Source organism: Actinoallomurus sp. NPDC050550, assembly GCF_040655075.1.
Taxonomy (GTDB): domain Bacteria; phylum Actinomycetota; class Actinomycetes; order Streptosporangiales; family Streptosporangiaceae; genus Actinoallomurus.
Genome location: NZ_JBFAJC010000011.1, coordinates 55,038 through 112,708, shown reverse-complemented (window position 1 = coordinate 112,708; position 57,671 = coordinate 55,038). Strand labels below are relative to the sequence as shown.

The 57,671-nt window shown below is 71.8% G+C and carries 32 protein-coding genes (2 of these 32 cut by a window edge); 23 read left to right on the top strand and 9 right to left on the bottom strand.

Features of this window, described 5'->3' with window-relative positions; translation table 11 throughout:
* From AB0I04_RS17725 to AB0I04_RS17715, 3 genes are all read left to right on the top strand, one after another.
* Nucleotides 1–295, top strand: partial view of a hypothetical protein gene (locus AB0I04_RS17725; protein WP_360885563.1) — the 3' end only. 515 nt of this gene lie to the left of the window's left edge; only the last 295 of its 810 coding nucleotides appear in the window; its start codon lies beyond the left edge, outside the window; it ends in the stop codon at nucleotides 293–295.
* Between the two features lie 204 nt (nucleotides 296–499).
* A complete protein-coding gene (locus tag AB0I04_RS17720; protein WP_360885561.1) occupies nucleotides 500–1,126 on the top strand; it encodes a TetR family transcriptional regulator in 627 nt (208 codons plus the stop codon).
* A gap of 13 nt (nucleotides 1,127–1,139) precedes the next feature.
* Nucleotides 1,140–1,982: an NAD(P)H-binding protein gene (locus AB0I04_RS17715; protein ID WP_360885559.1), complete on the top strand. Its 843-nt coding sequence runs from the start codon at nucleotides 1,140–1,142 to the stop codon at nucleotides 1,980–1,982.
* A 73-nt stretch (nucleotides 1,983–2,055) separates the two neighbouring features.
* On the opposite strand, the gene metG is transcribed toward AB0I04_RS17715, so the two are convergent.
* Together metG and AB0I04_RS17705 are read right to left on the bottom strand one after the other, a co-directional pair.
* The gene (metG, locus tag AB0I04_RS17710; protein WP_360885556.1) at nucleotides 2,056–3,570 is read right to left on the bottom strand and encodes a methionine--tRNA ligase; all 1,515 of its coding nucleotides are present in this window, start codon (nucleotides 3,568–3,570) and stop codon (nucleotides 2,056–2,058) included.
* 460 nt (nucleotides 3,571–4,030) lie between these two features.
* The gene (locus AB0I04_RS17705) at nucleotides 4,031–5,434 is read right to left on the bottom strand and encodes a hypothetical protein (protein WP_360885554.1); all 1,404 of its coding nucleotides are present in this window, start codon (nucleotides 5,432–5,434) and stop codon (nucleotides 4,031–4,033) included.
* 276 nt (nucleotides 5,435–5,710) lie between these two features.
* On the opposite strand from AB0I04_RS17705, the gene AB0I04_RS17700 reads away from it, so the two are divergent.
* The 3 genes from AB0I04_RS17700 (at nucleotide 5,711) to AB0I04_RS17690 (ending at nucleotide 7,869) form a co-directional block, all read left to right on the top strand.
* Entirely contained in the window at nucleotides 5,711–6,610 is a 900-nt protein-coding gene (locus tag AB0I04_RS17700) for a squalene/phytoene synthase family protein (RefSeq protein WP_360885552.1), read from the top strand.
* A gap of 29 nt (nucleotides 6,611–6,639) precedes the next feature.
* A complete protein-coding gene (locus tag AB0I04_RS17695; protein ID WP_360885550.1) occupies nucleotides 6,640–7,071 on the top strand; it encodes an Rrf2 family transcriptional regulator in 432 nt (143 codons plus the stop codon).
* Between the two features lie 63 nt (nucleotides 7,072–7,134).
* Complete coding sequence (locus AB0I04_RS17690; RefSeq protein WP_360885548.1) at nucleotides 7,135–7,869, top strand: NIPSNAP family protein; 735 nt, start codon at nucleotides 7,135–7,137, stop codon at nucleotides 7,867–7,869.
* A 34-nt stretch (nucleotides 7,870–7,903) separates the two neighbouring features.
* Here the strand turns inward: AB0I04_RS17690 and AB0I04_RS17685 are convergent, their stop codons facing one another.
* On the bottom strand, nucleotides 7,904–8,503 hold the full coding sequence (locus AB0I04_RS17685; protein ID WP_360885546.1) for a TetR family transcriptional regulator: 600 nt from the start codon (nucleotides 8,501–8,503) through the stop codon (nucleotides 7,904–7,906).
* 279 nt (nucleotides 8,504–8,782) lie between these two features.
* Here AB0I04_RS17685 and AB0I04_RS17680 point away from each other — a divergent pair, with 279 nt between their 5' ends.
* Complete coding sequence (locus AB0I04_RS17680; RefSeq protein WP_360885544.1) at nucleotides 8,783–9,598, top strand: oxidoreductase; 816 nt, start codon at nucleotides 8,783–8,785, stop codon at nucleotides 9,596–9,598.
* 236 nt (nucleotides 9,599–9,834) lie between these two features.
* Nucleotides 9,835–10,533, top strand: coding sequence for an SDR family oxidoreductase (locus AB0I04_RS17675; RefSeq protein ID WP_360885543.1), 699 nt, complete (start codon nucleotides 9,835–9,837; stop codon nucleotides 10,531–10,533).
* 120 nt (nucleotides 10,534–10,653) lie between these two features.
* Here AB0I04_RS17675 and ccrA read toward each other — a convergent pair whose 3' ends face one another.
* Nucleotides 10,654–11,967 (bottom strand): crotonyl-CoA carboxylase/reductase, encoded by a 1,314-nt coding sequence (gene ccrA, locus AB0I04_RS17670; protein WP_360885541.1) that lies wholly within the window; start codon nucleotides 11,965–11,967, stop codon nucleotides 10,654–10,656.
* A 3-nt stretch (nucleotides 11,968–11,970) separates the two neighbouring features.
* Nucleotides 11,971–18,654 (bottom strand): SDR family NAD(P)-dependent oxidoreductase, encoded by a 6,684-nt coding sequence (locus AB0I04_RS17665; protein ID WP_360885540.1) that lies wholly within the window; start codon nucleotides 18,652–18,654, stop codon nucleotides 11,971–11,973.
* A 167-nt stretch (nucleotides 18,655–18,821) separates the two neighbouring features.
* Between AB0I04_RS17665 and AB0I04_RS17660 the strand changes: the two genes are divergently transcribed.
* The 12 genes from AB0I04_RS17660 to AB0I04_RS17605 all read left to right on the top strand — a co-directional run bounded on the left by AB0I04_RS17660 (nucleotide 18,822) and on the right by AB0I04_RS17605 (nucleotide 52,211).
* Entirely contained in the window at nucleotides 18,822–20,363 is a 1,542-nt protein-coding gene (locus AB0I04_RS17660; protein ID WP_360885538.1) for an MFS transporter, read from the top strand.
* 5 nt (nucleotides 20,364–20,368) lie between these two features.
* On the top strand, nucleotides 20,369–21,604 hold the full coding sequence (locus AB0I04_RS17655; protein ID WP_360885536.1) for a glycosyltransferase: 1,236 nt from the start codon (nucleotides 20,369–20,371) through the stop codon (nucleotides 21,602–21,604).
* Between the two features lie 13 nt (nucleotides 21,605–21,617).
* The gene (locus AB0I04_RS17650; RefSeq protein WP_360885534.1) at nucleotides 21,618–23,396 is read left to right on the top strand and encodes a fatty acyl-AMP ligase; all 1,779 of its coding nucleotides are present in this window, start codon (nucleotides 21,618–21,620) and stop codon (nucleotides 23,394–23,396) included.
* Between the two features lie 46 nt (nucleotides 23,397–23,442).
* Nucleotides 23,443–23,835: an acyl carrier protein gene (locus AB0I04_RS17645; RefSeq protein ID WP_360885532.1), complete on the top strand. Its 393-nt coding sequence runs from the start codon at nucleotides 23,443–23,445 to the stop codon at nucleotides 23,833–23,835.
* Nucleotides 23,836–23,841: 6 nt separating this feature from the next.
* Nucleotides 23,842–34,932 (top strand): amino acid adenylation domain-containing protein, encoded by an 11,091-nt coding sequence (locus tag AB0I04_RS17640; protein WP_360885530.1) that lies wholly within the window; start codon nucleotides 23,842–23,844, stop codon nucleotides 34,930–34,932.
* Nucleotides 34,929–45,524 (top strand): amino acid adenylation domain-containing protein, encoded by a 10,596-nt coding sequence (locus tag AB0I04_RS17635; protein WP_360885529.1) that lies wholly within the window; start codon nucleotides 34,929–34,931, stop codon nucleotides 45,522–45,524. The genes AB0I04_RS17640 and AB0I04_RS17635 overlap by 4 nt, the downstream gene beginning before the upstream one ends.
* Nucleotides 45,521–49,366, top strand: a complete 3,846-nt coding sequence (locus AB0I04_RS17630) for an amino acid adenylation domain-containing protein (RefSeq protein WP_360885527.1) — start codon at nucleotides 45,521–45,523, stop codon at nucleotides 49,364–49,366. Before AB0I04_RS17635 ends, AB0I04_RS17630 begins: the two co-directional genes overlap by 4 nt.
* Complete coding sequence (locus AB0I04_RS17625) at nucleotides 49,363–49,584, top strand: MbtH family protein (RefSeq protein ID WP_360885525.1); 222 nt, start codon at nucleotides 49,363–49,365, stop codon at nucleotides 49,582–49,584. The genes AB0I04_RS17630 and AB0I04_RS17625 overlap by 4 nt, the downstream gene beginning before the upstream one ends.
* Nucleotides 49,585–49,586: 2 nt before the next feature.
* Complete coding sequence (locus AB0I04_RS17620; protein WP_360885523.1) at nucleotides 49,587–50,327, top strand: alpha/beta fold hydrolase; 741 nt, start codon at nucleotides 49,587–49,589, stop codon at nucleotides 50,325–50,327.
* A 47-nt stretch (nucleotides 50,328–50,374) separates the two neighbouring features.
* Nucleotides 50,375–51,031: a 4a-hydroxytetrahydrobiopterin dehydratase gene (locus AB0I04_RS17615; protein WP_360885522.1), complete on the top strand. Its 657-nt coding sequence runs from the start codon at nucleotides 50,375–50,377 to the stop codon at nucleotides 51,029–51,031.
* A gap of 60 nt (nucleotides 51,032–51,091) precedes the next feature.
* Nucleotides 51,092–51,610 carry a GNAT family protein gene (locus AB0I04_RS17610; protein WP_360885520.1) on the top strand — a complete coding sequence of 173 codons (519 nt, stop codon included), beginning with the start codon at nucleotides 51,092–51,094 and terminating at the stop codon, nucleotides 51,608–51,610.
* Nucleotides 51,611–51,722: 112 nt separating this feature from the next.
* Nucleotides 51,723–52,211 (top strand): hypothetical protein, encoded by a 489-nt coding sequence (locus AB0I04_RS17605; protein WP_360885518.1) that lies wholly within the window; start codon nucleotides 51,723–51,725, stop codon nucleotides 52,209–52,211.
* An 85-nt stretch (nucleotides 52,212–52,296) separates the two neighbouring features.
* Here AB0I04_RS17605 and AB0I04_RS17600 read toward each other — a convergent pair whose 3' ends face one another.
* The gene (locus AB0I04_RS17600; protein WP_360885516.1) at nucleotides 52,297–52,710 is read right to left on the bottom strand and encodes a MerR family transcriptional regulator; all 414 of its coding nucleotides are present in this window, start codon (nucleotides 52,708–52,710) and stop codon (nucleotides 52,297–52,299) included.
* Nucleotides 52,711–52,892: 182 nt separating this feature from the next.
* Here AB0I04_RS17600 and AB0I04_RS17595 point away from each other — a divergent pair, with 182 nt between their 5' ends.
* On the top strand, nucleotides 52,893–54,332 hold the full coding sequence (locus AB0I04_RS17595) for an MFS transporter (protein WP_360885514.1): 1,440 nt from the start codon (nucleotides 52,893–52,895) through the stop codon (nucleotides 54,330–54,332).
* A gap of 158 nt (nucleotides 54,333–54,490) precedes the next feature.
* Here AB0I04_RS17595 and AB0I04_RS17590 read toward each other — a convergent pair whose 3' ends face one another.
* Both AB0I04_RS17590 and AB0I04_RS17585 read right to left on the bottom strand, forming a co-directional pair.
* A complete protein-coding gene (locus AB0I04_RS17590; RefSeq protein ID WP_360885512.1) occupies nucleotides 54,491–54,901 on the bottom strand; it encodes a threonyl-tRNA synthetase editing domain-containing protein in 411 nt (136 codons plus the stop codon).
* Between the two features lie 340 nt (nucleotides 54,902–55,241).
* Complete coding sequence (locus AB0I04_RS17585; RefSeq protein WP_360885510.1) at nucleotides 55,242–55,844, bottom strand: TetR family transcriptional regulator; 603 nt, start codon at nucleotides 55,842–55,844, stop codon at nucleotides 55,242–55,244.
* 72 nt (nucleotides 55,845–55,916) lie between these two features.
* Here AB0I04_RS17585 and AB0I04_RS17580 point away from each other — a divergent pair, with 72 nt between their 5' ends.
* Nucleotides 55,917–56,759: a class I SAM-dependent methyltransferase gene (locus AB0I04_RS17580; RefSeq protein WP_360885509.1), complete on the top strand. Its 843-nt coding sequence runs from the start codon at nucleotides 55,917–55,919 to the stop codon at nucleotides 56,757–56,759.
* A 31-nt stretch (nucleotides 56,760–56,790) separates the two neighbouring features.
* Here AB0I04_RS17580 and AB0I04_RS17575 read toward each other — a convergent pair whose 3' ends face one another.
* Nucleotides 56,791–57,381 carry a TetR/AcrR family transcriptional regulator gene (locus tag AB0I04_RS17575; RefSeq protein WP_360885507.1) on the bottom strand — a complete coding sequence of 197 codons (591 nt, stop codon included), beginning with the start codon at nucleotides 57,379–57,381 and terminating at the stop codon, nucleotides 56,791–56,793.
* A gap of 136 nt (nucleotides 57,382–57,517) precedes the next feature.
* On the opposite strand from AB0I04_RS17575, the gene AB0I04_RS17570 reads away from it, so the two are divergent.
* Nucleotides 57,518–57,671, top strand: partial view of a VOC family protein gene (locus AB0I04_RS17570; protein ID WP_360885505.1) — the 5' end (the start) only. Its footprint extends 200 nt past the window's final position; the window shows 154 of its 354 coding nt (coding positions 1–154); it begins with the start codon at nucleotides 57,518–57,520; its stop codon lies beyond the right edge, outside the window.

Below are 57,671 nucleotides of genomic sequence, written 5' to 3'. Positions count from 1 at the left end.
GATCTTCGGGACGGGACTGGCGCCCCTGGCCGTGCACACCGACCGCCGCAGAATCTTCCTCACCATCGGGCTGTGGCATCTGACCGTCCCCCTCCTCCTCGCCACCGTCATCGGTGCGTTCGTCGCCGTCTGGCAGGGCTTCCAGTACCTGGCGATCTTCGGCGTGGGCCGGTTCTCCTGGAACGTGCTGAGCGGAGCCATGGCCGGGGCGGTTGCCCTGGCAGTGCTCACCGGACTGGGCGGCGGTCTCATCGCGATCCGTGCCGCGCGACGCTGGCGGCCGACGACGGACTGAACCGGCAACGGCCGGCGGACCAGATGCCTCCGGACCCGTGGCCGGAGACCTCCCCGGGATCGATGCTGCAGCAGCGGTCGGGCGACTGATCGTCACCAGGGCCACGCATCTGGACTCGCCGACCCCATCGCAATGCCGTGTCGCAGCGTCAATCATCCGATTGAGAGTTGTCATTCATCTACTTGATTGGCTACTGTCCCGATCATGCCGACACGGAGGGCGCCGCAGCCGGAGGACCGCGGCAAGGCCGCTGAGCAGACCCGCGAGCGGATCCTCGACGCCGCCGTGGCCGAGTTCGGGGCCAAGGGGTACGCCGGGGCGCGCACCGCCGGGATCGCCGCGCGTGCGGGCGTCAACCAGCAGCTGATCTCGTACTACTTCGGCGGTAAGCAGGGCCTGCTGGAGGAGCTGCGTCGCCGGTGGCAGCGGGTCGAGTCGTCGATCGCGGCCCCCGACGCGTCCTTCGACGAGTCGATCGCCGCGTACCTGGACGCGACGCTCGACCGGCCCGACTGGGCACGGCTGGCGATCTGGCAGGCGCTGGGCGACTGCCCCTTCACCGACGCCGAGGAGGGCGAGCGCTACGCGGAGGCCCAGCGGTCCAGGCTGGGGGCGGCGGTGGAGAAGATGCGCCTGCGCCAGCGGGCCGGCGAGGTCACCGACGCGGTCGAGCCGGAGTTCGCGCTGCTGGTCGCCTATGCCGTGATCTTCGCGCCGATCGCGATGCCGCAGTTCGTCCGGGACATCCTGGGCGACGATCCACTGGCACCCGAGACCCGGCAGCGGCTCCACCGTCAACTGACCAGGCTCCTCGGCGGAGCCGGAGAATAGGAAGGTCCTCGATATGGTCACGGTCGTCTTCGGTGCCCGGGGAAACGTGGGCCGGCATGTCGCCGACGGTCTGCTCGCCGCCGGAGAGCAGGTGCGCGCCACCAGCCGGACCCCCGACGCTGCTGGTCTGCCGCCGCGGATGAAGGTCGTGGCGGCCGACCTGGAACGGCCCGAGACGCTGCCCACCGCGCTGGAGGGCGCGGAGAAGGTGTTCCTCTACACCAAGCCGGACGGAATCGCGCGGTTCGTCGACGCCGCTCGATCCGCGGGCGTACGGCACGTGGTGCTGCTGTCGTCGGGGTCGGTCGTGGCCCCCGGCGCGGAGCAGAACCCGATCGCCCGGCAGCACCGCGTCGTCGAGGAGGCCCTCGAGCGGTCCGGCATCGACTGGACGTTCATCCGCCCGGGGATGTTCGCCACCAACACCCTGTGGTGGTGGCAGCGGTCGATCCGGGACGAGGGCGTCGTCCGCACCCCGTACCCGGACGCGCAGACCGCCCCGATCCACGAGAAGGACATGGCCACGCTCGCCGTCACCGCGCTGACCGAGCCGGGCCACCGGCAGCGGGCGTACACCGTCTACGGCGTGGAGTCGCTCACCCTGCGGCAGCAGGTCGAGCAGGTCGGCGCCGCGCTCGGCCGCGGCATCCGCTTCGAAGTGATCTCCGTCGAGGAGGCGCGGGAGCAGATGGGTAAGACCATGCCCGCGATCGGCGTCGAGACCTTCCTGCGCGTGTGGGCGGCCCACAACGGCACCCCGGCCGACACCTCGACGATCGTCGAGAAGATCACCGGCCGCCCCGCGCACACCTTCGCCCAGTGGGCCCGGGACCACGCCGACGACTTCCGGTCCTGACTCCTCCCCAGAGGGCTGCACATCCGGCCCGTGGTCGGCGGCGGGCACGTGGCTCGCCATCGGCCATCGCCGATCACGGACGGGCGAGTCTCGGGAAGACCGGCGACGGCGCGGGCACCCGGCCGTCGACCGCCGTGCACTGCCGGACGATGCGATCCGCGGCGTCCGGCAGGAACGGCGACAGTTGCTCGCCGAGCGTCCGGCACGCGCTCAGCGACACCGCCAGGGCCGCGTCGAGATCCCGGGCGGCGTCGCGGTCACCGGCCCGCTCGGCACTCGCGAGCTCCCACGGACGGACCCGGTTGACGAACCGGTTGGCGGCGTCGGCGATCGCCCGGACGGCCCCCGTCGCCGCCCGGAAGTCGAACGAGTCGAGCGCCGCGTCGACGAGCACCGGTGCTCGTTCGCACGCCTCGGCCACCTCATCGCCCGAGCGGTCGCCAGGGTGCACGGCCGGGCGGCCGTCACGGTACCGGTGGAGCATCGCGATCACCCGGTTGACGAGGTTGCCGATGCCATTGGCGAGTTCGTCGTCGGCGCGTGCGATGAGCCGGTCATGGGTGAAGTCCGCGTCTCCGACCCGGGGCACCTCCCGCAGCAGCCACCAGCGAAGCGCGTCGGTCCCGTACGCGTCGACCAGCGCCGTCGGATCGACGGTGTTACCGCCGGATTTGCTGATCTTGCTGCCGTCGGCGGTGAGGTAGCCGTGCACCAGGATCTCCGTGGGCAGCGGCTGTCCGGCCGACAGGAGCATGGCCGGCCAGTACACCGCGTGGAAACGGAGCACGCCCTTGCCCACGAGGTGGATCCGGCGGTCGGCCGCCGACCACCAACGCCGCAGATCCGCGTTGTCGGTGCCGTACCCGAGCGCGGTCAGATAGTTGCCGAGCGCGTCCCACCACACGTAGACGACCTGGCCGGGGTCGCCCGGTACCGGAATGCCCCAGCCTCGGGCGCGTGCGACGGAACGCGAGACGGAGAAGTCCTCCAGCCCGCCCGCGATGAAGCTCAGGACCTCGTTGCGGCGTTCGGCCGGTTCGATGCGCAGTCGACCGCTTTCGACGAGGTCGTGGAGCCGGCCGGCGTAACGGGACAGGCGGAAGAACCAGTTCTCCTCGGCGACCCGCTGCGGCGTGGTCCCGTGCTCTGGGCAGCGGCCGTCGTCGAGATCGGCGGGGGTGTAGAACTGCTCGCATCCGACGCAGTACAGGCCCTCGTAGTACTTGCGGTAGAGGTCGCCCGCAGCCTCGCACGCCCGCCAGAACCGCTCGACACCGATCCGGTGCCGCGGATCGCGGCTGGTGTGCACGACGTCGTCGACCGAGAGCGACAGCGGCCGGTGCAACGCCACGAACGCCTCCGCGTTCCGGTCGACGAACTCCTGGACCGGGACACCGGCCCGCTCGGCGGCCTGCACGTTCTTCAGCGCGTTGTCATCGGTGCTGGCCTGGAATCTGACCTGGTCGCCGCGGCGGCGATGATGTCGGGCCAGCACGTCGGCCTGCACGAGTTCGAGCGCGAACCCGACGTGCGGACGGGCGTTGACGTACGGGATGGTGGTGGTGAGATAGACATGTCGGTGGGTCATCGGAACCTCCAGGAGCCGGGGCTCCGATGCGCGAACACGGATCGAGGCCCCGTATCAGGGCCTCGGATCGAACGTCCGTCCAGCGTCAGCGGCCCCGCGCGGGGCGCATCATCACCTGACCTACGGACGTGTTCATGCCCCCACCGTACGATCCGCCGCCCCGTGACGCACGGCGATTTCGGCTTGGACATACGCCCGCCAACGCGGCTCCAGCCTGAGATAAGAGGGACCCCCGCCTGGGCGCCGGTCTTCGGAGAAGTGCGCAACGAGAGCCTGCCCAGGCGGGAGAGCTTAAGGACCTAACCGGGCCCAGACGACCTTTCCCGTGTGCGGGGACCATCTTGGACACCAGAGAGGCCCTGCCCTCACTTTGGGACGAGCTGGTGAAGGATGCGGCCTTCCCGACGTGGTTCGGCTGGCTGCGCTCAGCGGTGACCGAGCTGTTCGACGTCCTCGACGATCAGCGGGTGAGTGCGTATCCCAGCAGGCCCTCTTGGGTGACGCTCGCGTTTCCGGGCGCCTCGCAGTCCGCGCGCACGGAGACGAAGTGATCTCCGATCCCGGCGATGTGGCATCGGTAGAGGGGCACGGATGGACCGGCCGGCCGGGTGGTGTGAATCCAGCCCTCCGTCTGGACGATCGCGTACTGCGAGCCGCCGCAGTCCGCCTCTTTGTAGAGGAACTGATCGTCTTGTCCGTTACGGCAGCCGTACAGCGGGACCGTGCCCGGCTCCTGCGCGGAGCGCAGATACCAACGCCCTTCCTCGTGGTAGCCGGCGGGAGCGGGTCCGGTCGTGACCTGATGCCGGGTCCCGTTGCTGTAGCGGACCAGGGCGGTCGCGGTCGCGGGCGTTCCCTTCGTACACCGCACCGTCCGCCGCATCAGCCGGGCCTTCGACCAGTCCGGTGTCGCGCTCTGCCACTGGGTGTAGTGGACGAAGAACGTCGTGCCGGGCGCGTTCGGCGCGCCACTGGCCGCGACGATGGTCGGGTAGGCGTCGAAGGAATCCGGGTCACGCCACAGCGGATGGCGCGCGGACCATCCGCTCACACCGTTCGTCGAAGTGGACAGGACCATCTCGTGCGGTGACTCGCCGGCGACCATGATCGTACGTCCGTTGCCGCGGGCGACATCCGGCGCCCAGGCCATCGGCCGGCCCGCGTTGATGTCCGCGGACGCGCCGCCCAGCGCCGGCTGCGTCCACTTGCCGCCCGCGTACTTGTGCCACGCGGTCACCTTTCCCCGCTTGGCCGCGGCCAGCACCGAGGCGAGCGGTGCGCGTGCCACCGACAGTCCGGTGAAAACAATGCGTCCTGATCCGTCGGCCGAGGCGTCCGCGAAGTAGACATAGAGGTATGAGGTCGTACCGACCTTCGTCACGCTGAACGAGGGCGCGCCGAGATCGATCGTGGCCTGTGTCCGCTTCGCGGTTGCGAAATCAACGTGCGGCCGCACGATTTCGCCGAGCCGCACCACCTTTCCCGTCTTCGGATCGACACGCCCAAGGTGCAGTTCGGTGTAGAACTTCGACGGGTCATTCCCGTACGGACGCTCGAGGTGCAGCATCTCCAGCACCTGCCCGCTTCGGGTATCGCGGAAGACCGGGCCACCACCCGCATAGTCGTAGCCGCTCGGTATGCCGGCGACAGCTTGGGTGCTCCGGACGCCACCGGCCACCGGGTCATTGAGCGTCCCACTTGTGACGATGACCTTCTGCGGAGGCCGCGAGCCGGGCGTACCGGTCGCGAAGAATCGGTACTTGCCGCCTCCGTCGTTCAATACGCCCAGAGCCGTGTCGGGCCAAACGTCCAGCCCCAGCCGGGCACGGTCGGCGACCGAGACGACCTCCCGCGCCGGTCCCACGGCGACCCCGTCACATCCCGGTGAGGCAGCCGAGCCGGTGGACACGTCCGCCGTTGCTCGAGTCGGCCGGTCCGCCGTGCCACAAGCCGACACGCCGAGCAGGAAAACCCCCGACACCACTAGCGGCGTCAACGCACGCATCTACGCATATCCCATCATTCGCAGTGAGTCCCCCCTTGCCCCCGGACACTCCATAATGTAGAGAAATCCCGTCGAGTCGCGGCATTACCCGATGGTGGAAATACAGCGGCGGCACTGGTGCATGGGGGCTGGTTCATGACCACCTGGAGAAAGGCGCTTGACGCCGCGGGCATCACCGAGCCCCGACTGCGAAAGAACTACACCGAGCAGCGCAGGCTGGTCGCCCGGTTCCGGCGGGGCCCTTATCTTGCGGCACGGCTGCTGCTGCCCGCTCCCCTGGTGCCACATGTGATCGCCGCAACGGCGTTCATGCACCACACCGACACGATCCTCGATTCGGACCATCCTCGCGCCGAGCGCGTCGAGGCGTATGAAGGGTGGGAGAAGCAGGTCCGCCTGGGCCTGTCCACCGGCGAAGGCGATCAACCGCTGATCCGTGCGTTGCTGAACACCGTCACCGCCCATCCCGGGCTTCAGCGGCACTTGGAGGACTACCTCGCTACGGCATCGACGGACATCGACAGCTCCGGCTTCGCCACCGAAGCGGACTATCAGCAGTACCTCGACGCGTACTCATTGCCGGCGTTCATGCTCGTGGCATGTCTGGTGGGTCCCGCCGACGACCCGGCGTTTCGGTCCGCCTGCCGTTCCTATATCGATGCCGGTCAGCGACTGGACAACATCAAGGATCTACGGGAGGACCTGAAGGCCGGACGGCTCACCATCCCCCTCGAGGTCCTCGAACGACATGGTGTCTCACGTGCCGACCTTGAGAACGCCCGTGATACGCCGGGGACCAGGGCCTTGTTGGAGGATCTGCTGGAGAGAGCGCGGCGTGCCCTCCAGGATGGCCGCGCGCTCGTCGACCTCACCCCGCCGCCGAACCATCCGCTCGTGCGGTCTTTGATCTCGTTGGAGAACCTCGCCTTGGACGCGGCCGCGGCCAAGGGCACCGCCTTGCTCACCCGGTCAGCGCGGCCTGCGGTGCCTGCTGCCGTGGGCGTGTTGATCCGGGAGTATCGCCGCCGAGCTTAGCTGTAACATTCCTTGTTACAGGAGGTGCGATGGCGGCGAACAGCCGACTCACGATCGCCGTTCATGCCCTGGCGTGGATGGCGCTGGCCCAGCGGCAAGGGCGCGATGAGCTGACCTCCGACCAGGTGGCCGCGAGCGTCAACACCAATCCGGTGATCATCCGGCGCAGTCTGGGAGATCTCCGTAGGGCGGGACTCGTGAGCGTCCGCCACGGTGCCGGGGCCGGCTGGAGTCTGACCCGACCGCCCGAGGAGATCTCTCTCGTCGAGGTGTACGACGCGGTCGAGCGGGAGCCGCTCTTTGGGCTGCATCGCACCGAGCCGAATCTGGAGTGCCCGGTCGGCAGAGGCATCCGGCCGGCACTCGGGTCCGTTTACGGGGGCGCCGAGCAGGCCCTGCGACGCGAACTCGGCCGCACATCGATCGCCGACGTGCTCCGGGAGACCTTGCAGGCGAAGTGAGCGTCGATGTCGGCGGATCCGACGCGGCCGAAATGTAATAAAACCAGTTACAGAAGGAGTCCGATGAACGGTGCCCGATCCAGCGTCGTGGAGCTGCGGCAGTACACCTTGCACGACGGAAAGCGCGACGTCCTGATCGACCTCTTCGAGCGGGAGTTCGTCGAGTCCCAGGAGGCGACCGGCATGGAGTTGCTGGGCCAGTTCCGCGACGTGGACGCCGCCGATCGATTCGTCTGGCTGCGCGGCTTTCCGGACATGCACCGGCGGGAGGCCGCCCTCCGCGCCTTCTACGGCGGCCCGGTATGGGCGGCCCATCGGGACTCGGCCAACGCCACGATGATCGACAGTTCGGACGTGCTGCTGCTACGGCCGGTGGACGAGCGGTCCGGGTTTCCCGCGCCCGCCGCGTCCCGGTCCCCGATCGGGCACACGGGGGCGCCGTCGTCGCTCGTCGTCGCGACCATCTACCACCGCGACCGGCCCTTCGATCAGGAGTTCGCGGACTTCTTCACGCACCAGGTGCGGCCGGTGCTGGCCGAGACCGGAGCCACGCCGCTCGCGTGCCTGCAGACCGAACATGCCGAGAACACCTACCCCGCCCTGCCCGTACGGACTGGCGAGAACGTCTTCGTGTGGTTCGCCCGGTTCGCCGACCAGGCCAATCTCGCCGCTCACCTTCGGCGGCTGGAGCATTCCCGAGCCTGGCACGGACAGGTGCTGCCGCGCCTGTCGGCGACGATCACGGGTGAGCCACGGCGACTGACACTGACCCCGACCGCCCGATCCCTCCTGCGCTGACGGTCCTGGCCAGACGACGGCCGGGTGATGCGTGTCAAGCCTGATCCTCGCTGCCCAGCAGCGCGAGGGCGTTGTGGATGCCCTGCTCGAGGAGTTCGTCGGCGAGTTGCCGGTCGGCGAGAGCACGGGAGAGCTGCAGCGTCCCGGCCATCATGGCGAGGAGGCCAAGCGTCTTCACACGTGCCGAGAGCGGATCGTCCGGCGCGAGGCGGGCGGCGAAGTCGTCGATGACGGCCAGCACACCGTCGGTGTAGACGCGCTTGGTCGCGTCCGTGCAGCGCCCGATCTCATCCAGCAGGGCTGCGGACGGGCAGCCGTCCTCGAGGTTGTCGCGGTGCTCAACCGAGAGGTACGCACGCACGAACTGCTCGAGTCCTGCGCGGCCGGGCGCCAGCCCGCCGAAGCTCGCGCTCTGTTCGCGGAGCTGGGCGGCGACCGCAGTGGTGACGAGGTCGTCCTTGGACGCGAAGTGGGCGTAGAAGGCACCGTTGGTCAGCCCCGCGTCCGCCATGAGCGTGGCGATCCCCGAGCCGTCGATGCCGTCGCGCTTGAACCGGCGGCCGGCGGTCTCGATGATCCGCCGCCTCGTCTCCTGCTTGTGCTCTTTCCCGTACCGGGCCACACGTTCCTCCACGCGTCGCAAGGGCCGCCCGCCCTCCGCCAACTTTCACCACCCATGACAGTACGAGCGTAATCCAATATTCCGCTACCGACACCGACGGCGGTTCGGCCGACGGCGCCCATGAGCACGGCGATCCCAAGCCATCGACGCCGTCTCGATGATCCGGCGCCTGGCGCACGATTGCGCTCATTTCCGCACCGCACGCCCCCGCTCGCCGCAGGGATTGCTTGCCATCCGTCGAACCTCATGCATAGGATTACGATCGTAATTCAATGAGGTCAGGAGTCCATGATGACGACGAACCGGCCGGTGGCGCTCGTGACGGGCGCGTCCTCGGGCATCGGGAAGGCAGCCGCCCTCGCGCTCGGCGAAGCAGGTTTCGAGGTGATCGGAACAAGCCGGAACACGGCGAAAGTCGCCCCGATCGAGGGTGTGACACTCCTCGACCTGGACGTGGCCGACAACGCGTCGGTCCACGCCGTGGTCGGGCAGGTGATCGAGCGGTTCGGGCGGATCGACGTCCTGGTCAACAACGCCGGTCTCGGCGCGTCCGGCGCCGCCGAGGAAAGCTCCGTCGCCCAGGACCAGCGCGTCTTCGACGTCAACGTCTTCGGCGTCATCCGCATGACCAAGGCTGTCCTGCCGCACATGCGCGCTCAGGGAAGCGGACGCATCATCAACATCTCCTCCGTGCTCGGATTCGTCCCCGCGCCGTACATGGCCGGCTACGCCGCGACCAAACACGCGATCGAGGGCTACTCCGAGTCGGTGGACCACGAGGTCCGCGAGCACGGCGTCCGGGTCCTTCTCGTGCAGCCCGCCTACACCAGGACCGGCTTCGAAGCGAACGCCATGGAGCCCGACGTGCCTCTGCAGGTCTATGCGAAGCAGCGGCGAATCTTCGATGACGTGATGGCGGCGGCGATGAAGGACGGCGACGAGCCCGCCGTCGTCGCCAAAGCGATCGTCGCGGCGGCGACCGACTCCAAGCCGAAGCTGCGCTACACCGCCGGCTCGGTGGCCGGACGCGTCAGCAAGCTGCGCCGCATCGTCCCCGCCCGGGCCTTCGACAAACAGATCCGCAAGCTCAACCAGCTCGCCGACTGACGCCCGCCCGGCAAACCGCCCCGACCGGGCACACCGGCGGCTCTGAGCCCGCCATCAGCGATAGGCCACGCCACCACCTTCCTGGTCTTCCGACCGGCGACCACCGCCTGACGCCCGCCTACCGGTCACCACCCTGCCCACAACGCCGGACCGACGACCTGACCTGCGGCCCGACCGGGAAGACCGGCGGCGCGGTCGATTCGATCCACTCTTCTCACTTCACCCAGGAGCTTTCCATGGACCTGTCCACCAGCACCGTCCTCGTCACCGGCGCCAACCGGGGTTTCGGCCGGGCACTCGCCGCCGAACTGCTCAGCCGCGGCGCCGCCGTCTATGCCGGCGCCCGCAACCCCGACCAGGTCGACCTGCCGGACGCCAAGCCGATCGCGCTCGACATCACCGACCCCGCCTCCGTTGCGGCCGCCGCCCAGGCCACCGGGGACGTGACCGTCCTGATCAACAACGCCGGCTCAGCACCCGGCGCCGACCTGCTCACAGCCGACCTGAACGACATCCGCATGGAGATGGACACCCACTACTTCGGCACCCTCTCGGTGAGCCGGGGCTTCGCGCCCCAGATCGCCGCCAACGGCGGCGGAACGATCCTCAACATCCTGTCCGGCCTGTCCTGGGTCAGCTTCCCGGAGGTCGGCGCCTACTGCGCCGCCAAGTCCGCGGAGTGGTCGCTCACCAACGCCCTGCGCCTGCAGCTCGCCGACCAGGGCATCCGGGTGGCCGGACTGCACGTTGGCTATATGGACACCGACATGGTCCGGGAGGTCACCGCGCCGAAGTCCGACCCCGCCGCCATCGCCCGGATCGCCGTCGACGGCATCGCCGCCGGCGCCTACGAGATCCTCGCGGACAACGCCTCCCGCCAGGCGCAGTCAGCGCTCGCCGTAGGCGTCTCGGCGCTCTACCCACAGCTGCCCTGAGGTCAGCCGCCCAGGCATCCGCACCCAGGCCGTGGCACGGTCGGCATGCGGCGACGGCCTCGTCGGCCACTGCTGCGGCGGGATCGGCCTCGCGGTGACCGGCGGGACGCGGTCGGCGGGTCAGCGGCGGTACAGGGTAAGCCTGTCCTCGCCGATGCGCTCGCGCAGGGCCGGGTCCTCGACGCCGAGTCCCTCCTTCTCCGCGCCGACGAGCAGGCCGACCTTGCCGATGTGCTGGTTGGTCTGCACCGCGCGGGTCGCCTCGGCCGCCTCGTCCAGGGTGTAGACGCTGGACAGGGTCGGGTGGATCATGCCCAGGCCGATCAGGCGGTTGGTCTCGACGGCCTCGTGGTAGTTGAACCCGTGGCTGCCGACGATGCTCTTGATGTTCATCCACAGGAACCGGTTGTCGTACTCATGCCGGTAGCCCGTCGACGAACCGCACGTGACGATCCTGCCGCCGCGCCGGGCGACGTACACCGACGCCCCGAACGTCTCCGCGCCCAGGTACTCGAACACGATGTGCGGGTCCTCCCCGGAGAGGGCGCGGATCCGCTCGCCTAGCCGCCGCCACGCCTTCGGGCTGCGCAGTCCCTCCTCGCCGAGCTCCAGCTCGGTGCGGTTGATGACGTGGTCGCAGCCCTGCCGCCGGACCAGCTCGGCCTTCTCCTCAGAGCCGACCACGGCGACCGGGACGCCGCCGCCGTTCTTGACGAGCTGCACGGCGTACGAGCCGAGTCCCCCCGTACCGCCCCAGACCAGGACGACGTCGCCCTGCTTCATGCGGGCGCCGTGCGCGCCGACGAGCATCCGGTACGCCGTCGCCGCGCACAGCGTGTTCGCCGCCGCCTCCTCCCAGGTCAGGTGCGCGGGCTTGCGGATCAGCTGGTTGGCCTTCACGACGGTGTACTCGCCGAACGCGCCGTAGTTGTTCTCGAAGCCCCAGGCGAGGGCGGGGCTGGAGATGCTGTCCTCCTGGCTGGCGGGGTGCTGGTGGTCCACGACGCCGGCGTGGACGACGACCCGGTCCCCGACCTTGTAGTTGTGCACGCCGTCGCCGGTCCGGACGACGACGCCGGCGGCGTCGGAGCCGAGGACGTGGTACGGCTGGTCATGCCGTGCGCCCCACGGGCCCGTACGGCCCAGCTTCTCCAGGAACGCGAAGGTCGGGATCGGCTCGAAGATCGCGGACCAGATCGTGTTGTAGTTGATCGCCGCGGCCATCACCGCGACGACGGCCTCGTCCGGCGCCGGTTCGGGCATGTCCACCTCACCGACGTGGATGGAGCGCCGGACGTCCTTGTCCGTCTCGCCGTCGAAGATGCCCACCTCGTCCTTGAGCGTGTGCGCGGCGCGGAACCGCGTCGGCAGCTCGCAGGAGAGCAGATCGGCGGGCCCGGCGCCCGCGCGGACCGCTTCGAGCAGATCGGACATGGATTACCTCCCAGTGAGGAGTGCCCCCAGATGGCCGGCGAGGGCGTGGACGGCAGGTGGATCGAGCAGGTTCAGGTGGTGCGCGCCCCGGATCGGGACGACCTCGAGACGCGGGCACAGGTCGCCGAAGCCGTTGGTCTCGTCGAGCTCGTACCGGGCGTCCCGTACGGTCCAGGGCGTCGGCTCGGTCGCGCGGTAGAGGACCACACGCCCGTCGTACGGCTCCGGCCGGTACGCCTCCAGCGACCGCGTGTCCTCGTGCGAGGTGAGCTGGTGGTGCAGGATCGCGGGCGGCAGCGCCTCCATGAGCGGCGCGGCGCGCTCCATCACCAGGGCGAGCTGCGCGTCCTCATCGAGCGAACGCAGCTCCTCCCGACCGAGTGACACGCCCAGGTCGTAGGTCTCGTTGAGGTAGGCGACGAAGTCGGCGTACCTGCGGGCGGCGGCCTCCGCCGTGTCGCCGACCTGCCGGGGGATCCCCGCGTCGATCAGCGCCAGGAGTTCGACGTCGCCGAGGATCCGGGCCGTCTCGTACGCCACCACGCCGCCGAACGACCAGCCGCCGAGCCGGTACGGGCCCTGCGGCTGCGCCTCCCGGATCAGCGCGGCGTAGCGGGCGGCGCGCTCCTCGACACTGGGCGCGTCGGCGAAGCGCTCCAGCCCGAGGAACGGACCGCCGACGAGCGTGGCCAGCTGCCGGTACACACCGGTCGTCCCGCCCGCCGGATGCGCGCAGAAGAACGGCCGTCCGCCTGTCGCCGGGCTGAGGGACCGGATGATGCGGCGCGCGGCCTCCTCCTCACCCTTGCGGATCACCGAGGCGAGGTGTTCGACCGTCGGGTGGGCGAACAGCTCCGCGTGGTCGATCGGGCGGCCCACCTCGAGTTCGAGGATCTCCAGCACGGTACGCGCCTGATCCTCGCGCCCACCGAGGGCGAAGAAGTCGTCGGTGGCCGAGACACCGTCGGTGCCGAGGACGCGTTCGAAGACGCGGACGACGAGCCGCTCAGAGGCGTCCCGGGCGTCGACGTACGCCCCGCCTTCCGCGCGGCGCGCGACACGGAACGCCCGGTCTTCAGGGCGACGGCGCGCGGCACCGGACGCCCGGTCTTCGGGGCGCCGTGCGGCGCCGGGGGCCCTGCCGCCGGGGCGAGACGCGCCGCCGGGAGTCCTGCCGTCGATGCGGGATGTGACGCCGGGGGTTTTGCCTTTGGGGTGGGATGCGGTGCCGGACGTCCGGCCGCCCGCCTCCTCGCCCGGCTCGGGGTCGGCGAGGCCGAGTTCGGTGAGCGCCCAGGTGGTCAGTACCTCGACGCTGCCGCCCTGCAGCAGCACCGTCGCGGGCACCGTGAGCCCGAAGTCGTGTTCCAGCGCGCTCTTGATGCGGACCGCCACGAGCGAGTCCAGGCCGAGGTCGGTCAGAGACTGCGCCGGGTCGGGGCGGAATCCGAGGACGGTGGCGACCCGCTCGGCGACCCGGTCGCGGACCAGCGCGCGGGCGGCGACGGGCTCAAAGGCGCGCAACGCCTCCGGGCCGGGCCAGTCGTCCGCGACCTCCGGGAGCGTGCCGACCAGCGTGGAGAAGTACGGCATCCGGCCGAGTTCGGGGAACGCGGTCACCGCCTGGCGTGGATCGAAACGGAGCACGCCGGTGGCGGCCCGGTCGTGCGCGAGCAGCGCTTCGAAGGCCTCCGCGCCCTCCTCTGGGGTGATCGGGTCGATGCCGCTCACGGGACCGCCGGTCAGGTTCGCCGCGCCGCCGACCCGGGACCAGGTGCCCCACTTGATCGTGACGGCGGGCACGCCCTGCTCCCGGAGGAATCCGGTGAAGGCGTCGACCGCAGCGTTGGCGGCGGCGTACGCGCCCTGGCCCGGGGAGCCGAGCAGGGCCGCGGCAGAGGAGTAGGCGACCCACCAGTCGAGGTCATGCCCGCGCGCCGCCTCGTACAGCCGGTACGCGCCGTCGACCTTCGGCGCCCAGACGCGGCGCAGGTCGGCCGCGTCGATGTCAGTGAAGATCCGGTCGGCGAGTCCACCGGCGGCGTGGACAACGCCGCGCAGCCGGTCCCCGGCGGCGGCGACCATCCGCTCGGCCACGCCGGGTGCCGCGATATCGCCGAGGACCACCTCGACCTCGACGCCGGTCTCGCGCAGCTCGCTGATGGCCTTCTCCGCATCGGGCGGCGGGCCGCTCCGCCCGGACAGCACGATCCGTCCCGCGCCACGCTCCGCCAGCAGCCGGGCGGTGACCAGGCCCAGGCCGCCGTAGCCCCCGCTGATCACGTACGCGGCTCCCCGCCGGACGACCGGGCGCGGCCGGTGCCCGGCGGTCCGGCCTGGCGTGCGGTGGCCGGCGGTCTGGCCCGGCGCGCGGTGGCCAGCGGTCCGGTCCGGCGCGCGGTGGCCGGCAGTCCGGCCGCCCGGCGTGTGGTGGCCGGCGGTCCGGCCCGCACTCGCCGACTCCGGGCCATGCCCGTCGCCGAGGCGTGCGGCGGCCAGCCGCGCGACGTACCGGGCACCACCCAGCCAGGCGATCTCGGTGTCGGCCGGGCGGGCGCGCAACTCGGCGGCGATCTGCGCGGCGGCCACACTCGCCGGTCCGGTGACGTCGAGGTCGAGGTGGGTGGCGCGCAGAGCCGGCGTCTCGAACCCGAGCACCCGCACCATCGCACCGACGAACGCCTGCCCCGGCTCGCCCGCGCCCATGCCCGCCGGGCGGAGCGCACCCCGCGTGACCAGCCACAGACGGGGTGGCGCGGACCCGCTCGTCAGCCCCCGAACCAGACCGGACAAGGCGAGCACCAGCCGCTCGCCGGTCAGATCCCCGGGCACGAGGACCACGACCTGCGCCGGGAGCGCCGCCACGAGGTCCCGAGCGATCCCCTCGGCGTCGGCCCAGTCGGTGATCTCGTGGACCGATGCGGCGGGCAGTTCCTCGGCCATCGGGTCGCCGGGGGCGACCAGCACGACCGCGTCCGCGAACAGGTCGCCGTCCGCTGTCGGTGACGCTTCGGCGGGCTCCCAGATGACTTCGGCCAGCTTCGTGCTCAGCGGCACGGGCAGGTCGGTGCGTCCGTACGTGCGCAGCCGGATGTCGGTGGCCTCGAGCAGGATCCGTCCCGCCTCCCCGACCAAGCGGAGGTCGGCGGTACGGCCGTCGCTGGTCGAGGTGAGCCGGATGAGGCAGCGGCCCCCATTCCTCGTCGGTCCGTACACCCGCACGGCGCCGATCGACTCCGGCAGCCAGGCCGGCCGGGCCAGGTCCGTCGCGGACGCGCCACCGTCCAGCAGGTCGGCGAGCGCGGCCAGGCAGCGGCCGAACACTTCGGGATGGAGCCGGAAGTGACGGTTGCCCTCCTCGGCCGGTCCGATCTCGACCTCGGTGTCCACGCCCGTGTCATCGGCCGGGGGGCCGCCGCTCGGTGTGACGGTGGCGGAGGCCAGGCGGGTCCAGGTGCCTGCGGCGGTGCGCGCGTGCACGTCGATGACGGCCGCCTCGTCGTCGGTGACCGTGAGGGACGTGGTGACGGTCGTGTGATCCTCGAGCGGCAGGAACCGGTCCAGGCGCAGCCCGGTGACGGTCACGTCCGGTCTCAGGGCCGTGGCACCCGCGGCCAGCGCGATCTCGGCGTACGCGGCGGCGGGCAGGAGCGGCTGCCCGAACGGCCGGTCGGCCCACTGCGACGCGGCCGTGCCCACGTCGGCGCTCCAGACGTGCCGGTCCTCGCCGGGCAGTTCGATGTGCGAGCCGAGCAGCGGATGCTGTCCGGCCGCGCCGCGCGGCGGGACGTCGATCCAGTGGTGGCGGTGCTCCCACGCCGGGACGGGTACGTCGACGACGCGGCCCGGCGGCGTGGGGGCGGGCAGGTGGCCGTGGACGGTCAGCGTGGCGAGCGCTTCGTGGAAGGTGACGGTGTCGTCCGCCTCAGGCTGGCCGGAGTGTCGGGGCGGGCGGCGCAGCGTCGGGACGACGAGCGCGCCGTCGGCGGTCTCCGCGATCGCCTGGGCGAGCAGGGGATGCGCGTTCACCTCGACGAACGTCGTGAAGCCGTCCTCGGCAGCGGCGGCGACCGCGTCGGCGAGGCGTACGGTCCGGCGGGCGTTGGCGGCCCAGTAGTCGCCGTCGAACGCCGGGGCCTCGCGTGGGTCCTCCAGCACGGTGGAGTAGAACGGCACGTCGGTCGGGCCGCTGCGGACGTGCGCGAGTTCTGTGCGCAGCGGGTCGAGGATCGGGTCGACGGCGGGCGAGTGCCCGGCGCCCTCCGCCTGGACGAGCCGGGCCAGCAGGCCCTCGTCGGTGGCGCGGTCGGCGACCCGGGCGAGTTCGTCGGCGTCCCCGGTCAGAACGGTCTGCTGCGGCGACGAGCGGACCGCGACGTGCACGTCGACGCCGTCCCGTACGAGGCCGAGGGCGTCGACGGCCGAGCAGCCGAGGACGAGCATCGCCCCGCCGCCCGTCTCGGCGATGCCGTCGAGCAGGCGCGCCCGAGTGCTGATCACCTTGACGCCGTCGACGAGGGGCAGCGCCCCGGCGGCGACCGCCGCGGCGACCTCGCCCATCGAGTGGCCGATCACCGCGCCGGGCTCGGCGCCGTACGAGCGCAGCAGCGCGGCCAGCCCGACCTGCAGGCCGAACAGCGTCGTCATCGTGCGGTACACGCCGGTGACCCGTTCGCCGCTCTCCAGCGCGTCCCACAGCGAGAAACCGGCCTCGGCCGCGAACGGCCCGTCGAGCGTGTCGATGGCGGCGGCGAACGCCTGTTCCTCGGCCAGGAGCCGCCGGCCCATGCCGGGCCGCTGCGCGCCGTACCCGGAGAACACCCAGACCGGCCGGGCGTCCCGGCCGATCGTGACGCCGGTGACGCGCGGAGCGCGAAGCGCCTCCGCGAGCGCCGCGCGGTCGCGGCCGACGACGGCGGCGGCGGCACGGCCCCGCCCGAAACGGCGGCTCAGTGTGTGGGCGACGTCCGGCACGGCCGAGTCGGGTGCGGCCTCGAGCCAGTCGGCGAGGCGTGCGGCGTACGGCCCGATCCGGTCGGCCTCGACGTCGGAGAGCAGGAGGGTGTGCACGGCCGGCTCGCGGCGGGGGCGTGGCCGGTCCTCCGCCACGGGAGCCTCTTCGAGGACGACGTGCGCGTTCGTGCCGCCGAATCCGAAGCCGGAGACCCCGGCGAGGGCGGGCCGGCCGGTCTCGGGCCACAGCGTCTCGTCGGCGGCGACCGCCAGCCCGAGCTCTGGAAAGTCGATGTGCGGGTTCGGCTCGCGGTAGTGCAGGCTCGGCGGGATCCGCCGGTGAGCCAACGCGAGGACGACCTTGATCAGCCCGGCGACACCGGCGGCGGCCTCCAGGTGCCCGAGATTGGACTTGACCGACCCGATCAGAACGGACCGACCGTCGGGGTCCGGGCCGCGTAGGGCGGTGGCGAGGGCGCGGGCCTCGATCGGGTCGCCGAGGAACGTGCCGGTGCCGTGTGCCTCCACGTAGTCGGGCCGGGGGAGGCCCGCGTACGCCGAGCGGACGACCGCTGCCTGGGCCTCGGCGTTCGGGGCGATGAGGCCGTTGGAGCGGCCGTCGGAGTTGACCGCCGAGCCGCGGATCAGTGCCAGTACGCGGTCGCCGTCGCGCCGCGCGTCCGACAGTCGTTTCAGGATGATGACGCCGCAGCCCTCGGCGCGGACCATGCCGTCCCCGGACGCGTCGAACGGCTTGCAGTGGCCGTCCGGGGCGGTCGCTCCCCCCAGGTCGAACGTCTTGGTGATCACCGGGGAGAGCAGGACGTTGACGCCGCCGGCGACGGCGAGGTCGCTCTCCCCCTCGCGCAGGGATCGTACGGCCAGGTGGGTCGCGACCAATGACGACGAGCAGGCCGTGTCGACGATCATCGATGGGCCGCGCAGGTCGAGGAGGTAGGACAGGCGGTTCGCGACGATGCTCAGCGCAGCGCCGGTCGCGGTCCAGGGCCGTAGCGGTGCGGTCCCGGTGACGTAGCCGTACTCGGGGGCGGAGACGCCGACGAACACCCCGGTGCGGCTGCCGCGCAGGCTCGGCGGCGCGACGCCCGCGTGCTGGAACGCCTCCCAGGCGACCTCGAGGAGAAGCCGCTGCTGCGGGTCCATGACGTCGGCCTCGTCGGGCGTGATGCCGAAGAACCGCGAGTCGAAGCCGGCGATGTCGTCGAGGAATCCGCCGAACCGGGTGACGTCCTCGAGTGTGCCGTCGTCGAAGGCGTCCCAGCGACCGTGAGGGATCTCGCGGATCGCGTCGCCACGGTCGAGGAGAAATCGCCAGTACGCCGCCGGCCCGGACACGCCGCCGGGGAAACGACAGCCTATTCCTACCACCGCAATGGGTTCGGCGGAATCGGTCGTGGCCGAATCCGGCCGATTAGCGAAATCACCGTCCGGAGTGGAGAATTCACCGTGGGCGATGACATCGGTGAGCCGCGCAATGGTCGGATGTTCGTAAACGAGGGTGGCGGGCAGCCGCGCGCCGATGAGGCGTTCGAGTTCACCGGCGATGGCGACCGCATCGCGCGAGGTCAGGCCGAACTCATCGAGCGGCTGGTCCGGGTCGACCTCGGAAGAGGGCACCCGACATCGGCTCGCCACGGCGTCGATGAGAAACCGGCGAATCGCCGACTTTCCAAGTCGGCGGGGGCCGGCTTCGCCCGGCTCGGTAGCCGCCATTTGTGCTACCCCCATTACACACGGTCACGTGAGAAAAGACGCTGAGGTAGTGAAGACAGTGTCTTATCCGGCATGAGTACCGATGCGCACATAGGCCACTTTTCTCCCACAGGCCTTATCACGACGATGACAAGACTCCCGGTGGCGAATATGGCGTTATAGGGCGAATGACCCGCGCGCGACATGGATGGACGCTCACTGTGATCGCGGTCGCCGGGTTCATGACCACGCTGGACAACACGGTCGTGAACGTCGCGCTGCCGTCGATCCAGCGTGACCTGCGCATTTCCCTGTCCACGCTGGAGTGGATCGCCACCTCGTACATCCTGATCTTCGCCAGCGTGATGCTCGCCGGCGGCCGGATGGCGGACGTGTACGGCCGCAAGAAGATCTTCCTGATCGGTCTGACGATCTTCACAGCGGCGTCTGGGCTCGCCGGCCTGGCGCAGACGGCCGAGACGCTGATCGCCGCCCGGGTCGTCCAGGGCGCCGGCGGCGCACTGGTCATCCCGGCCGGGCTCGCGCTCGTCACCGTCGGCCGTACCGAACGCGAGCAGGCGACCGGCACCGTCGTCTGGGTCGGTTCTGCCGCACTGGCCCTCGCACTCGGCCCGGTGGCCGGCGGGTACATCGCCCAGCACTGGGCGTGGAACTGGATCTTCCTCATCAACCTCGCGCCCGGCTTGCTGGTCGTCCTGCTGGGCCTCCTGGTCATCCCGGAGTCGCGGGACACCACGGCGCAGGGCGTCGACCTGCCCGGCATGCTCGCCTCCGGCACCACGCTGTTCGCCGTCACGTACGCGCTCAGCGAGGTCTCCGCGCACGGGTGGGGCAGCGGCCTGGTGCTCGGCGCGCTCACCCTGGCCGCCGTGGGGCTCGTGGCGCTGATCGTCGTCGAGCGGTGGGCCGCCACGCCGATGATCGACGTGGTGTTCTTCCGGAGCCGGGCGTTCGCGGGCGGCGTCGCCGTGCAGATCCTGTGGGGCGTCGGCTTCAACGGCGTGCTCTTCTACGCCTCGCTGTTCCTGCAGGAGGTGCTGCGGTTCTCCCCGACCAAGACCGGCTCGGTGTTCCTGCCGCCGGCCGTGGTGATCGCACTCCTGACCCCGGTGTCGTTCTGGGTCGGCCGGAAGCTCGGCGCCCGGTCCACGATCGCCTGGGGACTGCTGCTCATGGCCGTCGGGATGACGGCGTTCGCGCTGCTGCGCCCCGGCGACGGCTACGCCGACCTGCTGCCCGGCGTCGCCCTGATCGGCGTCGGCTCGGCGCTGAACATGCCGCTCACCGCGTACGTTCTGGGCTCGATCCCGGACGAGCGCCACGGCGTCGCGGGCGGGATCCTCAGCGTCGGGCGAGAGGTCTCCGGGGCGTTGGGCATCGCCGTCATCGGCCTGATCATCGCGGCGCGGCAGGATTCCGAGGTGGCCTCGGGGGCGACTCACGCCGCCGCGTTCCAGCACGCGACCTCGATCGGCCTGCTGTGCGGCGCCGGACTGGTCTGCCTCGGCGCGCTGATCGCCCTCCTCTCGCTGCCGGCCAGGAAGCGCCGCGCCCGACACGCCCGACCCCAATGGAGCGAGACCGCGGGCGCTCGCGTCACGCCGGAACCGCCGCCACTGCTCACCTGGTCACCGTCTGCCGAGACCACCGACGCCCCGGAACGGCCGCCGCTGCTGACCTGGTCGCCTCCTGCCGAGAGCACTCGGTGACCGCGGTGGCACGCACCATCGTCATACTGGCGGCCGGTTCCCGGGGGGACGTCCAGCCCTGCGTCGCGCTCGCCCGGGGACTCGCCGCGCGCGGCAACGCCGTACGGCTGATCATCGCCGCCGGCCACGAGTCGCTGGCCGCAGGACTCGACACGGCCGTCCTGTCCGTCGACCCGGCGCGGCTCCTGGAGACCGACGAGGTCCGGGAATGGCTGCTGGGCGGCCGCAACCCGGTGCGGTTCGTCAGCGGGTTCAAACGGCTCATCCGGCCGATGGCCGAGATGCTCCTCGAGGAGATCCGGTCCGCTTCCAAGGACGCCGATCTGCTGCTCTGCCCGACGCTGGGATTCATCGGGCATCACCTCGCCGAGTACCTGCACGTCGACGAGGCACTGATCCACTTTCAGCCCAGCCATCCGACGAGCGCGTTCCCGCACCCGCTCGTGCGCCGGGCGTTCGGCGCCGAGCGGCTGAGCTTCCACCTCGTCGACCAGATCGCCTGGCAGCTGGGCCGGCCCATCGTCGACCCGTGGCGCCGGGACGCGCTCGGCCTGCCGAAGCTCTCCATGCGCGGCCCGATGCGACGTATCCGGGACGTCCCGGTGCTGGCCTGCTTCAGCGACGCCATCGTGCCACGGCCGCCGGACTGGCCGCCGTCCGTGCACGTCACCGGCTACTGGTTCCTCGACGAGCCCTCCTGGACCCCGGACCCGCGGCTCACGGACTTCCTCGCCTCCGGTCCGCCCCCGGTCTACGCCGGCTTCGGCAGCATGGTGCCCCGCGACCCTGAGGCGGCCTTCCGGACGATACGGGCGGCGCTGCGCGTCGCGGGCGTCCGGGGGATTGTCGCCTTCGGGGAGTACGAGGACGCGGACGACGACATCCTCGTCGTACGCGACGTGCCGCACTCGTGGCTCTTCCCACAGACGCTCGCGGTCGTGCACCACGGCGGCGCGGGCACCACCGCCGCCGCCCTGCGCGCCGGGATCCCCGCCGTCATCTGCCCGTTCTTCGGCGACCAGCCGTTCTGGGGCGACCGGGTGGCGGCGATCGGGGCCGGGCCGCCACCGCTGCCGATCAAGCGGCTCGGGCCGGGAACGCTGGCCGAACGGATCACCACGACCGTACGCGACGGCGCGATGCGCCGCCGGGCGGCGCTGATCGGCCGACGCATCGCGGCGGAGGACGGCGTGGGCCGTGCCTGCGCCGCGCTGGACGGGCCCGGGGGAATCACCACATGAACGGGGACGGTCGATGACGAGCTTCGTGCACCACCTGCGCGCCCAGGTCGCGCGCTTCGGAGACGACCGCTGGTACGTGTTCGTCGACGATCGCAAGGGCGACCTGGTCGAGGTCGAGCGGGCGACGTTCGCGGAGCTGGACCGCCGCGCGCGGTCGGCCGGCGCGTGGCTCGGCCGCGCGGGTCTGGGCGGGGAGGCGGCGCTGCTGCTCTACCCGGCGGGGCTGGAGTTCCTCCGGATGTTCCTCGGCTGCCTGTACTCGCAGGTGATCGCGGTGCCGTCGCCGCTGCCGTCGACCGATCCCCGCGCGCTCGAACGCGCGGAGGGCATCATCAAGGACGCCGACATCCGGATCGTGCTCACGGACAGCGCGAACGCGCCGCTGCTCGCCGCGTGGCTGCGCGACGCCGGCCTCGACGGCCGGGTGGAGTGCGTCGCCACCGACGCCGCCGAACTCCCCGACGCGGACACGTGGAAGATGCCGGAGCTGGAGCCGGACACCCCGGCGTACCTGCAGTACACCTCCGGCTCGACCAGCGAGCCGCGCGGCGTGCTGCTCTCCCACGGGAACCTGCTGCACAACTCGGCGCAGATCTACACGGTGCTCGGCCGCCCCGAGAATGGGATCGGCGCAGGCTGGCTGCCGCACTACCACGACATGGGGCTGATCGGGCTGCTCCTCCAGCCGCTGTACGCGGGCGGCAGCATGGCCTTCACCTCGCCCGTGTCGTTCGTGATGAAGCCGGTGCTGTGGCTGCGGATGATCAGCCGCTACCGGGCCGGGTACACCGTCGCGCCGAACTTCGCGTACGAGTGGCTGGTTCGCGGGGTCAAGGACGACCAGCTCGACGGGCTGGACCTGTCCTCGCTCGCCTGGGCGCTCAACGGCGCGGAGCCCGTCCGCACCGCGACGCTGGAGAAGGTCGTCCGGCGGTTCGGCGCCCTCGGGTTCCGCCGGGAGGTCTGGGCGCCCGGCTACGGCATGGCCGAGTCGACGCTGCTCGTCACCGGCACCGAACGCGGACGCGGGCCGGTCGTCGGCCGCTTCGACGCAGCCGCGCTGGAGCAGGACCGCGCCGAGCCGTCGGCCCCGGGATGTCGACCGGGGTTGGTTGGTCGGGAAGAGCAGGTTGGTCGGGAAGGAGACTGCGTGGAGCTGGTCGCCTGCGGTCGGCCGATCGACCTGACCGTACGGATCGTCCGGCCCGAGTCGGCTGCGCCGCTGCCCGACGGCCGGATCGGCGAGATCTGGGTCGCGGGCGGCAGCGTCGCGCTGAGGTACTGGCAGCGCGCCGAGGCAAGCGAGGAGACCTTCCGGGCGCGCCTGTCCACCGGGGAGGGGCCGTTCCTGCGCACCGGCGACCTCGGCTTCCTCCACGACGGCGAGCTATACGTCACCGGCCGGCTGAAGGATCTGATCATCGTCAACGGCCGGAACATCTATCCACAGGATGTGGAAGAGGCGAGCCGGGACGTCCACCCCGCGGCGCGAGCCGCCGCCGCGTTCGGCGTGGAGAACGGGCGCGAGCACGTCGTACTCGTCCAGGAGGTACGCCCCAAGGACCTGGGCGACCTCACGTACGAGGGCCTCGCCAGGAAGATCAAAGGCGAGCTGGCGAGAGCCTTCGGCCTGCCCTCGATGAACGTCGTCCTCGTCCAGCGGGGCGGCGTCGGCAAGACCACCAGCGGCAAGATCCAGCGGCGGCGAATGCGCGAGATGTTCCTGGCGGGCGACCTCAGCCCCTTGCACGCCGAGCTCGAACCCGAGCTCCGCGCCCTCGCCGGCAGATAGACCGGGCTCCCCCTCACCCGGTGCACCACCCCCTACGGAGGCCCCCTTGCCCAGCGAAACGCTGATCCGCGACTGGCTCACGCAGCGCGTCGCCGAGTACCTCGAACGCTCCCCCGCGGACATCGACCCGTCGGCCATGCTCGCCGAGTACGGCATGGACTCGGTGTACGCGATGAGCCTGTGCGGCGACATCGAGGCGGAGTACGACCTGGACGTCGAGCCGACCCTTGCCTGGACCCACCCGACCATCGACGCCCTCGCCGCCCACCTGACCGAACGCGTCGGTGACCGGCCCGCCCCCGACCCTGTTCTTCCCGACCAACCAACCCCGACCGGTCTCCCGGCCTTTCCCGACCAATCTGCTCTTCCCGACCGACCGACCCCGACCGGCCTCCCGGCCCCGACCGGCTTCTCGGCCCCGACCGACCTCCCGGCCTGACCCTCCATGTCCATCCCCTGGCCGCTGTCCGCCGCGCAGCGCGGAGTCTGGTACGCCCAGCTGCTGAACCCGGACGCCCCCGTCCAGGTGGCGCAGTACGTCGAGATCGCGGGGCCGGTCGAACCGGAGATCTTCGCCGCCGCGGTCCGCGCCTGCGCCCACGAGGTCGAGGCGGTACACGTCCGCCTCGTCGATGGCCCTGGGTCATCCGTGCCGGAGCAGGTCCTCGACATCGTGCCGGTCGAGGTGCCCGTCGTCGACCTGAGCGGTGCGGCCGATCCCATGGCGGCCGCGCACGCGTGGATGCGTGCGGACTCCTCGACGCCCGTCGACCTGATGTGCGGGCGGCTGTTCGGCAACGCGCTCCTGCGCCTCGGCGACGACCGCCACCTGTGGTACCTGCGCTGCCACCACCTCGCCGTTGACGGCTACAGCGGCCCGCTGATCACGCGGCGGCTCGCCGAGGTGTACACCGCGATGGCCGACGGACGGCCGTACGGCGCGGGGACCCTGGGGTCGCTGGAGGTGCTGCTCACCGAGGACGAGGAGTACCGCGCGTCCCGCCGCTTCGAACGCGACCGCGCGTACTGGCTGGACCGCTGCGCGGATCTGCCCGAGACCCCGACGCTGTCCGTCCGCCCTGGCCACGGCACCCGGCCGTCCGCGACGTTCATCCGGGAGTCCGGCACGCTGAGCCCGGCCGAGGCCGACGCGATCACGGCCGCGGCCCGGGCGCTCGACACCACCCTCACCGGACTGACGATCGCGGCCGCCGCGGCGTACACCGCCCGGCTGTGCGGCGTCTCCGACGTCGTGCTCGGCCTCGCGGTGACCGCGCGTACCACCCCGGCGGCACGCCGCACCCCCGGGATGCTGTCGAACGTCCTGCCGCTGCGGCTGAGCGTCCGGCCTGCCGACTCGGTCCGCGACCTCATCCGGCAGGTGACCGAGCAGGTCGGGCGGCTGCTCCGGCACCAGCGGTACCGCCTGGAGGACCTGCGCCGTGACCTCGGCCTCCTCGGCGACGCCCGCCCGCTGTACGGCCCGCTGATCAACATCATGGGGTTCGAGCGCGACCTGGACTTCGCCGGGCACCGGGGCGTCCCGCGCGTGCTGACCACCGGCCCGGTCGAGGACCTCGCCGTCAACGTGTACGAGGGCTCCGCCGGCGAGGGCACGCGCATCGACGTCGACGCCCACCCGGAGCGGTACGCCCCCGCGGAGGTCGCCGCCCACCACGCCCGCTTCCTGGACTTCCTGCGCGCCCTCGCGACCACCGGCCCGGACCGGCCGATCGGCGTCCTCGACGTCGCCCTCCCAGAGGAGCGGGCTGCGGCCCTCGACCGTCCCCAGGTCCCGGAGATTCGTCACGCGACCGTTCCTGGCCTGTTCGCGGCCCGCGCCGCCCGTGAACCGGAAGCGGTCGCGGTCACCGACGTCGGCACGTGCCTGACGTACGGGGAGCTGAACGCCCGCGCGAACCGGCTGGCCCACCGCCTCATCGCCCTCGGCGCCGGTCCCGAACGGCTGGTCGCCCTGGCCCTCCCCCGATCCGCCGACCTCGTCGTGGCGATCCTCGCCGTGCTCAAGTCCGGGGCGGCGTACGTTCCGATCGACCCGGACTACCCGGCGAACCGCGTTGCGGCCATGCTGGAGGACGCCGCGCCCACACTCGTCCTCACGGCCTCCGACGTCGAACTGCCCGCAGGCGTCACGCGGGTCCGCATCGGCGACGAGGCGCTTGGCGGGTACCCCGAGGACGACCCGGTCGTGCCGCTGCGGCCGGAGCATCCCGCGTACGTCATCTACACGTCCGGGTCGACCGGCCGGCCGAAGGGCGTGGTCGTCCCCCATCAGAACGTTGTGCGGCTCCTCGATGCCACCGACCCGTGGTTCGGGTTCGGGCCGTCGGACGTCTGGACGCTCTTCCACTCCTACGCCTTCGACTTCTCGGTGTGGGAGCTGTGGGGCGCCCTGCTGTACGGCGGCCGCCTCGTCGTCGTCCCGTACGACGTCAGCCGCTCCCCCGAGGACCTCCTTCGCCTGCTCGACGACGAGCGCGTGACGGTCCTCAACCAGACACCGTCGGCGTTCCACCAGCTCATGCGCGCCGACCGGGACACAACGCGGGAACTCGCCCTGCGGTATGTGATCTTCGGTGGTGAGGCGCTGAACCCGTCCCGCCTCGCCGACTGGTACTCCCGGCACGCCGACGACGCGCCCGTCCTGGTCAACATGTACGGCATCACCGAGACCACGGTGCACGTCACCTACGCGCCGCTGGACGCCGCGAGCGCAGGCGGCCAAGGCGGCGGGATCCGCATGGGCCAGGGCGGCGGGATCGGTGTCGGCATCCCCGATCTGCGGGCGTACGTCCTGGACGCGGCGCTGCGGCCGATGCCGCACGGCATGACGGGCGAGCTGTACGTCGCGGGGGCCGGTCTGGCGCGCGGCTACCTCGGCCGCCCCGATCTGACCGCCGAGCGGTTCGTCGCCGACCCGTACGGGCCGGGTCGCATGTACCGCTCCGGGGACCTGGCCCGTCGGCATGCCGACGGCCGCCTGGAGTACGTCGGCCGTGCCGACCACCAGGTTCAGCTGCGCGGCTTCCGCGTCGAACTCGGCGAGATCGAGGCCGTGCTCGCCGCCGACCCGTCCGTCGACGAGGTCGTGGCGGTCGTCCGCGAGGACGGGCCGGACGACGACCGGCACCGGCGGATCGTCGCGTACGTCACCGGTCCCGGCGTCGAACAGGGCGTGCTCCAGGGTCCCGCCGAGCCCGGGCGGCCCGCCGTCGGCGCCGTGGACCCCGCCGCGCTCCGTGACCTGACACGGCGGAACCTTCCGGCGCACATGGTCCCGGCCGCGATCGTTCGGCTGGACGCCCTGCCGCTCACGCCCAACGGCAAGCTGGACCGCCGCGCCCTGCCCGCGCCGGACATCACCGCGTCGTCGCGCGGTCCGCGGACGCCGGTGGAGGAAATGCTGTGCGGGGTCTTCGCCGAGGTGCTGGGCACGTCGGCGGTCGGGATCGACGACGGGTTCTTCGACCTGGGCGGGGACTCCCTGCTGGCCACCCGCGTCGTCGCCCGCGTCCGATCCATGCTCGGCGTGGAACTGCCCGTCCGTGCCCTCTTCGAGACGCCCACCGTCGCCGGACTCGCCGCCGGGCTGGACGCCGCCGCACCGGCCCGGCCCCCGCTCGTACCCATGCCAAGGCCCGAGCGGGTCCCGCTGTCGTACGCGCAGCGGCGGCTGTGGCTCCTGAACCGGCTGGACGGTCCCACGGCGACCTACACCATGCCCGCCGCCCTCCGGCTGACCGGCGACCTGGACGTCGACGCCCTGCGGGCGGCGCTGGCCGACGTCGTCGATCGGCACGAGGTGCTGCGCACCGTCTATCCGCAGGTCGACGGCGAACCGTGCCAGGTCGTCCTGGACGGCGTACGGCCCGACCTGCCGGTGACCGAGACCGGCGACATGGTCGCCGACCTGGCCCGGGACGCCGCGCGCGGGTTCGATCTGGCGGACGAGATCCCGCTGCGCGCTCGCCTGTACGCGACCGGTCCCGGCGAGCACGTGCTGCTGGTGGTGCTCCACCACATCGCGGCCGACGGGTGGTCCCTCGCCCCGCTGGCCCGGGACCTGATCTGCGCGTACGCCGCGCGGGCCGAGGGGCGGGTGCCCGCCTGGGAGCCGCTGCCGGTGCAGTACGCCGACTACGCGCTCTGGCAGCGGGACGCGCTCGGGTCCGAGGACGACCACGACAGCCTCATCGCCCGCCAGATCGCGTACTGGCGGGAAACCCTGAATGGGCTGGCCGACGAGCTCGACCTGCCGACCGACCGGCCCCGGCCCGCCCAGGCGTCGCACGAGGGCGCGCGGGTTCCGGTGCGGCTGGATCCGGAGCCCCTGACAGCGCTCGCCCGCGAGACGGACGCGAGCGTGTTCATGGTGATGCAGGCGGCTTTGGCGGCGCTGTTGACCAGGCTGGGCGCGGGCACCGACATCCCCATCGGCACGCCGATCGCCGGCCGCACGGACCAGGCCGTGGACGATCTGGTCGGGATGTTCGTCAACACGCTCGTGCTGCGCACCGACCTTTCGGGGAGCCCCACCTTCCGGGAGCTGATCGGACGGATCCGGAAGGCGGACCTGGCCGCCTACCAGCACCAGGACCTCCCCTTCGAACGTCTCGTGGAGATCCTCAACCCGCCGCGCAGCATGGCCCGGCATCCGCTGTTCCAGGTCATGCTCGCCTTCCAGAACACCGACCGGGTCGAGCTCGACCTTCCGGGCCTCGCGGCGACCGTACGACCGGTCGACGCGGGGATCGCCAAGTTCGATCTGCTGCTCGACCTGGACCCGAGTGGGGCGGGCGCGCTGGAGTACGCGACCGACCTGTTCGATCGCTCGACCGCCGAGGCGCTCGTCGCACGGCTCGATCGCCTCATCGCCGCGGTCGCGGCCGATCCCGACACGCGCATCGGCGGGATCGACCTTCTCAATCCGGGCGAACGCCGCCGGATCCTTCAGGACTTCAACGACACCGCCCGGAAGGTCCCGCCGGCCACGCCGGCCGAGCTGTTCGAGCAACAGGTCGCCAGGACCCCGGACGCGACGGCGGTCGTCTTCGCGAACGAGGAGCTGACCTACGCCGAGCTGAACGCTCAGGCTGAGCGGCTGGCGGGTGCGCTGGTCGCCCGAGGTATCGGCCCGGAGGACTTCGTGGCCGTCGCGCTGCCGCGCTCGGCGGAGCTGATCGTGGCGCTGTGGGGGGTGCTGAAGGCGGGTGCCGCATACGTCCCCATCGACCTGAGCCATCCGGCGGAGCGCATCGCGCTCCTGCTCGACGACGCCGGACCCTCCTGCGTCATCGCGCATGAGGGCACCGTGCTCCCGCGTGCGCTGCCCCGCGTCCCGCCCGACGTCCCCGCGCAGCGCACGGCCGAACCGCTCGAACAGGACACGGACGCGGTCTCCGCGGAGGAACCGACCTACGCCGAATCCGCCTGCGTCATCGCCCATGGGGGCACTGTGCTTCCCCGCTCGCTGCGCGGCGTCCCGCCCGACGTCCTCGCGCCGGTCCCGGCCGAACAGCCCCCGGACGCGGTCTCCGCAGAGGAGCGGACCTACGCCGAGCCGGTGTTCCGGAGAGCGACGGCGGGCGCGCGGCGGGTGCGGTCGGACAACACCGCCTACCTGATCTACACCTCCGGGTCCACGGGACGGCCCAAGGGCGTCGTCGTCGCGCATCGGGGCATCGTCGACCTGGCCGACTGGGCCGTACGCGACTTCGGGCGGGAACGGCTGTCCCGGGTGCTGGCCGCGACCTCACTCAACTTCGACGTCTCGGTGTTCGACACGCTCGTGCCGCTCCTGGTCGGTGGCTCGATCGAGATCGTCCCTGACCTGCTCGCTCTCCTCGACCGGCCGGTCGACGTCGACCTGATCTGCGCGGTGCCCTCGGCGCTGTCCGCGGTCCTCGCGCAGGGCGCGCGGCCGAAGGCCGGCACGCTCGCGCTGGCCGGCGAGGCGCTCCCGCCGCAGTTGCTCCGCGAGGCGCGGGACGCCCTGCCGGAGGCCCGCATCGCCAACATCTACGGCCCTACCGAGGCGACGGTCTACGCGCTGGCCTGGGAGGACGACGGCGCGCCGGACGCGCGGGCCCCGATCGGCCGGCCGCTGACCAACACCTGCGCGTACGTCCTCGATGCCTGGCTGAACCCCGTCCCCATCGGCGTTCCCGGCGAGCTGTACCTGACCGGCAGCGGCCTGGCACGCGGCTACCATGACCGACCCGGCCTCACCGCCGAGCGGTTCGTCGCGAACCCGTTCGGCCCTGGCCGCATGTACCGGACCGGCGACCTCGCCCGCTGGACCGGCGACGGCCAGGTCGAGTACCTCGGCCGTACCGACCACCAGCTCAAGATCCGCGGCTTCCGGGTCGAGCCGGGCGAGATCGAGGCGGTGCTCGTCGCGCACGAGGCGGTGGGCCAGGCGGTCGTGCTCCTGTGGGAGGACCGGCCCGGCGACCAGCGCCTGGTCGCGTACGTCACCAGGCCGGGAGGTCGGTCGGGGCCGGGAGGTCGGGAAGAGCAGGTTGGTCGGGAAGGAGACGCGGACCCGGCCGAGCTGCGCTGGTTCGCCGCCGACCGGCTGCCCGCCCACATGGTGCCGTCCGCCGTCGTCGTCCTCGACGCCCTTCCCCTCAACTCGAGCGGAAAGCTCGACCGGGCCGCGCTGCCCGCCCCGGAGGTGTCCGCCACGGGGCGGTCCCGGGCGCCCCGGACGCCGGCGGAGGAGATCGTCTGCGGGATCTTCGCCGACGTCCTGGGCGCGGGGCGGGTCGATCCGGACGACGACTTCTTCGACCTGGGCGGCAACTCGCTGCTCGCCACCCGCGTCATCAGCCGGATCCGGTCGGCGTTCGGCGTGGAACCGACGATCCGGGCGCTGTTCGCGGCGCCCACACCCGCCGGTGCCGTCCAGGCCATCGAGGAGGCGGGCTCGGCCCGGCCGCCGCTGCGGCCTGTGGAGCACCCGCCGATCGTTCCCCTGTCGTACGCGCAGCAGCGGCTGTGGTTCCTCGACGGCCTCGACGACGAACCCTCCGGCACGTACAACATCCCGATCGCGCTACGGCTCACGGGCAAGCTCGACGAGGCCGCCCTGCGGATCGCCCTGTGCGACCTCACCGAACGGCACGAGCCGCTGCGGACCGTCTTCCCCGTCTCCGGCGGCACGCCGTACCAGCTGATCGTCGACGGCATGGCACCCGAGCTGCGGGTCGCCGACGCCGTCACGGCGACCGGGCCGGAGCTGGACGAGCGCCTGACGGCGGACGCCGCGCGGGGCTTCGACCTGGCGGTCGAGCCGCCACTGCGCGCGTACCTGTACGCGCTCGGCGCGGACGAGCACCTGCTGCTCATCGTCGTGCACCACATCGCCTGCGACGGCTGGTCGCTCGCCCCGCTGGCCCGCGACCTGATCACCGCGTACGCGGCGCGAGTCGACGGCGACACTCCACGGTGGGATCCGCTGCCGGTCCGGTACACCGACTACGCCCTCTGGCAGCGGGCCCTCCTCGACGAGGACCTCATCGGACGGCAGGTCGCGTACTGGCGCGACGCCCTCGCCGGGCTCCCCGACCGGCTCGCCCTGCCCACCGACCGGCCGCGCCCGGCGCGTGCGTCGCACCGGGGAGCGACCGTCGCCTTCGAGGTCGACGCCGCGCTGCACGCCCGGCTGGAGGCCCTGGCGCGCGAGAACGGCGCGACGGTGTTCATGGTCGCGCAGGTGGCGCTCGCCGCGCTGCTCACCCGCCTCGGCGCGGGCAGCGACGTCCCGATCGGCTCGCCCATCGCGGGACGCACCGACGAGGCGCTGAACGACCTGGTCGGCATGTTCGTCAACACGCTCGTGCTGCGCACGGACACGAGCGGCGACCCGTCGTTCCGCGAGCTCCTGGCCCGCGTACGCGAGACCGACCTGGCCGCCTACCAGCATCAGGACCTGCCCTTCGAGCGGCTGGTCGAGGTCGTCGCCCCGGAACGCTCGATGGCCCGGCACCCGCTGTTCCAGACCATGCTCGCGTTCCAGAACACCGAGCGGGCGGTCGTCGACCTGCCCGGACTGCGAGCGGCCGTCGAACCGGTGCACGCGGGAGTGGCAAAGTTCGACCTGCACCTGATGCTCGAGGAGCACCGCGGCGCCGACGGCGGCCCGGCCGGGCTCGACGGGACGCTGGAGTACGCCCTCGACCTCTTCGACGCCGGAAGCGCCGAGCGGGTCGCGTCCCGTTTCGTCCGCCTGCTCGAGACCGCCGTGGCCGACCAGGACGTCCGAATCGACGCGGTCGACCTGCTCGACGACGCGGAACGCCGGCGGGTTCTGGAGGAGTGGAACGCCACGGCGCGTCCGGTGCCGCCGGTGACGCTGGCCGACCTGTTCGAGGCACAGGTCGCCCGCACGCCCGACGCGGTCGCGCTGGTCTACGAGGGCGCCGAGCTGACGTACGCGGAGTTCGACGCGCGGATCAACCGCCTGGCGCACTACCTGGTCGAGTGCGGGATCGGGCCGGAGCGGTTCGTCGCGCTCGCGGTGCCGCGCTCGGTCGAGCTGCTGGTGGCGATGTACGCGGTCGTCAAGGCGGGCGCGGCCTATGCGCCGGTCGACCCGGACCATCCCGCCGACCGTGTCGCGTACGTCCTGGCCGACACCCGGCCGACGCTGGTCCTCACCACTACCGACGTCGCGAACCGGCTCCCGGGCGACGCCCCGCTGCTGATCCTCGACGATCCGGAGGTGCGGGAGGAACTGGCCGGGTTCCCCGCCGATCCACCGGTCCGTACGGTGACGCCCGCCAACGCCGCGTACGTCATCCACACCTCGGGGTCGACGGGGCGGCCCAAGGGCGTTGTGGTCCCGCATGCCGGGATCGTCAACCGGCTGCTGTGGGCGCAGGACGAGTACGGGCTGGGGCCCGGTGACCGGGTGGTGCAGAAGACGCCGGCGACGTTCGACGTGTCGGTGTGGGAGTTCTTCTGGCCCCTGCAGACGGGTGCCGCCCTCGTGATCGCCCGGCCGGACGGCCATCGGGACGCCGGTCATCTGGCCGAGCTGATCCGGGAATGCCGCGTGACGACGGCGCACTTCGTGCCGTCGATGCTGGCGGCGTTCCTGACAGAGCCGCAGGCCGCCGACTGCGCGGGCCTGCGGCGGGTGCTGTGCAGCGGCGAGGCACTCTCCCCCGAACTCGCGGAACGATTCCAGCAGGTCCTGCCGGGTGTCGAGCTGCACAACCTGTACGGGCCGACGGAGGCGTCCGTCGATGTGACCTCGTGGCGTCATCGCCCGGGATCCGGGAGCGTCCCGATCGGGCGGCCGGTGTGGAACACGCGCGCGTACGTGCTGGATCCCGCGCTGCGGCCCGTGCCACCGGGTGTGCCAGGGGAGTTGTATCTCGCGGGTGTCCAGCTCGCTCGCGGCTACCACGACCGGCCCGACCTCACCGCCGAACGCTTCGTCGCCGACCCCTACCGACCCGGCCGCATGTACCGCACCGGCGACCTCGCACGCTGGAACACCCACGGCCAACTCGAATACCTCGGACGCCTCGACCACCAAGTCAAAATCCGCGGCATCCGCATCGAACTCGGCGAAATCGAAACCGTGCTGGCCGAGCAGGAAGGTGTGACCTCGGTCGTCGTCGTGGCTCGGGAGGACCGTCCGGGCGACCGGCGTCTCGTCGCATACGTCACCGGAGACGCGGAGCCGGCGGAGCTGAGGCGGGCCACCGCGCGGGTGCTGCCGGAGTCGATGGTCCCGGCGGCCGTGGTCGTGCTCGACGAACTGCCGTTGACCGCCAGCGGGAAGACGGACCGCGCGGCCCTGCCCGCTCCGGTGTTCGCCTCCGTCGCCGGGTCGCGGGCGCCGGGGACGCCGGCCGAGCGGCTGCTCTGCGAGGTCTTCGCCGAGGTGCTGGGCGTCGATGCGATCGGGGCCGAGGACGGGTTCTTCGATCTCGGCGGGGACAGCATCCTCGCGATCCAGCTCGTGTCGCGGGCCAGGGCCGCCGGGCTCGTGGTCAGCGCACGGGAGGTGTTCGAGCATCGGACGCCCGCCGCTCTCGCCGCGGTCGCCCGGGCGGCCGCGGACGTGGCCGAGCGGTCGGAACCGCCCGGCGCGGGCGTCGGCCCGGTGCCGCGTCCGCCGATCGTGTCGTGGCTGGCCGAACGCGGCGGCCGGTTCGACGGGTTCAGTCAGGCGATGCTGCTGACCGTGCCACCGGCGCTGGGCCTGGAGCGGCTCACCGCGGCGGTGCGGACCCTCCTCGACCACCATGACGCGCTGCGGATGCGGGTCCGCCGCGCGGACGGCGCCTCGTGGCTGCTGGAGACGGCGCCGCCGGGCACGGTGGACGCGACCACGTGCGTCAGCCGCGTCGAAGGGTACGACCGCGAGACGGTCACAGCACGCGCCGAGGCGGCCCGCCGGAGCCTCGACCCGGAGGCGGGGGCGATGGTCCGGGTCGTCTGGTTCGACGCGGGCGACGCGCCGGGACGACTGCTGCTGGTCCTGCACCACCTGGTCGTCGACGGAGTGTCGTGGCGGATTCTGCTGCCCGACCTCGTACTGGCGCTGGAGGGCGCCGCGCTCGACCCGGTGCCGACGTCGTACCGCAGATGGGCCCAGCGCCTCGTCGCGGCCGCGAACCATCCACAGGTTGTGGACGAACTCCCGCGCTGGATCGAGATCCTCGACGTCACCGACCCGCCGCTCGGCACCGGCGCACGGGACGTCTACACCGGAGCGGACCTGCGGCGATTCACCGTGACCCTGCCGCGCGAGCAGGCCGAACCCTTGCTGACCACCGTGCCCGCCGCGTTCCACTGCGGCGTGAACGACGTCCTGCTCACCGGGCTGGCCCTCGCCGTCACGGCATGGCGCCGCGACCACGGGCGGGACGCGGGCGAGAGCGTACTGATCGACCTGGAGGGGCACGGGCGCGAGGATCTCGACGGCCTCGGCGACGAGCACGGTGCCCTGGGCGGCCTCGACCTGACGCGGACGGTCGGCTGGTTCACGAGCCTCAACCCCGTACGCCTCGACCCCGGCACGGAGGACGCGGGACAGGCGCTCAAGCGGGTGAAGGAGCAGCTGCGGGCGGTGCCGTCCGATGCCGGATACGGGCTGCTGCGCCACCTCAATCCGCGCACCCGCGAGGAGCTGGCCGCCCTGCCCACGCCGCAGATCCTCTTCAACTACCTCGGCAGGGTCGACACCGGAGACGGCGGCTGGAGCCTGGCCCCGGAGTCCGACCTCCTCGGCACCGGCCACGACCCGGCCATGCCGGTCGCCCACGGCCTGGAGATCGACGCCGTGACGCAGGACGGCGACCTGCGGGCGACGTGGGTCTGGCCCGACGAATGGCTACCCGAGGGCGAGGTGCGCGACCTCGCCGACCGGTGGTTCGCCGCGCTGCGGGAGCTGGCCGCCGCGAACGGCGGCGGGCACACGCCCTCCGACCTCACCCTCGTCGAGCTCGACCAGGACGAGATCGACGCGCTGGAAGACCTATGGGAGCAGGGTTGAACCGGTCACAGATCGAGGACGTCTGGCCGCTGTCGCCACTGCAGCACGGCCTGCTGTTCCACGCGCTCCTCGACGAGCGGGACGTGTACGCGGCGCAGGTGGTGCTCGACGTGACGGGCGCGGTCGACGCCGACGCGCTCCGGAAGGCGGGCCAGGACCTGCTCCGCCGCCACCCGAACCTGCGCGCGGCGTTCCCGCACGACCGGCTCACGAAGCCGGTGCAGGTGATCCCGCGCACGGTGGAGCTGCCGTTCCGGGCGGTGGAGGCGGCCGACGAGGACGAGGCCGACCGGATCGCCGACGCCGACCGCGTCACACCCTTCGACCTCACCCGCCCGCCGCTCATCCGGCTCACGCTCGTACGGCTCGGGGCCGACCGTGCCCGGATCGTCCTCACCAACCACCACATCCTGCTAGACGGCTGGTCCACGCCCATCCTCGTCACCGAGCTGCTGACCCGCTACGCCGGCGCCGAGCCCCCGGCCGCGACCCCGTACAAGGCGTACCTCGCCTGGCTGAAGCGGCAGGACCACGCCGCCGCGACCCGCGCCTGGGCGGCCGCCCTGGACGGGGTCGAGGAGCCCACGCTCCTGGTGCCCGAGGCCGCCGGGCTCCCTCTCGTGCCGCCGTCGGCCGTGTCGGAGGAACTGCCCGAGGACCTGACCGCCCGGCTCCACGTGCGGGCCCGCCGCCACGGCGTCACCGTGAACACGCTCGTCCAGGCCGCCTGGGGACTGCTGCTCGCGCGGCTGACCGGCCGGTCCGACGTGGTGTTCGGCCAGGTCGTCTCCGGCCGCCCGCCGGAGATCCCGGGCGTCGAGCAGATGATCGGGCTGTTCGTGAACACCGTCCCCGTACGGCTCCGGGTCCGGGACGACGAGACCCTCGCCCAGTTGCTCACCCGGCTCCAAACCGAACAGGCCGCGCTGCTCGGCCACCAGCACCTCGGCCTCTCAGAGATCACTGCCCAGCCGGGCGTGACGCCGCTGTTCGACACGCTCACCGTGTTCGAGAACTATCCGTTCGACCCGTCGGCGATGGGCGAGTCCGTGGCGGGCCTCCGGCTGACCGGCGCGGCGCAGCGGGACGCCACCCACTACCCCCTGACGTTGTACGTCGTCCCCGGCGACCGGCTGACCCTCCGCCTCGACCACCGGGCCGACGTCGTCGACGCGGACGCCGCCGCGACACTCCTCTCGCGGTTCGCACGGCTGCTGCGCACCATCGCCGACACGCCCGACGTCCGGACCGCTGTCACTGTGGACCTGCTGCTGCCCGGCGAACGGCAGCGGGTGCTGGAGGAGTGGAACGACACGGCACGTCCGGTGCCGCAGGTGACGCTGGCCGACCTGTTCGAGGCACAGGTCGCCCGCACGCCCGACGCGGTCGCGTTGGTCTACGAAGGTGCCGAGCTGACGTACGCGGAGTTCGACGCGCGGATCAACCGCCTGGCGCACTACCTCGTCGAATGCGGCATCGGGCCGGAAAGCCGCGTCGCTCTGGCCCTGCCCCGCTCCTTCGACCTGCTGATCGCGATGTACGCCGTCATCAAGGCGGGCGCGGCCTATGCGCCGGTCGACCCGGACCATCCCGCCGACCGCGTCGCCTATGTCCTGGCCGACACCCGGCCGATGCTGGTCCTCACCACCGGCGATATCGCGGACCGGCTGCCCGGACCACTATTGGTCCTCGACGACCCTGAGGTGCGGGAGGAACTGGCCGGGTTCCCCGACACCGCTCCGGCCCGGGTCGTCTCGCCGGGCAACGCCGCGTACGTGATCTACACGTCGGGGTCGACGGGGCGGCCCAAGGGCGTCGTCGCTCCGCATGCCGGGATCGTCAACCGGCTGCTCTGGATGCAGGACGAGTACGGGCTGGGGCCCGGTGACCGGGTGGTGCAGAAGACGCCGGCGACGTTCGACGTGTCGGTGTGGGAGTTCTTCTGGCCCCTGCAGACCGGCGCGACGCTGGTCATCGCCCGTCCCGACGGGCACCGCGATCCTCGCTACCTTGCCACACTGATCCGCGAGGAGCGGGTCACGACCGCGCACTTCGTGCCGTCGATGCTGGCGGCGTTCCTGACCGAACCCGAGGCCGCCACCTGCACGGGCCTGCGGCGGGTGCTGTGCAGCGGCGAAACCCTGTCACCCGAGGCGACCGCGCGCTTCAACCAGGTGCTGCCCGACGCGGAGTTGCACAACCTGTACGGGCCGACCGAGGCGTCGGTGGACGTCACCGCCTGGCAGTGCCCTCCGGGAGCGACGAGGGTGCCGATCGGGCGGCCGATCTGGAACACCCGTGTGTACGTTCTGGACCACGCGCTGCGGCCTGTGCCGCCTGGCGTGCCCGGGGAGTTGTATCTCGCGGGTGTCCAGCTCGCTCGCGGCTACCACGACCGGCCCGACCTCACCGCCGAACGCTTCGTCGCCGACCCCTACCGACCCGGCCGCATGTACCGCACCGGCGACCTCGCACGCTGGAACACCCACGGCCAACTCGAACACCTCGGACGCCTCGACCACCAAGTCAAAATCCGCGGCATCCGCATCGAACTCGGCGAAATCGAAACCGTGCTCGCCGGTCATGGGGACGTCGACCACTGCGCGGTGGTCGCCCGGCCGTACGGGGCGGACGGGACGCGGCTCGTGGCGTACGTCGTCGCCCAGGTCGCCGACCGCACCAGATTGGCGGCGGACCTGCGTGCGCTCGCCGGACGCCACCTTCCGGAGGCCATGGTCCCGGCGGCCATCGTCGTTCTCGACGAACTGCCGTTGACCACCAGCGGGAAACTGGACCGCCGGGCCCTGCCCGAGCCGGAGTTCGCCGCCACTTCGTCGCGGGCGCCCCGCACGCCGACCGAAGAGATCGTCTGCGGCCTGTTCGCCGAACTCCTCGGCGTCGACGGAGCCGGTCCGGATGACGACTTCTTCTCCCTCGGCGGCGACTCGCTCCTGGCGATCCGCATGGTCAGCCGGATCCGGGCCGTGCTCGACGTCGAACTCGGCGTCCGCACCCTCTTCGACGCGCCGACCGTCGCCGCGCTGGCCGAACGCCTCGACGAGACCCGTCGCGGCGCTCGCCCGGCGCTCGTGGCCGTGCCACGGCCTGAGCGGGTCCCGCTGTCGTTCGCGCAGCGGCGGCTGTGGTTCCTCGATCAGTTCGAGGGGCGCGGCGCCACGTACACCATGCCGTTGGCGCTGCGGCTGACCGGCGACCTGGACGTCGACGCCCTGCGAGCGGCGCTGACCGACGTCGTCGATCGGCACGAGGTGCTGCGCACCGTCTATCCGCAGGTCGACGGCGAACCGTGGCAGATGGTCCTGGACGATCCGCACCCCGAGCTGCGGGTCATTGAGACCGGTGACGTGGCGGCCGCCCTGGCCGAGGACGCGGCGTACGGGTTCGACCTGGCGAGCGAGATCCCGGTCCGCGCGCACCTGTACGCGACCGGCCCCGGCGAGCATGTCCTGCTCGTGGTGCTCCATCACATCGCCGCCGACGGCTGGTCCTTCGCCCCGCTGGCCCGGGACCTGATCTGCGCGTACGCCGCGCGGGCCGAAGGACGACCGCCCGGCTGGGAGCCGCTGCCGGTCCAGTACGCCGACTACGCGCTCTGGCAGCCGGACGCACTCGGGTCCGAAGACGATCCCGGCAGCCTCATCGCCTGCCAGGTCGCCTACTGGCGCGCGACGTTGGACGGGCTGCCGGACCAACTCGACCTGCCTGCCGACCGGCCACGGCCCGCCCAGGCGTCCTACGAAGGCGGCCAGGTCCCGGTCGAGATCGACGCTGAGCTCCGCGCCGGGCTGGCCGCGCTGGCCCGGCGCGAACAGTGCAGCGTCTTCATGGTGGTGCACGCGGCGCTGGCGACGTTGCTGACCAGGCTGGGCGCGGGCACCGACATCCCCATCGGCACGCCGATCGCCGGCCGTACCGACCAGGCCGTGGACGATCTGGTCGGCATGTTCGTCAACACCCTCGTGCTGCGCACCGGCCTCTCCGGGAACCCCACCTTCCGGGAGCTGATCGCACGGGTCCGGGAGGCGGACCTGGCCGCCTACCAGCACCAGGACCTCCCCTTCGAACACCTCGTGGAGATCCTCAACCCGCCGCGCAGCACGGCCCGGCATCCGCTGTTCCAGGTCATGCTCGCCTTCCAGAACAACCCCCGCGCCCACCTCACCCTCCCCGGCCTCACCGCCGAACCCCTTCACCTCCACGCCGGCACCGCCAAGTTCGACCTGCACTTCGTGCTCGGGGACGAGCTGAGCGGGGTTTTGGAGTACGCGACGGACCTGTTCGACCGGGAGACCGCCGAGACGATCGCGGCGCGGTTCGTGCGGCTGCTCCGTGCGGTCGTCGCGAACCCGGATGCCAGGGTGGGCGACATCGACGTCCTCGACGCGCAGGAGCGGCACCGGGTCCTGGAGGCGTGGAACGCCACGGACCGCCCGTTCCCCGAGGTCACGCCGGTGGAGTTGTTCGAGGCGCAGGTCGCGCGGACGCCCGACGCGCCGGCGCTCGTCGCCGGAACGCTCGCCGATCCGGACACCGCCGTGACGTTCACCTACGCGCGGCTGAACGACGAAGCGCACCGGCTGGCCCGGCACCTGATCGAGGAGCACGGAGCCGGTCCGGAACGGCTCATCGCCCTCGCCCTGCCGCGTACCGCCGAACTCGTCGTCGCGGTGCTCGCCGTGCACAAGGCGGGCGCCGCCTACCTCCCAATCGACACGCGCTTTCCCGCCGACCGCATCGCCATGATGGTCGACGACGCACGGCCGGTCGCGGCGGTGACCTGCGAGACGACCGCGCACGTGCTGCCCGCGGGCCTGCCCCAGGTACGGCTCCCCCTGCGGCTCGACGACTCGTCCGCGCCCCGATGCCCGCGCCGTACGCTCCCGGAACACCCCGCGTACGTCATCTACACCTCAGGATCGACTGGGCGGCCGAAGGGCGTCGTCGTCCCGCACGGGACCGTCACCAACCTCCTCGACTCGATGGCCGAGCGGGTGCCGCTCACGTCCGAGGACACGCTCGTGGCGGTGACCACGGTCGGCTTCGACATCTCCGTCGTCGAGATCTACCTGCCGTTGCTGGCTGGGGCGCGGATCCGGCTGGCGCGAGAGGAGGAGGTCGCCGATCCGGTCCGGCTGGACCGGATCATCGCGGATGCGACGGTCATGCAGGCGACGCCGACGTTGTGGCAGGAGCTGATCGACCTGCCGGGCCTCGACGGGCTCCGCGTACTGGTGGGCGGGGAGGCCCTGCCCGCCGGGCTCGCCCAGGCTCTGCTGAATCGCGGATGCCCGGTGCTCAATCTGTACGGGCCGACCGAGACGACGATCTGGTCCACGTACGCACCGATCGACGCGGCGAAGGCGGCCCGGCCGCCGATCGGACGTCCCCTCGGCAACACCCGGGTCTACGTCCTGGACGCCGCGCTGCGGCCGGTGCCGCCCGGCGTGCCCGGCGAGCTGTACATCGCGGGAGCGGGACTGGCGCGCGGCTACCTCGGCCGCCCGGACCTGACCGCCGAGCGGTTCGTCGCCGACCCGTACGGGCCCGGCCGTATGTACCGCACCGGCGACCTCGCCCGGCATCTCCCCGACGGGCGGATCGAGTATCTCGGCCGGGTGGACCACCAGGTGAAGGTCAGGGGGTTCCGGATCGAACTGGGTGAGATCGAGGCCGTGCTCACCGCGCACGACTCGGTCTCCCAGGCCGTCGCCGTCGTGCGGGAGGACCGGCCCGGCGATCGTCGCGTTACCGCGTACGTCGTCGGCGCGGTGGACGCCGGGGAGCTGCGGAAGTCCGCCGGGCAGAGCCTGCCGGACTACATGGTGCCGTCGGCGATCGTGACGCTGGACGCGCTGCCGCTCACGCCGAATGGGAAGGTGGACCGGCGTGCCCTCCCTGTGCCGGACATCACCGCGTCGTCGCGGGGTCCGCGTACGCCGGTAGAGGAGGTGCTGTGCGGGGTCTTCGCCGAGGTGCTGGGGACGGTGTCGGTCGGGGTCGATGACGGGTTCTTCGACCTGGGCGGGGACTCGTTGCTGGCGACGCGGGTGGTGGCGCGCGTGCGGTCGGTGCTCGGCGTCGAGCTGCCCGTCCGCGCGCTGTTCGAGACCCCGACCGTCGCCGGGCTCGCCGAGGCCGTGCGGGGAGCGGACACCGCTCGCCCGCCGCTGACGCCCCGGCCTCGCGTGCTCACGTCGCCGCCGCTCTCGCACGCGCAGCGACGCCTGTGGTACCTCGCCCGGCTGGAGGGCCGCACCGCCACGTACGCCATGCCGGTGGCGCTGCGCCTGACCGGTGACCTGGACGTCGACGCGCTGCGTGCGGCACTGGCCGACCTCGTCGACCGGCACGAGACACTCCGGACGATCTTCCCGGAGGCGGACGGCAGGCCGTACCAGGTGATCCTCGAGGACCGGCGTCCGGAGCTGCGGTTCGAGGAGCCCGAGGACCCGGCGGCGGCCCTGGCCCGGGACGCGGCGTCCGGGTTCGACCTGGCGAGCGAGATACCGATCCGCGCCCACCTGTACGCGACCGGGCCCGGTGAACATGTGCTGCTGGTCGTGCTGCACCACATCGCGGCCGACGGCTGGTCCTTCGCGCCGCTGGCCCGCGACCTGATCGGCGCCTACGCCTCACGTTCGGACGGACGAGCACCGTCCTGGGAGCCGTTGCCGGCCCAGTACGCCGACTACGCGCTCTGGCAGCGGGGACTGCTCGGCTCCGAGGACGACCCCGACAGCGTCATCTCCCGGCAGGCCGCTTACTGGCGCGCGGCGTTGGACGGGCTGCCCGACCGGCTCGACCTGCCCACCGACCGCCCCCGCCCCGCCCAGGCGTCGTTCGAGGGCGGACAGGTTCCCGTACGGCTCGACGTGGACCGCGTCACGGCTCTGGCGCGGGAGCTGAACGCCAGCGTGTTCATGGTGGTGCAGGCGGCGCTGGCGGCGCTGCTGGCCAGGCTGGGCGCGGGCACCGACATCCCCATCGGCACGCCGATCGCGGGCCGGACCGATCAGGCGCTGGACGACCTGGTCGGCATGTTCGTCAACACGCTCGTCCTGCGCACCGACCTCTCCGGCGACCCAACGTTCCGCGAGTTGGTCGCACGGGTGCGGGACACCGGCCTGGCCGCCTACCAGCACCAGGACCTCCCCTTCGAACGCCTCGTGGAGATCCTCAACCCGCCGCGCAGCATGGCCCGGCATCCGCTGTTCCAGGTCATGCTGGCCTTCCAGAACAACCCCCGCGCCCGGCTGGCCCTCCCCGGCCTCACCGCCGAACCCCTTCACCTCCACGCCGGCACCGCCAAGTTCGACCTGACGCTGAGCCTGGAGGAGAACCTCGAGGGCGTCCTGGAGTACGCGACCGACCTGTTCGACCGCTCGACCGCCGAGGCGATCGTCGCGCGGCTGGATCGGCTGGTCGCCGCCGTCACCGCCGACCCCGACATCCGCGTCGGCGCGGTCGACGTCCTCACCCCGGACGAACGCCGGTGGATTCTGCGGGACTTGGGCGACACCGCCCGGCATGTCCCGCCCGCCACCCTCACGGAGCTGTTCGAGCTGCAGGTCTCGCGCAGCCCGGACGCGACGGCGGTCGTCTTCGACGGCGAAGAGCTCACGTACACCGAGGTGGCGGCGCGCGCCGGGGAACTCGCCGACACGCTCGCCGGGGCGGGCGCCGGGCCGGAACGGATCGTGGCCATCGCCCTGCCCCGCTCCGTCGACCTGGTCGTGACGATGCTGGCGGTGTCCATGACCGGCGCGGCGTACCTGCCGATCGACATCGCGTACCCGCAGGAGCGCGTCGCGTACGTGCTCGACGACGCGAGGCCGGTGTGCATCGTCACCCGGGAGGGCGTCGACCTCCCCGGCGACCCACCGCGCCTGGACCTCCCGCAGCCTCGATCCGGGAGTCGTACGGTCGCCGGCTGTCGGGCGGGGGTGGACGGCGCGGCGTACGTGATCTACACGTCCGGGTCGACCGGACGGCCCAAGGGGGTCGTCGTCACGCATCGAGGCGTCGCGAGTCTGGCAGCGACGCAGCGCGAGCGGCTGGGGATCGGGCCGGGGAGCCGGGTGCTGCAGTTCGCGTCGCCGGGGTTCGACGCGGCGTTCTGGGAGCTCGTCGCGCTCCTGTCGGGGGCGACGCTCGTGCTCGCGCCCGAGGACCGTCTCGTCCCGGGCGCGCCGCTGGCCGAACTGGTCGCCGAGCAGAGGATCACGCACGCGACGCTGCCGCCGGCGGCGCTGCCGACGCTCGACGGGCTGCCGCCGGGGCTGACGCTCGTCGTGGCCGGTGAGGCGTGCCCGCCCGAGCTGGTGGAGCACTGGTCGCGGGACCACCGCATGATCAACGCGTACGGGCCGACGGAGACGACCGTGGCGACGACCGTGAGCGCGCCGCTGTCCGGCCGGGTCGTCCCGCCGATGGGCACCCCGGTGGCGAACACCCGCGTGTACGTGCTGGACGAGCGCCTGCGGCCGGTGCCGCCCGGCGTGCCCGGCGAGCTGTACGCGGCGGGTCTCAGCCTGGCCCGCGGTTACCTGGGCCGTCCGGACCTCACCGCCGAGCGGTTCGTCGCCGACCCGTACGGCGCGCCGGGCGAGCGGATGTACCGCACCGGGGACCTCGTCCGGCTGCGTGCCGACGGGCGGCTCGAGTACCTCGGCCGGACGGACCACCAGGTCAAGATCCGCGGATTCCGGGTGGAGCCCGGGGAGGTCGAGGCGGTGCTGGCCGAGCACGAGGGCGTCTCCCGGGCCGCCGTGGTCGTGCGGGACGACTCGGGCGGCAGGCGTCTCGTCGCGTACGTCGTGGGCGATGCCGACCCGGTGGGGCTGCGGGCGTTCGTCCGGGAACGGCTGCCAAAGTACATGGTCCCGGCGGCCGTCGTGCCCCTGCCCGAGCTGCCGCTGACCGCGAACGGCAAGCTCGACCGCGCGGCGCTGCCCGCGCCGGAGTACCGGGTGTCGGGCCGGGCGCCGCGCACGCCGGAGGAGGAGGTGCTGTGCCGGCTGTTCGCGGAGGTGCTCGGCCTGGACGGTCCGGCCGGCGCCGACGACGGCTTCTTCGACCTCGGCGGGGACAGCATCGTCGCGATCCAGTTGGTCGCGCGGGCCCGGAGGGAGGGGCTCGCGTTGACGGCGCGGGAGGTGTTCCGGCATCGGACGCCGGGCGCGCTGGCGGCGGTCGCGCGGCCCGCCTCGGAGGAGGGCGCGGAGCCGGAGCCGGAAGGGGCGGGCGTCGGGCCGGTGCCGCTCACACCGATCATGAGCTGGTTCGCGGAGCTGGGCGGGTCGCTGCACCAGTCGGCCCTGCTCACCGTGCCGCCCGGCCTCGGCCTGGACCGGCTCACGCGGGCGGTCACGACGCTCCTCGACCACCATGACGCGCTGCGCCTGCGGTTCGACGGGCGGTACGCCGAGATCACACCGCCGGGTTCGGTACGCCCGCCCGTCACCCGCGTCGAGGGGCTGGACGAGATCGCCGATTACGCGGAGACGGCTCAGCGGTCCCTGGACCCGGCCACCGGGACGATGGTGCGGGTGGTGTGGTTCGACGCCGGCGACGCGCCGGGCCGGTTGCTGCTGACGCTGCATCACCTCGTCGTCGACGGCGTGTCCTGGCGGATCCTGCTGCCCGACCTCGTGCTCGCGTTGGAGGGCCATCCGCTCGACCCGGTGCCCACGTCGTTCCGGCGGTGGGCCGGGCGGCTCACCGCTGCGGCGAACGATCCACAGCGTGTGGACGAACTCTCGTTCTGGGCGGCGCTCGAGGACGACCCGCCGCTGGCCGGCCGCGCCCTGGACCCGGCGAAGGACACCGCCGAGACCGTGCGGCACCTGCGGTCGGCCCTCCCGCCGGAGGTCACCGAGCCGCTGCTCACTACCGTCCCGGTGGCCTTCCACGGCACGGTGAACGACGTCCTGCTCACCGCGTTCGCCCTGGCGGTACGGCGCTGGCGGGGTCGTGAGAGCGTGCTCGTCGACCTGGAGGGCCACGGCCGCGCCGACCTGGGCGTGGACCTGTCCCGTACGGTCGGGTGGTTCACCAGCCTGTATCCCGTACGGCTCACCCCGGGCACCACCGAGCCGGGCCGCGCCCTCAAGCGGATCAAGGAGCAGCTGCGGGCCGTCCCCGGCGACGGGCTCGGGTACGGGCTGCTGCGCTACCTGAACCCGGCGACGCGCGGCAGGCTCGCGGCCGAGCCGCAGCTCGGGTTCAACTACCAGGGCCGGGTGGCGCCGGGACAGGGCGAGTGGTCGACCGCGCCCGAGTCCGACCTGCTCGGCATGGGCCACGGCGCGGGCACGCCGCTGCCGCATGGCATCGACGTCAACGCGGTGACCCATGACCTGCCGGACGGCCCGCACCTGGAGGTCACCTGGTCCTACGCGTCCGGCCTGTACGAGGAGGACGACGTGCGGGAACTCGCCGAGGCGTGGACGGCGGCGCTGCGGGAACTGGCCGTCACCGAGGACGGCGGGCACACACCCTCCGACATCGCCCTCGTCGACCTCGGCCAGGACGAGATCGACGAGTTCGAGGCGGAGCTGGAGGACCTGTGACGACCCACGGCGGACGGCTGGAGGACATCCTGCCGCTGTCCCCCCTCCAGCAGGGGCTGTACTTCCACGCAGCGCTGGACGACCGGGACCTGTACGCGACGCAGCTCGTCCTCGACCTGGTCGGCCCGCTCGACGTCACGGCGCTGAAGCGGGCCGCGTCGGCCCTGCTCGCGCGACACGCGAACCTGCGGTGCGGCTTCCGGCAGCGCAAGAACGGCGAACCGGTGCAGCTCGTCCACCGCGAGGTCGCCCTGCCCTGGGAGGAGACGCCCGGCGACCCCGACCCCGACGCCGTCGCCGAGCGCGAGCGGACCCGCCCGTTCGACCTGGCCCGGCCGCCGCTGCTGCGCTTCACGCTCGTCCCGGAGGCGCCGGACCGGCACCGGCTCATCGTCACCGGCCACCACATCCTCCTGGACGGCTGGTCGATGCCGGTCCTGGCCGAGGAGTTCTTCACGCTGTACCTCGGCGGCGGGCTCCCACCCGTCACGCCGTACAAGCGGTACCTGGAATGGCTGGCCGGCCAGGACCGTACGGTGGCCCACGCGGCGTGGGACAAGGCCCTCGACGGGGTGGAGGAGCCCACGCTGGTCGCCCCGGCGACCGTGACCGGCCCGCCGCTGCCACCGAAGCGGATCACCACGGAGGTCGCCCTGGACCTGGCCGCCGTCCGGCGGCACGGCCTGACGGCGAACACGCTCGTCCAGGGCGCGTGGGGGCTGCTGCTGTCCCGGCTGACCGGCCACGAGGACGTGGTGTTCGGGACGGCCGTGTCCGGGCGTCCGCCGGAGATCCCCGGCGTGGAGCGGATGGTGGGATTGTTCATCAACACCGTCCCGGTGCGGGTGCGGATCGACGAGGGCGAGTCCGTCGCGGCCCTGCTGAACCGCCTGCAGGACGAGCAGGCCGAGCTGTTCCCGCACCAGCACCTTGGACTGACCGAGGTCAGCAGGACGCCGCTGTTCGACACGATGACAGCGTTCGAGAACTATCCACAGCCTGGGGATATCTCGCTCGGCGACGTTCGGGTGGCGCGCGTCGACCTGTTCGACGCGACGCACTACCCCCTCGCCCTGGTCGCCGCACCCCTCGGCGGCGACCGGCTCTGGCTACGGCTCGACCACCGGCCGGACGCCTACGACCGCGCGGAGGCGGAGCTGCTCCTGGCCCGCGTCGAGCGGCTGCTGCGCGCGATGGCCACGAGACCGGACGCCTCCGTCGCGGACCTGGACGTCCTGCTGCCCGGCGAACGCGAGCGGATCCTGGGCGACTGGGCGTCCGGCCCACCCGCCGTGCCACCCCGCACGCTGCCGGAACTGGTCGGCGAGTGGGTCGCGCGCACCCCCGACGCCCTGGCCGTCACCACCCTGCCGTCCTCCGAGCCGCCGGAAGCTCACCTTCGAACCGCCGCCACGCTGACCTACGCGGAGCTGTCGGCGCGGGCCGGTGAGCTCGCCGGCGAGCTGACCCGGCTCGGTGTGGGCCCGGAGACCATCGTGGCGATCGCCCTGCCCCGATCGGTGGAGTTCGTCGTCTCGGCCCTGGCCGTGAGCCGGGCGGGCGGCGTGTACCTGCCCATCGACCCCGGCTATCCGCCGGACCGCATCGCGTACATGCTCGGCGACGCCCGTCCCGCCTGCGTGATCGCCGAGGACGGCGCGCCGCTCCCGTACGACGGCCCGCGGGTTCCCCCACCCTCGCTGACCGCGAAAGAATCACCGTTCCCGGCGGCCCCGGAAGGGCGTGTTTCCCGCGCCCGACGGCTTCGGGCGGAGAACGCGGCGTACGTGATCTACACCTCGGGCTCGACCGGGCGGCCGAAGGGTGTCGTCGTCTCGCACGCGGGCCTGGCGTGCCTGGCCGCGACCGAGGCCGAGGGGTTCGGTATCGCCCCGGGGGACCGGACGCTGCACTTCTCCTCGCCGAGCTTTGACGCGTCGGTGTTCGAACTGCTCATGGGGCTCGCGTCGGGCGGGACGGTGACGATCGTGTCCACGGACGTGTACGGCGGCGAGGCGCTCAAGGACGCGCTGCGGCAGGTCGCGCACGGCTTCGTCCCGCCGGCCGTGCTCGGCGGCATCGGCCCCGAGGGCCTGGCGAACCTGCGCACCCTCGTCGTCGGCGGCGAGGCGTGCCCGCCCGGCCTCGCCGAACGCTGGGCGCCCGGCCGTCGGATGATCAACGCGTACGGGCCGACGGAGACGACCGTCGCGGCGACGATGAGCGCGCCGCTGACCTGCGACGCCTCGATGATCGGCCGGGCGATCGCGGGTGCGCGAGTGTACGTGCTGGACGGCCGGTTGCGGCCGGTGCCTCCCGGTGTGCCCGGTGAGCTGTACGTCGCGGGGATCGGCCTGGCCCGCGGCTACCTGAACCGCCCCGCCCTGACCGCCGAGCGGTTCGTGGCCGACCCGTTCGCACCCGGCCGGATGTACCGCACCGGGGACCTCGTTCGCCGCCGGGCCGATGGTGCCCTGGAGTACCTCGGCCGCACCGACGCGCAGGTCAAGGTCCGCGGCTTCCGGATCGAACTCGGCGAGATCGAGGCGGTGCTCACCGAGCAGCCGGGCGTCTCCCAGGCCGCCGCCGCCGTCCGCGAGGACCGGCCGGGCGACCGCCGCCTCGTCGCGTACGTCACCGGTCAGACCGACCCGGCCGAGCTGCGGCGGGCGGCGGCGCGGGCCCTGCCCGGCCACATGGTCCCCTCCGCCGTCGTCGTCCTGGACGCCCTCCCGCTCAGCCCGAGCGGCAAACTCGACCGCGCGGCACTGCCCGCGCCGGAGCCGTCCTCGGCCTCCCGGCCGCCGCTCGGGCCCCTGGAGGAGATCCTCTGCGGCCTGTTCGCGGAGGTCCTGGGGTTGGACCGGGTGGGGGTCGACGACGGGTTCTTCGAACTCGGCGGCGACTCCCTCCTCGCCACTCGCCTGGCCGGCCGGATCCGCGCCGAACTGGGCGCCGAGATCCCGGTTCGCACGCTGTTCGAGGCGCCGACGGTCGCGACGCTGGCCCGTTGGCTCAGCGTGGTGCACCCCGACGGCCCGACGCAGCCCGGCAGGGCCGATGGTGCGACGGGCTCCGGTCTGGCGGGTGCCGGGGGCATGCCACCGCTCGAGGTGCTCCTGCCGCTCCGCGTACGAGGAGGCCGGCCACCGCTGTTCTGCGTGCATCCCGCGATCGGGGTGGCCTGGTCGTACGCGGGGCTGGTCCGGCACCTTCCGGACCGGCCGGTGTACGGCCTGCAGGCGCGGGGCATCGCCCGCGACGAGGAGCTGCCGGGGTCGATCGAGGACATGGCCGCCGACTACGTCGCGGCGATCCGCACCGTCCAGCCCGCCGGGCCGTACCACCTGCTGGGCTGGTCGCTCGGCGGCCTGATCGCGCACGCCATGGCCGTACGCCTGCGGGCCGAGGGTGAGGAAGTGGCGCTGCTCGCGCTCATGGACGCCTACCCGCTCGACGGGGACCCGGACGCCGAGGTGCCCCTTCCCGGCCTGCTGCGCGACCTGGGGTTCGACGTGGCCGACGACGTCACGACCGGGGACGTCGCCGCCCTCCTGGAGGGCAGCGCGCTCGGCGGGCTCGACGGCCGTCACCTGGAGGGGATGTACCGCGCCTACCGGGGCGCCCTGCGCAACGGCCGCCGGTTCGTCCCCGGGCGGTTCGACGGGGACCTCCTGCTGTTCACCGCCGCGCGCAACGACGCGAGACCACATCTCGACGTCTGGCGGCCGTACGCGGCCCACGTCGAGGAGCACCCCGTCGACTGCGCGCACACCGAGATGGCCGATCCCGGTCCGCTGGCCCGGATCGCCGCGAGATTGAAGGAGACTCTGGACCCATGACCAACCCGTTCGAGGATCCCGACGGCCGCTACCTCGTGCTCGTCAACGATGAGGGGCAGCACTCCCTCTGGCCGACGTTCATCGACGTGCCCGCCGGGTGGACGATCGCCCACGGCGAGGACACCCGGCAGGCCTGCCTCGACTACGTCAACGAGCACTGGACCGACATGCGGCCGAAGAGTCTCATCGCGGCCATGGAACAGGACGAGAGAGGCTGACGGTGCCGGGCTGGTTCCGATGCTTCGACGCGCGGCCGTCCGCCGCCGTCCGGCTGCTGTGTTTCCCGCACGCCGGCGGGTCGGCCGCGTTCTACCGCCCCTGGGCGAGGGCCGCGCCGCCGTGGATCGAGGTCCATGCCGTGCAGTACCCCGGGCGCGCGGACCGGTTGGGCGCCCCCCTGGCCGATGACATCGGCTCGCTCGCCCGGGCCGTCACGGACGCGCTGACGCCGCTGCCGGGCCGGCCGGTCGCGCTGTTCGGGCACAGCATGGGGGCGACCGTCGCGTTCGAGACGGCGCGCCTGCTCACCGCGCGCGGGCACCCGCCGATGCACCTGTTCGTCTCCGCCTCCCACGCCGCCCACGACCGTCCGGTCGACGACGAGATCATCCACGAAAAGGACGACGAGGCCCTGGTCGGCGCGCTGAACCGGCTCGGCGGCACTGACGTGGAGGTCCTCGCCGACCCGCAGCTGCGCGAGCTCGTGCTCCCGTACGTCCGGGGCGACTTCCGGCTGGTCGAGACGTACGAGCACGAGCCCGGTCCGCCGCTAGAACACCCGATCACCGCGCTCGCCGCGGAGGACGACCCCGTCGTCAAGCCCGCGGAGATGAAGCGCTGGGCGGAACTGACCACCGCGGAGTTCACCCTCGACGTCCACCCCGGCGACCACTTCTACCTGCTCCCACGGACCGACCCGATCCTGGCGACGGTCGGAGAACGCCTCGGCCTGATCGGCTGAGACGGAGCCACGTTCGCCAGAACCGGATCAAGATGCAAGGGTGTCCCATGAGCAAGCTGACCGGACAGCAGATCGCAGACGAGGGGCTGGACGGATGGGCCTACCTGCTCGGCGGCCTGCAGACCCGCATCCACACCAAGAACTTCGCGACCGGTCTCTCGGTCGTCAACACCATCGGCGCGGTAGCCGACGAGATGAACCATCATCCCGATATCAACCTGCGCCACACCCACGTAGACGTCCGGCTGACCAGCCACGATGATGGCGCGGTCACAGACCGCGACATCCGGCTGGCCCGCGCCATCTCCTCCATCGCCGCGGATGCCGGGGCGCGGCTGGAATCCTCGAACGTCTCCCGGCTCGAACTCGCCCTCGACACGCCGGCCGGCGAGTCGACTCCGCCGTTCTGGGCCGCGGTGCTGGCGATGGAGCATCTGTCCGGGCCCGACATCGGCAACGAGGTTCGCGACCCGGGCGACCTTCTGCCGACCGTGTGGTTCCAGCCGTCCGGCAGCAAGGAACCCCGTCAGCGCTGGCACCTCGACGTGTGGGTGGATCCTGCGCAGGTCCAACCGCGCATAGACGCGGCGCTCGGCGCCGGCGGCACGCTGGTCAGCGACGCGGAGGCGCCGAGCTTCTGGGTGCTCGCCGACCCCGAAGGCAACCGGGTCTGCCTGTGCACCTGGCAGGACCGTGACCGATGAACATCGGGTTCTTGCGAAGAAAGTCGGACACGGTGGTCTCCCTGAACGGATGATCGACAGATGACTGATCAGGTGCGGCTGCGGCCGGTCGAGGAGGACGACGTCCAGATCCTGGAGGATCTGACGCAGCACCCGGAGACGGCAGGAGAGTTCGCGCGGTTCGGGTGGTTCGACCCGGGCCGCTACCGGCGGCGGTGGGCCGAGAACGGCATGATCAGCGAGGACGGCGGCACGCTGATGGTGGTCCGCGACGACGAGCGGCTGGGCTTCGTGGCCTGGCGTCGCCGGCAGACCACACCGGCGGCCTACTGCTGGAGCATGGGCATCGGGCTGCTGCCGGAGGCCCGTGGCCGGGGGTACGGCACCGAGGCGCACCGGCTGCTGGCGCGCTACCTGTTCGCGCACACCACCGTGCACCGGATCGACGCCGACACCGAGGTCGAGAACATCGCCGAACAGCGCGCCCTGGAGAAGGCTGGCTTCACCCGCGAAGGCGTGATGCGCGGCTGCGGCTGGCGTGACGGCGCCTGGCGGGACGGCGTCACCTACAGCCTCCTGCGCACCGACCCACCGGTCTGACCGCCGCCCTCTGAACCGGCGTTCAACGCATCGATGTTTTGGTCCTCGTCGAGGTATCCGGGAGCTACGTTGGCCTCCGCGGCCGTACGGCCTCGCGAGATGGAGGTTCCGGATGTCCGATGAGGTGCCGATCACCGATGACCGTGAGCCGGCAGGGGTCGTGACAGCGATGATCGATCATGTACTCGGGCTTGCGGTGACCTGGACAGAGTGGGACGGCCGCCCGCTGCCTGCCGGCGAGCGGTTGTACACCCCGCACAAGGCGATCCGACGGGTCACCGATCACCTCATCGATCACCTCGCAGAGCTGGAGGCGCGGCTGGCCGGAGACCGGACGATCCCTGATCGCTGGCACGCCTCGGCGAGCACCACTCCGGTCGACCTGGCACCCTTCACCGACCAGGACCTTGACGAGGCCACGAGCCGGCTTACCCGGCTCGGCCGGATCTGGACCGCCCGGTTGAACGCGCTGACGCCCGACCAGCTTGACCATTCGCCTGGAGAGGGCTGGACGTTTCGGCAGATCGCATTTCATCTGGCCGGGTCGGACTACTACGCCGACGCCGTGGGGAATCTGTCGGCCGTCGGCTCCGGCCGCTGATCCACGCCGGGCGTCGACGACGGCAGACAGCCGCGAGACCGCGCTCAGCCTGTTTCAGTCAAGGCGCTCTCGCGGATTGACGCGGTCAGCGGATTCCTGCGGTCCTGTTGCCGCTGACCGCTCGGACGGGCGCGGTGAACGGCCGGTCGGTGGCGGTGACCTGTCCGACCCGCTGCAGCTCCAATAGGAGCGATCTGGCTTCGCTCAGCAGTGTCTGCTGGCGCTCGATGCGGGCTATCTGCTCATCGATGCGCTGTTGGGCGCGGGCGCAGTACACGACCTCGGACGTGTCCTCACTGGGAAGCATGACGACGATGTCGGTGATGTCCAGTCCGACTTGCAACAACAGTTTGATCTTCGCGATCTGCGCGACCGCGCTCGCGTCGAAATCACGGTACCCGCGGCTGTCGCGTCGAGACGACAGCAGTCCTGCCGATTCGTAGTACCTGATCGAACGCGGACTCGCCCCGGACCGCCGCGACAGCTCACCGATCCGCATCGCGGCCTCCTCGCCTCCCACGCCACCTGCCCGTGGCGGCGATAGCGACACCGTAGCCCTTCCCGTTGGGCGTAGCGGCGCCCGCTGCAGGGCTTGAGGTGACATCGATGTCAATCGTTAGCGTCCACCTCCCACCACCCGCCACGGGTCGTCGGTTCCGGTCGTGAAGGAGGGGATCGCCTGTGTCCGAATCCATTCGGTCCAACAGGGTCGTGCTGCTCGCGTTGACGTGCGTCGGTCAGTTCATGGTGCTGCTCGACAACACCATCGTCGGTGCGGCACTGCCCACCATGCAGCTCAAGTTGCACACCACCTTGACCGGTCTGCAGTGGATCGTGGACGCCTATGTGCTCGTGGTCGCGATGCTGCTGTTGGCCGGTGGTGTGCTCGCCGACCGGTTCGGCCGCAAACGCCTGTTCCTGACCGGCGTGGCGGTGTTCACGCTGGCTTCGCTGTTGTGCAGTATCGCCCCGACGCTCGGCTGGCTGATCACCGCACGCATCCTGCAGGGCGTCGGGGCCGCGGCGCTGAGTCCCGCGTCCCTCGCCTTGTTGGCCTCGGCATACCCGCAACCGCAGGAACGGGTGAAGGCCATTGGCTTGTGGGCGGGCCTGAGCGGCGTCGGACTGGCCGCCGGTCCGGTGGCTGGCGGCGTCCTCACCGACACGTTCGGCTGGCCCAGCATCTTCCTGGTCAATCTGCCGATCGGAGTGATATCGCTGCTGGCAGGCATGCGAGTGCTGGGCGAGTCCCGCAATCCGGCGGCACCTACTCTCGATATCGCCGGTCAGGCATTGTCGATCCTCGGCGTCGGCGCGCTCACCTTCGGCCTCATCGCGGCAGGCGACCACGGTTGGGGTTCCCCGCTGATCCTCGGCAGTCTCGCCGCGGCCGCCGTCCTGCTCGCGTCGTTCGTCGCCGTCGAGGCGCGCGCAGCGACGCCGATGCTGCCGCTACGGCTGTTCGGGCGGCGGCTGTTCACCGTGTCCAACACCGCCATGGTCGTCGTCGGCTTCAGCCTGATGGGCTCGGCGTTCTTCTTCTCCCAGTTCTTCGTTTTCGTCCAAGGACACTCGGTACTACGGGCCGGTATCGAAACCCTGCCCAGCACGCTGGCCATGGTGATCACCAGCCCGTACGCCGGTCGCATCGCCGCCCGATTCGGCTTCCGCGTCGTCGTCACCGCCGGACTGGCCCTTGCGGCGGTGGGACTCCTGACACTGTCCACGGTCCATCACGACACCGGCTACGGCAACGTGTGGTGGCGGCTGGCCATCGTCGGCGTCGGCTTCGGCCTGACAATGTCACCGCTGACCGGCGCGGCCGTGTCCTCGGTCAACCCGCAAGACGGCGGCCTGGCCTCCGGCGTCAGCAGCACCGCCCGGCAGATCGGCGCCATCCTGGGAGTCGCGGTGCTCGGCGCCATCGTCCGCACCCGACAAACCCACGGTGCCACCTTCGAGACCGGACTCGACACCGCATTCCTCGCCGCCGGCATCGTCACCGCAGCCAGCGCGATCCTGACGGGCCTGTGGCTCGTCAGGAAACACCCTGTCGAACCGCCCGCGCCCCCGCGAGCACATTCGCCCGGCTCGGCCCATTCACCCGCAGCCGGCCGATAACGTACGGCGTCCCGAGACCCGATGTGCGAGGCTGGGCGCAAGAGGGGTCCATGTCGGTCCATACGTGCCACCGTGTGGAGACTTCCGAGGGAAGCGCATGGGTTATCGGGTCCGCATGTCGCGCGGGCGCGCGGTGCCGGGCTAACCTGAGCGGCTCGCTATACGTGAATGAACCGCTGCGATCCCATGTTTCCCAGTACGTCGAGCTTGAAGCTCTTCTGCCACCCGAAAGGCGTCATATCCACCTGGTAGGGCGTGCTTTCCGTAAGTCGATCGCGCAGGTCTGCGATGGCCCGATGCGACTCTTCGGGCGACGCCAGCGTATGCGATAGATGCGCGAAAGCATTGATCACGATCGACTTGGCATCAGTCTTACGGAAGACTCTGCGTATCGCTTTCGCCGCGTGACGGATTTTCGTCAAATCCCCGGGCTCAACTGCAACAAGAAGCAAGAGACAATTGTCCCACGCGAGTGGCGGCGGCATCGCAAGGTCGACTTCGGCACTGGACTGAGTGGCATATTCCAAGGAATATTCAGCGTTCCGGCATTCCAGGCACAAGATTTTCATGGGGGGTCGCACCGAAATCTGTGTGAGGCGTCAGCTAATGAGCGGGAGGGGCCGCAGGTCGATGTCTTGCCGCGCGCTGCCGGGCAATACGGAGGACTGCAGCAGGTAGCGACCGCGGGGCCTAACTTCCTCCTCGTACCACTCGTCGTCCGGGTCGGAAGGTTCGGGAGCGGAGACGGTCAAGGACGACGACATCCTTCAGTAAGGACGTGTGAGGAACCCGGACGCCCAGAGTTCTACCGGATAACGGCAGACAAAATCCGGATTATGCGAAAACCGAATCTTGAGGCCGGTCATGCCAGAGGTCAGGAGCCTCTAAGCCAGGTTGCCGCCGGGCGGTTCAGAGCAGCCGTCGTTGCACGACGTCGGCGATGACCGTGGTCACGAGCTTGTCGACGGCGTCGGCGTCCGGCGGGGCGCCCTTCCTGTCCGCGAACAGCATGTGCCCGCCGCCGATCAGCGAGAGCGCGAGCGAGTCGACGTCGGCGTCGACCGCGATGCGGCCCAGTTCGCACTCCTCGGTGAGGTAGGAGCGGATCATGGCGCTGGCCTCGGTCATGATCGGGATGCCATGGGCCAGCCCGGCTTGACGCAACCGGGCGCGCAGCTCGTCGCGGAAGATGACGAGACCGACGATCGCCACGGCGACCGGGTCGAACAGCTCGATCAGCGCGCCGGTGAGGTTGCCGGCGACGGTGCCGGTCCCGGCGGACTCGCGCAGGGCGGCGGCCTGGGCCTCGACGCGGGCGATGCGGTCGTGCACGAGCTCGGCGAGGAAGGCGTCGAAGTCGGCGAAGTGCCGATGCAGGACTCCCTTGGCGACGCCCGCCTCGGTGGTGACAGCCCGGCTGGTCAGCGCGCTCGCCCCGTCCCGGAGCAGGACGCGCTCGGCGGCGTCGAACAGCTGCTGACGCGCGTCACGGATGTGCACCCCGGTCGGCATCGCGCATCCCTCCGTACGTCGAATGGCCCCAACTCGTTGACCGAGTGGGCGCGCGCCCACTAAGGTGGGCGCATGCCCACTATACCGCAGGAGCAACCAACTCCTTCCGAACGCGCGCCCCGTGAGGCGCATCGAGCCCGAGCGATGGCGGAGTCGTTCGGTGTGGACCCCGAGCGCTACGACCGGGCCCGGCCGCGCTATCCCGACGCCCTGGTGGAGCGGATCGTCGCCGCCGGCCCCGGCCGCGACGTCCTCGACGTCGGCTGTGGCACCGGCATCGAGGCCCGGCAGTTCCTGGCGGCCGGCTGTACGGTGCTCGGCGTCGACCCCGACGCGCGGATGGCCGAGTTCGCCCGGCGGACCGGGGTCGAGGTCGAGGTGGCGACCTTCGAGGCGTGGGACCCCGCCGGCCGGGTGTTCGACGCGGTCGTCGCCGGACAGGCCTGGCACTGGGTGGACCCGGTCGCGGGTGTGGCCAAGGCGGCGCAGGTCCTCCGGCCCGGCGGCCGGCTGGCGGTGTTCGGGCACGTGTTCGACGCCCCGCCCGAGGCGAGAGAGGCCCTCGCATCGGCACTCCGGCGGGTGGTGCCCGACTCGCCGGTGAACCTCCCGTCGTCGGGCAACGGCCCGGCCAGGACGGCCATGGACATTTACCAGGCGATGTTCGCCTCGGCCGCCGACGGGATCCGGCAGGCGGGCGGGTTCGGCGAGCCGGAGCAGTGGCGATTCGATTGGGAGCAGTCCTACACCCGGGACGAGTGGCTGGACCTGCTGCCGACCACCGGTGCCCTCACCCAGCTCCCGCCGGACAAGCTGGCGGAGGTGCTGGAGGACGTCGGTGCCGCCATCGACAAGGTCGGGGGTGGCTTCACGATGCCGTACACCACACTGGCGGCCACCGCCGTTCGAACCTGAGCCGCCCGACCCCGATGACGGCCGCCCCGTTTCAGGCGGAGAGCGCGGAGTCCAGGCGGCACACGGTGGCGATCTCCGGCCTCAGCGCAGCGAACGGCAGGGGGCGTACGGCCTGCTGCATGAGGGTGCCGAGCAGGTAGGAGAACAGTGCGTGAGCTCGCCTGGGCGGGTCGTCGACCGGGATGTCGGCCAGCAGGTCGCGTAGGACGTCGATCATCGCTTGGTGCATCCGGTCGATCGGCTCGAGGCGGCCCTTCTGCCCGACGTCGACCCAGTAGCTGAACCACAGGAGGGCCGCGTTCGGCCGCTCGGCGAAGATCTCGAGGTACGCCTCGACGGCGGCCCAGAAGCGATCGGCCGGGCGGTCATGCCGATCCGCGGCCTCACCGATGCGTTCGAGACAGCCGCGCATGTGCCGGTCCATCGCGCCGTCGATGATCTCGTCCATGTCATCGAAGTAGTAGTGGATCGCGCTCTTCGTCAGCGGACTGGCGTCCGCCACCGCACGCGCGGTGCACGCGGCCAGGCCGTCCCGGGCGAGGACCTCCATGGCCGCATCGATGATCTGTTCCTTCTTGGCGCGCCGGCTCGGCGACCATCGCCGCTCCACGGATGACCCCATAGGCGAGGAGCGTACTCGTTCATTGCACGATCAGGACGCTTGTCCTAAGTTAGGACGCGCGTCCTGGGACGCGTGTCCTGATTCCGGGCGCACCCGCTTCGACGAGAGGGCAGTCGTGACCCCACCGTTCGTCTTCATGGATCTGCGGACCGCCGACCCCGAGGCATCGCGCCGCTTCTACACCGGGCTCTTCGGCTGGACCGTCGCCGACGTCCCCGCCGGGCCCTCGACCGTGCCGATGTTCGTCGACGCGGAAGGTCCATGGGGAGGGCTCACGCAGCTCGCCCCGG

What these genes read in the sequence shown, in the direction of transcription:
- metG (WP_360885556.1), bottom strand. Translation starts at nt 3,570, where the DNA reads ATGACCCACCGACATGTCTATCTCACCACCACCATCCCGTACGTCAAC.
- AB0I04_RS17585 (WP_360885510.1), bottom strand. Translation starts at nt 55,844, where the DNA reads ATGCCGACCGGGGTGCACATCCGTGACGCGCGTCAGCAGCTGTTCGAC.
- ccrA (WP_360885541.1), bottom strand. Translation starts at nt 11,967, where the DNA reads ATGTCCGATCTGCTCGAAGCGGTCCGCGCGGGCGCCGGGCCCGCCGAT.
- AB0I04_RS17625 (WP_360885525.1), top strand. Translation starts at nt 49,363, where the DNA reads ATGACCAACCCGTTCGAGGATCCCGACGGCCGCTACCTCGTGCTCGTC.
- AB0I04_RS17715 (WP_360885559.1), top strand. Translation starts at nt 1,140, where the DNA reads ATGGTCACGGTCGTCTTCGGTGCCCGGGGAAACGTGGGCCGGCATGTC.
- AB0I04_RS17590 (WP_360885512.1), bottom strand. Translation starts at nt 54,901, where the DNA reads ATGAAAATCTTGTGCCTGGAATGCCGGAACGCTGAATATTCCTTGGAA.
- AB0I04_RS17650 (WP_360885534.1), top strand. Translation starts at nt 21,618, where the DNA reads ATGACGAGCTTCGTGCACCACCTGCGCGCCCAGGTCGCGCGCTTCGGA.
- AB0I04_RS17600 (WP_360885516.1), bottom strand. Translation starts at nt 52,710, where the DNA reads ATGCGGATCGGTGAGCTGTCGCGGCGGTCCGGGGCGAGTCCGCGTTCG.
- AB0I04_RS17720 (WP_360885561.1), top strand. Translation starts at nt 500, where the DNA reads ATGCCGACACGGAGGGCGCCGCAGCCGGAGGACCGCGGCAAGGCCGCT.
- AB0I04_RS17665 (WP_360885540.1), bottom strand. Translation starts at nt 18,654, where the DNA reads ATGGCGGCTACCGAGCCGGGCGAAGCCGGCCCCCGCCGACTTGGAAAG.
- AB0I04_RS17640 (WP_360885530.1), top strand. Translation starts at nt 23,842, where the DNA reads ATGTCCATCCCCTGGCCGCTGTCCGCCGCGCAGCGCGGAGTCTGGTAC.
- AB0I04_RS17675 (WP_360885543.1), top strand. Translation starts at nt 9,835, where the DNA reads ATGGACCTGTCCACCAGCACCGTCCTCGTCACCGGCGCCAACCGGGGT.
- AB0I04_RS17575 (WP_360885507.1), bottom strand. Translation starts at nt 57,381, where the DNA reads ATGGGGTCATCCGTGGAGCGGCGATGGTCGCCGAGCCGGCGCGCCAAG.
- AB0I04_RS17610 (WP_360885520.1), top strand. Translation starts at nt 51,092, where the DNA reads ATGACTGATCAGGTGCGGCTGCGGCCGGTCGAGGAGGACGACGTCCAG.
- AB0I04_RS17660 (WP_360885538.1), top strand. Translation starts at nt 18,822, where the DNA reads ATGACCCGCGCGCGACATGGATGGACGCTCACTGTGATCGCGGTCGCC.
- AB0I04_RS17690 (WP_360885548.1), top strand. Translation starts at nt 7,135, where the DNA reads ATGAACGGTGCCCGATCCAGCGTCGTGGAGCTGCGGCAGTACACCTTG.
- AB0I04_RS17615 (WP_360885522.1), top strand. Translation starts at nt 50,375, where the DNA reads ATGAGCAAGCTGACCGGACAGCAGATCGCAGACGAGGGGCTGGACGGA.
- AB0I04_RS17580 (WP_360885509.1), top strand. Translation starts at nt 55,917, where the DNA reads ATGCCCACTATACCGCAGGAGCAACCAACTCCTTCCGAACGCGCGCCC.
- AB0I04_RS17695 (WP_360885550.1), top strand. Translation starts at nt 6,640, where the DNA reads ATGGCGGCGAACAGCCGACTCACGATCGCCGTTCATGCCCTGGCGTGG.
- AB0I04_RS17680 (WP_360885544.1), top strand. Translation starts at nt 8,783, where the DNA reads ATGACGACGAACCGGCCGGTGGCGCTCGTGACGGGCGCGTCCTCGGGC.
- AB0I04_RS17605 (WP_360885518.1), top strand. Translation starts at nt 51,723, where the DNA reads ATGTCCGATGAGGTGCCGATCACCGATGACCGTGAGCCGGCAGGGGTC.
- AB0I04_RS17700 (WP_360885552.1), top strand. Translation starts at nt 5,711, where the DNA reads ATGACCACCTGGAGAAAGGCGCTTGACGCCGCGGGCATCACCGAGCCC.